General features: G+C 66.8%; 53 protein-coding genes, 1 tRNA gene and 1 riboswitch (2 of these 55 running past the window's edge). Of the genes, 39 read left to right on the top strand and 15 right to left on the bottom strand.

The annotated features are described in order from the left end of the window. Positions 1 to 899, top strand: partial view of a gamma-glutamyltransferase gene (gene ggt / locus P7B02_RS16505; RefSeq protein ID WP_277787442.1) — the 3' portion only. 829 nt of this gene lie to the left of the window's left edge; only the last 899 of its 1,728 coding nucleotides appear in the window; the start codon falls outside the window, past its left edge; the stop codon is at positions 897 to 899. A gap of 101 nt (positions 900 to 1,000) precedes the next feature. Here ggt and P7B02_RS16500 read toward each other — a convergent pair whose 3' ends face one another. The 4 genes from P7B02_RS16500 to P7B02_RS16485 form a co-directional block, all read right to left on the bottom strand. Next, positions 1,001 to 2,038 (bottom strand): phytase, encoded by a 1,038-nt coding sequence (locus P7B02_RS16500; RefSeq protein ID WP_277787441.1) that lies wholly within the window; start codon positions 2,036 to 2,038, stop codon positions 1,001 to 1,003. A gap of 8 nt (positions 2,039 to 2,046) precedes the next feature. Continuing rightward, positions 2,047 to 4,269, bottom strand: coding sequence for a TonB-dependent receptor plug domain-containing protein (locus P7B02_RS16495; RefSeq protein WP_277787440.1), 2,223 nt, complete (start codon positions 4,267 to 4,269; stop codon positions 2,047 to 2,049). Positions 4,270 to 4,394: 125 nt separating this feature from the next. After that, positions 4,395 to 5,051, bottom strand: coding sequence for an aspartate/glutamate racemase family protein (locus P7B02_RS16490; protein WP_277787439.1), 657 nt, complete (start codon positions 5,049 to 5,051; stop codon positions 4,395 to 4,397). Beyond that, a complete protein-coding gene (locus P7B02_RS16485) occupies positions 5,048 to 6,052 on the bottom strand; it encodes a D-cysteine desulfhydrase (RefSeq protein WP_277787438.1) in 1,005 nt (334 codons plus the stop codon). The genes P7B02_RS16490 and P7B02_RS16485 overlap by 4 nt, the downstream gene beginning before the upstream one ends. A gap of 122 nt (positions 6,053 to 6,174) precedes the next feature. On the opposite strand from P7B02_RS16485, the gene P7B02_RS16480 reads away from it, so the two are divergent. Together P7B02_RS16480 and ypfJ are read left to right on the top strand one after the other, a co-directional pair. Further along, complete coding sequence (locus P7B02_RS16480; protein ID WP_277787437.1) at positions 6,175 to 6,735, top strand: tetratricopeptide repeat protein; 561 nt, start codon at positions 6,175 to 6,177, stop codon at positions 6,733 to 6,735. Between the two features lie 56 nt (positions 6,736 to 6,791). Next, on the top strand, positions 6,792 to 7,631 hold the full coding sequence (gene ypfJ, locus P7B02_RS16475) for a KPN_02809 family neutral zinc metallopeptidase (protein WP_277787436.1): 840 nt from the start codon (positions 6,792 to 6,794) through the stop codon (positions 7,629 to 7,631). A gap of 6 nt (positions 7,632 to 7,637) precedes the next feature. Here the strand turns inward: ypfJ and P7B02_RS16470 are convergent, their stop codons facing one another. Continuing rightward, a complete protein-coding gene (locus P7B02_RS16470; RefSeq protein WP_277787435.1) occupies positions 7,638 to 10,040 on the bottom strand; it encodes a TonB-dependent receptor in 2,403 nt (800 codons plus the stop codon). A 196-nt stretch (positions 10,041 to 10,236) separates the two neighbouring features. Here P7B02_RS16470 and P7B02_RS16465 point away from each other — a divergent pair, with 196 nt between their 5' ends. Continuing rightward, positions 10,237 to 11,835: a tetratricopeptide repeat-containing sulfotransferase family protein gene (locus tag P7B02_RS16465; RefSeq protein ID WP_347276662.1), complete on the top strand. Its 1,599-nt coding sequence runs from the start codon at positions 10,237 to 10,239 to the stop codon at positions 11,833 to 11,835. A gap of 17 nt (positions 11,836 to 11,852) precedes the next feature. Beyond that, entirely contained in the window at positions 11,853 to 12,320 is a 468-nt protein-coding gene (locus P7B02_RS16460; protein WP_277787433.1) for a hypothetical protein, read from the top strand. A gap of 3 nt (positions 12,321 to 12,323) precedes the next feature. Here P7B02_RS16460 and P7B02_RS16455 read toward each other — a convergent pair whose 3' ends face one another. Beyond that, positions 12,324 to 12,848: a Rid family hydrolase gene (locus P7B02_RS16455; RefSeq protein WP_277787432.1), complete on the bottom strand. Its 525-nt coding sequence runs from the start codon at positions 12,846 to 12,848 to the stop codon at positions 12,324 to 12,326. Between the two features lie 155 nt (positions 12,849 to 13,003). On the opposite strand from P7B02_RS16455, the gene P7B02_RS16450 reads away from it, so the two are divergent. From P7B02_RS16450 to P7B02_RS16440, 3 genes are all read left to right on the top strand, one after another. Then, positions 13,004 to 13,285 carry a hypothetical protein gene (locus P7B02_RS16450; protein WP_277787431.1) on the top strand — a complete coding sequence of 94 codons (282 nt, stop codon included), beginning with the start codon at positions 13,004 to 13,006 and terminating at the stop codon, positions 13,283 to 13,285. 34 nt (positions 13,286 to 13,319) lie between these two features. After that, positions 13,320 to 13,412: riboswitch (TPP riboswitch) on the top strand. Between the two features lie 75 nt (positions 13,413 to 13,487). Continuing rightward, positions 13,488 to 15,332: a phosphomethylpyrimidine synthase ThiC gene (thiC, locus tag P7B02_RS16445; RefSeq protein WP_277787430.1), complete on the top strand. Its 1,845-nt coding sequence runs from the start codon at positions 13,488 to 13,490 to the stop codon at positions 15,330 to 15,332. Between the two features lie 124 nt (positions 15,333 to 15,456). Further along, complete coding sequence (locus tag P7B02_RS16440; protein WP_277787429.1) at positions 15,457 to 17,124, top strand: alkaline phosphatase family protein; 1,668 nt, start codon at positions 15,457 to 15,459, stop codon at positions 17,122 to 17,124. A gap of 778 nt (positions 17,125 to 17,902) precedes the next feature. On the opposite strand, the gene P7B02_RS16435 is transcribed toward P7B02_RS16440, so the two are convergent. Beyond that, positions 17,903 to 18,805 (bottom strand): EamA family transporter, encoded by a 903-nt coding sequence (locus P7B02_RS16435; RefSeq protein WP_277787428.1) that lies wholly within the window; start codon positions 18,803 to 18,805, stop codon positions 17,903 to 17,905. Positions 18,806 to 18,940: 135 nt separating this feature from the next. Here P7B02_RS16435 and P7B02_RS16430 point away from each other — a divergent pair, with 135 nt between their 5' ends. After that, the gene (locus P7B02_RS16430) at positions 18,941 to 19,180 is read left to right on the top strand and encodes a DUF3297 family protein (RefSeq protein WP_277787427.1); all 240 of its coding nucleotides are present in this window, start codon (positions 18,941 to 18,943) and stop codon (positions 19,178 to 19,180) included. Here P7B02_RS16430 and P7B02_RS16425 read toward each other — a convergent pair. The 3 genes from P7B02_RS16425 to P7B02_RS16415 all read right to left on the bottom strand — a co-directional run bounded on the left by P7B02_RS16425 (position 19,177) and on the right by P7B02_RS16415 (position 21,819). Then, positions 19,177 to 19,398, bottom strand: coding sequence for a hypothetical protein (locus tag P7B02_RS16425; RefSeq protein WP_277787426.1), 222 nt, complete (start codon positions 19,396 to 19,398; stop codon positions 19,177 to 19,179). The two genes, P7B02_RS16430 and P7B02_RS16425, sit on opposite strands and share 4 nt — an antisense overlap. Positions 19,399 to 19,520: 122 nt before the next feature. Further along, entirely contained in the window at positions 19,521 to 21,245 is a 1,725-nt protein-coding gene (locus P7B02_RS16420; RefSeq protein WP_277787425.1) for a DUF885 domain-containing protein, read from the bottom strand. 64 nt (positions 21,246 to 21,309) lie between these two features. Continuing rightward, positions 21,310 to 21,819, bottom strand: coding sequence for a DUF1993 domain-containing protein (locus P7B02_RS16415; protein ID WP_277787424.1), 510 nt, complete (start codon positions 21,817 to 21,819; stop codon positions 21,310 to 21,312). Positions 21,820 to 21,964: 145 nt separating this feature from the next. On the opposite strand from P7B02_RS16415, the gene P7B02_RS16410 reads away from it, so the two are divergent. From P7B02_RS16410 to infA, 8 genes are all read left to right on the top strand, one after another. Further along, positions 21,965 to 22,855 carry a 2-dehydropantoate 2-reductase gene (locus tag P7B02_RS16410; protein ID WP_277787423.1) on the top strand — a complete coding sequence of 297 codons (891 nt, stop codon included), beginning with the start codon at positions 21,965 to 21,967 and terminating at the stop codon, positions 22,853 to 22,855. 46 nt (positions 22,856 to 22,901) lie between these two features. Next, positions 22,902 to 24,122, top strand: a complete 1,221-nt coding sequence (locus tag P7B02_RS16405) for a TIGR03862 family flavoprotein (RefSeq protein WP_277787422.1) — start codon at positions 22,902 to 22,904, stop codon at positions 24,120 to 24,122. Positions 24,123 to 24,129: 7 nt separating this feature from the next. Continuing rightward, positions 24,130 to 24,579, top strand: coding sequence for a DMT family transporter (locus tag P7B02_RS16400; RefSeq protein ID WP_277787421.1), 450 nt, complete (start codon positions 24,130 to 24,132; stop codon positions 24,577 to 24,579). A gap of 244 nt (positions 24,580 to 24,823) precedes the next feature. Then, on the top strand, positions 24,824 to 29,032 hold the full coding sequence (locus P7B02_RS16395; RefSeq protein ID WP_277787420.1) for a hypothetical protein: 4,209 nt from the start codon (positions 24,824 to 24,826) through the stop codon (positions 29,030 to 29,032). A 51-nt stretch (positions 29,033 to 29,083) separates the two neighbouring features. Beyond that, positions 29,084 to 29,653 carry a DUF2239 family protein gene (locus P7B02_RS16390; protein ID WP_277787419.1) on the top strand — a complete coding sequence of 190 codons (570 nt, stop codon included), beginning with the start codon at positions 29,084 to 29,086 and terminating at the stop codon, positions 29,651 to 29,653. After that, positions 29,650 to 29,988, top strand: coding sequence for a GIY-YIG nuclease family protein (locus P7B02_RS16385; protein ID WP_277787418.1), 339 nt, complete (start codon positions 29,650 to 29,652; stop codon positions 29,986 to 29,988). The genes P7B02_RS16390 and P7B02_RS16385 overlap by 4 nt, the downstream gene beginning before the upstream one ends. Before the next feature lie 210 nt (positions 29,989 to 30,198). Further along, entirely contained in the window at positions 30,199 to 30,408 is a 210-nt protein-coding gene (locus tag P7B02_RS16380) for a cold-shock protein (RefSeq protein ID WP_269716641.1), read from the top strand. 113 nt (positions 30,409 to 30,521) lie between these two features. Beyond that, positions 30,522 to 30,794: a translation initiation factor IF-1 gene (gene infA, locus P7B02_RS16375; RefSeq protein ID WP_431355825.1), complete on the top strand. Its 273-nt coding sequence runs from the start codon at positions 30,522 to 30,524 to the stop codon at positions 30,792 to 30,794. A gap of 42 nt (positions 30,795 to 30,836) precedes the next feature. Here infA and erpA read toward each other — a convergent pair whose 3' ends face one another. Continuing rightward, positions 30,837 to 31,169 carry an iron-sulfur cluster insertion protein ErpA gene (gene erpA / locus P7B02_RS16370; RefSeq protein WP_277787417.1) on the bottom strand — a complete coding sequence of 111 codons (333 nt, stop codon included), beginning with the start codon at positions 31,167 to 31,169 and terminating at the stop codon, positions 30,837 to 30,839. 83 nt (positions 31,170 to 31,252) lie between these two features. Here erpA and P7B02_RS16365 point away from each other — a divergent pair, with 83 nt between their 5' ends. From P7B02_RS16365 to P7B02_RS16310, 12 genes are all read left to right on the top strand, one after another. Next, complete coding sequence (locus P7B02_RS16365) at positions 31,253 to 32,419, top strand: deoxyguanosinetriphosphate triphosphohydrolase (protein ID WP_277787416.1); 1,167 nt, start codon at positions 31,253 to 31,255, stop codon at positions 32,417 to 32,419. A 100-nt stretch (positions 32,420 to 32,519) separates the two neighbouring features. Next, complete coding sequence (gene ftsN, locus P7B02_RS16360; protein WP_277787415.1) at positions 32,520 to 33,290, top strand: cell division protein FtsN; 771 nt, start codon at positions 32,520 to 32,522, stop codon at positions 33,288 to 33,290. 10 nt (positions 33,291 to 33,300) lie between these two features. Next, complete coding sequence (gene nagZ / locus P7B02_RS16355) at positions 33,301 to 34,323, top strand: beta-N-acetylhexosaminidase (RefSeq protein WP_277787414.1); 1,023 nt, start codon at positions 33,301 to 33,303, stop codon at positions 34,321 to 34,323. After that, positions 34,320 to 35,150 (top strand): segregation and condensation protein A, encoded by an 831-nt coding sequence (locus P7B02_RS16350; protein ID WP_277787413.1) that lies wholly within the window; start codon positions 34,320 to 34,322, stop codon positions 35,148 to 35,150. Before nagZ ends, P7B02_RS16350 begins: the two co-directional genes overlap by 4 nt. Next, positions 35,150 to 35,797, top strand: coding sequence for an SMC-Scp complex subunit ScpB (gene scpB, locus P7B02_RS16345; protein WP_277787412.1), 648 nt, complete (start codon positions 35,150 to 35,152; stop codon positions 35,795 to 35,797). The genes P7B02_RS16350 and scpB overlap by 1 nt, the downstream gene beginning before the upstream one ends. A gap of 131 nt (positions 35,798 to 35,928) precedes the next feature. Further along, a complete protein-coding gene (locus tag P7B02_RS16340) occupies positions 35,929 to 36,135 on the top strand; it encodes a twin-arginine translocase TatA/TatE family subunit (protein ID WP_277787411.1) in 207 nt (68 codons plus the stop codon). Between the two features lie 113 nt (positions 36,136 to 36,248). Beyond that, positions 36,249 to 36,776 carry a Sec-independent protein translocase protein TatB gene (gene tatB, locus P7B02_RS16335; RefSeq protein WP_347276661.1) on the top strand — a complete coding sequence of 176 codons (528 nt, stop codon included), beginning with the start codon at positions 36,249 to 36,251 and terminating at the stop codon, positions 36,774 to 36,776. Then, positions 36,773 to 37,666, top strand: coding sequence for a twin-arginine translocase subunit TatC (tatC, locus tag P7B02_RS16330; RefSeq protein WP_277787410.1), 894 nt, complete (start codon positions 36,773 to 36,775; stop codon positions 37,664 to 37,666). Before tatB ends, tatC begins: the two co-directional genes overlap by 4 nt. 88 nt (positions 37,667 to 37,754) lie before the next feature. Then, entirely contained in the window at positions 37,755 to 39,044 is a 1,290-nt protein-coding gene (gene serS / locus P7B02_RS16325; RefSeq protein WP_277787409.1) for a serine--tRNA ligase, read from the top strand. Between the two features lie 5 nt (positions 39,045 to 39,049). Beyond that, positions 39,050 to 39,838, top strand: a complete 789-nt coding sequence (gene surE, locus P7B02_RS16320; protein WP_277787408.1) for a 5'/3'-nucleotidase SurE — start codon at positions 39,050 to 39,052, stop codon at positions 39,836 to 39,838. Then, the gene (locus P7B02_RS16315; RefSeq protein ID WP_277787407.1) at positions 39,838 to 40,503 is read left to right on the top strand and encodes a protein-L-isoaspartate(D-aspartate) O-methyltransferase; all 666 of its coding nucleotides are present in this window, start codon (positions 39,838 to 39,840) and stop codon (positions 40,501 to 40,503) included. Before surE ends, P7B02_RS16315 begins: the two co-directional genes overlap by 1 nt. 140 nt (positions 40,504 to 40,643) lie before the next feature. Next, positions 40,644 to 42,689: a LysM peptidoglycan-binding domain-containing protein gene (locus P7B02_RS16310; RefSeq protein ID WP_277787406.1), complete on the top strand. Its 2,046-nt coding sequence runs from the start codon at positions 40,644 to 40,646 to the stop codon at positions 42,687 to 42,689. A gap of 3 nt (positions 42,690 to 42,692) precedes the next feature. Here the strand turns inward: P7B02_RS16310 and P7B02_RS16305 are convergent, their stop codons facing one another. Then, positions 42,693 to 43,532, bottom strand: coding sequence for an ATP-binding protein (locus P7B02_RS16305; RefSeq protein ID WP_277787405.1), 840 nt, complete (start codon positions 43,530 to 43,532; stop codon positions 42,693 to 42,695). Between the two features lie 121 nt (positions 43,533 to 43,653). Between P7B02_RS16305 and yajC the strand changes: the two genes are divergently transcribed. The 5 genes from yajC (at position 43,654) to P7B02_RS16280 (ending at position 47,047) form a co-directional block, all read left to right on the top strand. Further along, the gene (yajC, locus tag P7B02_RS16300; RefSeq protein WP_277787404.1) at positions 43,654 to 43,953 is read left to right on the top strand and encodes a preprotein translocase subunit YajC; all 300 of its coding nucleotides are present in this window, start codon (positions 43,654 to 43,656) and stop codon (positions 43,951 to 43,953) included. Positions 43,954 to 43,977: 24 nt separating this feature from the next. Further along, positions 43,978 to 45,576 (top strand): protein translocase subunit SecD, encoded by a 1,599-nt coding sequence (gene secD / locus P7B02_RS16295; RefSeq protein ID WP_277787403.1) that lies wholly within the window; start codon positions 43,978 to 43,980, stop codon positions 45,574 to 45,576. 11 nt (positions 45,577 to 45,587) lie between these two features. Further along, positions 45,588 to 46,517 (top strand): protein translocase subunit SecF, encoded by a 930-nt coding sequence (gene secF, locus P7B02_RS16290; protein WP_277787402.1) that lies wholly within the window; start codon positions 45,588 to 45,590, stop codon positions 46,515 to 46,517. 7 nt (positions 46,518 to 46,524) lie between these two features. Next, positions 46,525 to 46,881 carry an Mth938-like domain-containing protein gene (locus tag P7B02_RS16285; protein ID WP_277787401.1) on the top strand — a complete coding sequence of 119 codons (357 nt, stop codon included), beginning with the start codon at positions 46,525 to 46,527 and terminating at the stop codon, positions 46,879 to 46,881. A gap of 91 nt (positions 46,882 to 46,972) precedes the next feature. Further along, positions 46,973 to 47,047: transfer RNA gene (locus P7B02_RS16280), tRNA-Val, on the top strand. A gap of 19 nt (positions 47,048 to 47,066) precedes the next feature. Here the strand turns inward: P7B02_RS16280 and P7B02_RS16275 are convergent. Then, a complete protein-coding gene (locus P7B02_RS16275; RefSeq protein WP_277787400.1) occupies positions 47,067 to 47,762 on the bottom strand; it encodes an HAD hydrolase-like protein in 696 nt (231 codons plus the stop codon). 56 nt (positions 47,763 to 47,818) lie between these two features. Between P7B02_RS16275 and glmU the strand changes: the two genes are divergently transcribed. From glmU to P7B02_RS16250, 5 genes are all read left to right on the top strand, one after another. Continuing rightward, positions 47,819 to 49,192, top strand: a complete 1,374-nt coding sequence (glmU, locus tag P7B02_RS16270) for a bifunctional UDP-N-acetylglucosamine diphosphorylase/glucosamine-1-phosphate N-acetyltransferase GlmU (protein ID WP_277787399.1) — start codon at positions 47,819 to 47,821, stop codon at positions 49,190 to 49,192. Next, a complete protein-coding gene (rpiA, locus tag P7B02_RS16265) occupies positions 49,189 to 49,875 on the top strand; it encodes a ribose-5-phosphate isomerase RpiA (RefSeq protein ID WP_277787398.1) in 687 nt (228 codons plus the stop codon). Before glmU ends, rpiA begins: the two co-directional genes overlap by 4 nt. A 44-nt stretch (positions 49,876 to 49,919) precedes the next feature. Continuing rightward, on the top strand, positions 49,920 to 51,305 hold the full coding sequence (gene gor / locus P7B02_RS16260; RefSeq protein WP_277787397.1) for a glutathione-disulfide reductase: 1,386 nt from the start codon (positions 49,920 to 49,922) through the stop codon (positions 51,303 to 51,305). Next, complete coding sequence (locus tag P7B02_RS16255) at positions 51,302 to 52,504, top strand: O-antigen ligase family protein (RefSeq protein WP_277787396.1); 1,203 nt, start codon at positions 51,302 to 51,304, stop codon at positions 52,502 to 52,504. The genes gor and P7B02_RS16255 overlap by 4 nt, the downstream gene beginning before the upstream one ends. 115 nt (positions 52,505 to 52,619) lie before the next feature. Next, positions 52,620 to 53,999, top strand: coding sequence for a class II 3-deoxy-7-phosphoheptulonate synthase (locus P7B02_RS16250; protein WP_277787395.1), 1,380 nt, complete (start codon positions 52,620 to 52,622; stop codon positions 53,997 to 53,999). 6 nt (positions 54,000 to 54,005) lie between these two features. On the opposite strand, the gene P7B02_RS16245 is transcribed toward P7B02_RS16250, so the two are convergent. Both P7B02_RS16245 and P7B02_RS16240 read right to left on the bottom strand, forming a co-directional pair. Next, a complete protein-coding gene (locus P7B02_RS16245) occupies positions 54,006 to 54,767 on the bottom strand; it encodes an energy transducer TonB (RefSeq protein ID WP_277787394.1) in 762 nt (253 codons plus the stop codon). Between the two features lie 4 nt (positions 54,768 to 54,771). Next, positions 54,772 to 55,547: the 3' end of a TonB-dependent receptor domain-containing protein gene (locus P7B02_RS16240; protein WP_277787393.1), read on the bottom strand. Its footprint extends 1,216 nt past the window's final position; only the last 776 of its 1,992 coding nucleotides appear in the window; its start codon lies off the right edge, out of view; its stop codon occupies positions 54,772 to 54,774.

The following is a 55,547-nucleotide window of genomic DNA, read 5'->3' as shown; positions in this document are numbered from 1 at the left end:
TTTCCGACCCGATCTGGTCCAGCTATCGCGGCCTGAAGATCGCCTACATGCCCCCGACCGCCTCGGGCGTGACCCTGGCCGAGGTGATGAACGTCCTCGAACATTTCGACATGCAGAAGCTGGGCTGGAACAGCGTCGCCTCCATGCACGTGATCTCCGAGGCGATGAAGATCGGCTGGGCCGACCGCGCCTTCGTAGGCGGCCCGCCCCAGTGGAAGACGCCTGCCGTCGGCCTCGCCAGCAAGGCCTACGCCGCCGAGCGCGCCAAGCTGATCTCCATGGACACGTCGCTGACCACCGAGACCTTCAAGGTCGGCGATCCGTACAAGCATGAAAGCCCCGACACGACTCACTTCTCGGTGGCCGACGCCGAGGGCAACGCCGTCAGCAACACCTATACGATCTCGTCCTCCTACGGCGCGCATGTGGTGGCGCCGGGGACCGGGGTGCTGCTCAACAACTCCATGGGCAACTTCGCCTGGGGCGTGCGCGGAGAGGCCAGCGAGGCCAACCGTCCGGCGCCGGGCAAGCGGGTGGGCTCGACCATCACCCCGCTGATCGTCTTTAAGGACGACAAGCCCTGGCTGGTCACCGGCACTCCCGGCGGCGGCTACATCATCGCCACCATGGCCCAACTGCTGGTCAATGTGATCGACCACAAGCTGAACGTCGCCGAGGCGGCCATGCGGCCTCGCATCAACCAATCCGGCATCGACGGCCCGCTGGAGCTGGAGGAGGGGATTCCGCAGGACCTCGTCCCGCTGCTTGAGGCCAAGGGTCACAAGGTCGCCAAGTCCATGACCATGGGCAGCACCCAGTCGATCATGATCGAGAACGGCCTGTTCTACGGCGCCGCCGACACCCGCCGGCCGGACGCTCTCGCCATCGGTGTGAAGTAGGAAAAAGAAGGGCCGCCGGATGATCCGGCGGCCCTGTCTCCATCTGTATTCGACGTCTCTGTTCCAGTCGTCGAATTCTCTCTCGTCGTGTCTTCGAATTCCTACAGCCCCAGGGCCGCCTTGATGCGGTTCCAGGAGGTCAGCTTGAAGTTCTGCGGATCGGGGCGGTTATCCCCATCCTGGGCCACGAAGATGCCGCCCGGGAAGTCTGGGCCGAAGTCGCCGACCGCCAGCTCCAGCCCGTCGGTTTCCTGAACGCTCTCAGAACCTTCGCCGCCGATGCGGAAGCGGCCCACATAGGTCGCGTCCTCCAGCCTGTAGACCGCGAAGGCGTTGTCGCCCTGGCTCGACGCGATCAGCCAGCCGCCCGTCGCGCCCTCGGCCGCGATGGCCAGGCCCTCGACATCGTCGAACTGCTTGATGCGGTCCACCTTGGCGAACGGCGTGGCGGTGGTCGGCGCGTCGGCGGCGGCGTCGAAACGCCAGACGCCCACGTCTTCTTCACCCACATACAGCTTGCCGGTGCGGTCGTCGGCGACGCAGCCCTCCGACTGGGTGGCCAGCTTCAGGGTGCGCACCACCTTGCCCGTCGGCGTGGCGCCAGAGGCGTCCAGCGAGACCTGGGCGATGGTCCCGTCCTTCATCACCAGGAACGCGTAGACCGCCTTGTCCGGCGCGCGCCACATGCACAGGCCATAGGCCTCGCCTGCGACGCCCGGAACCTTGCCCAGCTCGGTCAGCAGGCCCGTGGGCGCCAGGCTGAACAGGGCCAGGGCGCCGTTCAGGGGATCGTTGCGGTCGCTGGCGACCACCAGAACGCCTGGCTGACCCTTGATGGTCACGCCGTCGCGCAGGTCCACATTGTTGACCCGCCCGGCCGGCTTGAAGTCCCGACGCTTGCCGTCGAGACCATAGACCACCAGCCCGGCCTTCTTGTCCGTGGCGACGATCAGGCTGGCGGACGGAGCAGCCGCGTTGCGCCAGATGGCCGGATCGTCGGCGGCGTCGTCCACCGATTGCACGGGATCGCTCTCGCGCACCATGGCGACATTGACGGTCGGCGACTTGTCGGGACCCGGTCCGGTCGCGCAGGCGGCGAGGGCGGCCGAAGCCGCCGTGATCAACAGAAGGTTCCGCATCATCATCTTCAGAAGGCCACGCGCAGGGTCACTTGATACAGGGCGCCCGAGCGTTCGCTCTCAAGCTCCCCTTCGTCGATGTCCCCATTAGCGCGGTTCTCGAGGATTTCCTCCACCGAGTCCCCGTCGTACTTGCGGAAGGTCTCCTTCTTCTTCTTGTCCAGCAGGTTCATGCCGGCGAGACGGACGACGACGTTGTCGCCGATGCGCTTCTCGATGAAGGCTTCCATGTCCGCCGTGTAGGCGACCTTGATGGTCTCATCCATGGCCGACTCATAGCCCGCCGAACGGCTGTAGGCGCTGGCCCCGAAGCTGACGCCGTACTGGCGGACCGTGTGGATGAAGCCGACGTTGTAGACGTGGTGCGGCTGGTTGGTGAACCGGCGGTCCTCGCCGGTGAAGGGGTCCTTCACCTTGCTGTCCATGTAGGTGTAGTTGGCGAACAGGCCGGTGTCCGGCAGGCCGAAGCGGGTCAGCGGGGCGGAGAAGTCCACCTCGAAGCCCCACGTCTCGCCCGAGCCGATGTTGCGCGGCTCGTAGATGCGGCCGTCGCCTGAAGACGACACCTCGTTCGTGCCGACCAGTTCGATCAGGTCGCTGACGTCGCGGTAGAAAAAGTTCACCCCGACGATGCCCTGCGCGCCGATGCGGTGCTCGTAGCCCACGTCGAGGCCCCACGAGCTTTCGTTGGCCAGCTCCGGATTGCCGCGCAGATCATCCTCGTCCGTCGGCTCCTCTTCCGCCAGATAGGGCTTCAGCAGGTCGTAGTCCGCGCGGCGGACCGTGCGCGCGATCGAGGCGCGGAACTGGTCCGTGCTGTTGGGCGCGTAGGTCAGGTGCAGCGACGGGTTCCAGGACGCCTTGCTGTAGCTGACGTTCCCGGCGTCGCTGGTCACGTCGCGGTCGGTGTTCTCGACGCGCAGGCCGGCGTCGATCGTCCACTGGTCGTTCGGCGTATAGGTGTAGCGGACGAACGGATCGATCCGCGTCTCCTCGATCTTGTAGATGGCGCCCGGCGCCGGGTCGGGATCGCCGACCGCGCCGTCATCCACTTCGAACTCCACCTCGGCCCCGTCACGCACCTTGCGCAGCACGTCCACGCCGGCCTTCAGCTTCCCGTTGGAGAAGCCCCAGGTGTAGGCGGCGCTGCCGGTGTACTCGTCATCCGTGATGTCGAGCCCAACCACTTCGTCCAGTTCCAGATCGTCCAGGTCGCCGCCCGCGGTCACGCGCGACGTGGTGTCTTCACGATAGCCGTTCCAGCCGACATTGAGCTCCAGCGTGCCGCCAGCCAGATCGAACTTGCCGTCCGCGCTGAGCTGATAGGTCTGCTGCGAGATGCGCTCGGCCTGGACCTCGGCCTCGTCCAACTCGGTGAAGCGACCGCCGCCCGCATCGACGTAGGTGAGCGAGGTTTCGTCCTCGTCCCGGTCGGTGTCGACGATCAGCCCGTTCACGCGGATGCGGCCGCCGTCGAACCTGTGCGTGACTTCGCCGTTGGCGGAGATGTCGACGCCGTCGCGGGTGTCGTCCTGGCGTTCGATGTTGTCCAGCTCGCTGAACGTGCCGTCATAGCGCCAGCTGGTCTTCTTCTTCGGGTTGCGGCGGCCCTGATAGTTCAGCGCGGCCCAATAGCTGGTGTCGCCCGACGAGCCGGCATAGGCGATGGCGCCTGACGGACGAACCTTGCCGTCCTCGTTGATCAGCGCGCCCGCCTTGACGAACCCGCCCTGCAGTTGGGCGCCTTCCTTCAGGATCACGTTCAGCGAGCCGGCGACGCCTTCGCTCGGCTGGTCGGCGCGGGGCGAGCGGATGATCTCGATGCGCTCGACCAGTTCGGCTGGGATGCGGTCGACGAAGAAGCTGCGGTCGGATTCACCGCCCGGCGCACGGCGGCCGTTGATCAGAATCTGGGTGTAGCCGGGCGGCAGGCCGCGCATGGACACGCCGTCGAACTCCAGCACGTCCGAGGTGAAGGTGACGCCCGGCACGCGCTTCAGCATCTCGCCCACCGAGATCGGTTCGAAGCGCTGGAAGTATTCGAGGTCGTAGGACAGCACCGGGTTCGGATCGCTGGTGCGGTTCCGGAACGCGATGTCGCCGGTGACGATCACCTGTTCGACGGTCGTCGGCGCGTCGCCGGCTTCATCCGCCCGGGCCGCGCCGGTCAGGATCACGGTGGCGGTGGTGGCCAGAAGCCAAGTTCGTGCGTTCAGATTGTGATGTGCCATGTCTGCCCCGTTGGTGGTCCTTCGGGTGCGGAAATGGCCTATCTCGATGACGATGTAGCGACGTCCCGATGAAGCTTGCGTGACGCAAGAGTCAGGGTGTCGCGGCGGCTGTTCGCCGTGCCCTGTCAGGCCTGGCAGACCGCGACGCAACGGCGGGCAAGGCTCTCTGTCGCGTCGATCAACGGAACGGAGATGTCTGGCGCCGCGAGCACCAACGGAACTTCGGTGCAGCCCGCCACCACCGCGTCGGCTCCATCATCCAGCAGCCGCGCGGCGAGCGCCGCCATCTCGGCCCCCACCGCCAAGTCGCCGCCCTTGATGCGGTAGAGCAGGGCCATGAATTCGTCCTGGGCTTCGGCGTTCAGGACGACGGAGCCCAATCCCATGGCGCTGAAGCGCTCGCTGTAAAGCGCCACCGCGGACGGCGTGCCCAGCACGCCGGGGCGGACAGCGCCCGCCGATCGGGCCGCTTCACCCGCCGTTTCGATCATGTCGATGAAGGGCAGGCCCGCCGCCTTGATGTCTTCGGCGAAGGCGTGGGCGGTGTTGCAAGGCATGGCCAGCACGTCCGCTCCCGCGTCCCGCAATCGAACGGCCATGGCGCCGAGCACCGGCCCGGCGTCGCCGCCGACATTGCGGTCGGGCACTTGCGGATTCAGGTCCATCAGAACCCGGACGTGATCCTGGTCACGCGTGGCCGGTGTGGCGGCCTGCAGCTTGGCCAGGAAGTCCACCGTGGCGGCGGGCCCCATGCCGCCGAGGACGCCCAGGATTTTGCTCATTGGCCGAGCGCAGGCTCCAGCTCGGTGTGATAGCCGAACAGGCCCTGGGCGCCGCCGGTGTGCAGGAAGACCACGGTCTCGTCCTTGAACACGCCTTGGCGGGCGAGGGCGATCAGGCCCTTCATGCCCTTGCCGGTATAGACGGGGTCCAGCAGCAGGGCTTCGGTCCGGGCCGCCAGCTTCAGGGCGTCGATGACGCCGTCGTCGATCAGGCCATAGCCCGCGCCCACATAGCCGCAGTCGGCAACGACCATCTCGCGCTTCACCGCCTCGGGATGGCCGAGCAGGGTGGCGGTCTCCACCGCCAGCTTGAAGACGTTGGCTTCCTGGGTCTCCTTCGCCGCGCGCACGCCGATGCCCAACACCGGAATGTCCGCACCGCTGACCGCCAGGCCGGCGACCAGGCCGGCGTGAGTGCCGGCGCTGCCGGTGGCTGTGACGATGCGGTCGATCTTCAGGCCCTGGGCGTCGGCTTGGCGGACCAGCTCCAGCGCGCAATCCACATAGCCCAGGGCGCCGATGGCGTTGGAGCCGCCGCCGGGGATCACATAGGGCGTGCGGCCCTGGGCGCGCAGGTCGTCGGCGATCTTGGCCATCTCGGCGTTCATGTCGGAGCCGCCCGGAACCGTGCGCAGCGTCGCGCCCAGCAGACGATCCAGCAGCACATTGCCCGAGCCCACATAGTCGACGTTCCGCGAACCGGTGCGGTCCTCCAGAACGATCTCGCATTTCAGGCCGTGGCGCGCGGCGGCGGCGGCGGTCTGGCGCACGTGGTTGGACTGCACCGCGCCCTGGGTGATCAGGGTGTCCGCGCCCTTGGCCAGGGCGTCGCCGACCAGGAACTCCAGCTTGCGGGTCTTGTTGCCGCCGCCGGCCAGGCCGGTGCAGTCGTCCCGCTTCACCCACAGCTTCACGCCCAGATCCGCGCCCAGCCGGGGCAGGGGCTCCAGCGCCGTCGGCAGGTGGGCGAAACGGGCGCGGGGGAAGCGGGCGAGATGCATGGGAAAATCCTGAAAGACCTGCTCAGCCAGCTATCACGACGTCCCCTGCGGCAGAAGCGTCGCCACATTGGAGATTTCCGATAACAGGCGCATAATTCAGAAAAAATCTAAGGGAGACGTCCATGTTCAAGTCCCTCGCCATCGCAGGCGCGGCCGCTTTTGCGACCCTCGCCTTCGCATCCTCTTCCCAGGCCTCGATCTACGTCATGGGGCAGACATTGGCCGCCTCGTGCTCCAAGGCCGCTATCGCCGGTTCGGACGCCCAGGACGACTTGCAGGTTTGCGAGCGCGCCATTCGAGAGGAAGCGCTGTCGCTGGAGGACCGCGCCGCGACCCTGGTCAATCGCGGTGTGATCCAGTTACGTCGCAAGAGCTTCGACAGTGCGCGGGCGGATTTCGACGATGCGCTGCGGCTCAACCCGCGCCTGGGTGACGCCATGATCAACCGGGCGGCCATCCTGATCGCCGAAAGCCGTTTCGCCGAGGCTGTGGCTGAGATCGATCGCGGTCTGGCCCTGACCATGGAGACGCCGGAGAAGGCGTTCTTCAACCGCGGCATCGCCAATGAGGGGCTGCAGGACCTCAATGCAGCCTATCGCGACTACGCCAAGGCCGCGTCGCTGAACCCCGCCTGGGAAGCGCCGAAGACGGAGTTGGCCCGCTTCACGATCCGCAAACGCTAGAGGGAGCCGTAAGCCTCCCACGGCGTTCATCCCGCTAAGCTGAGGTGGAGGATGCCATGCGCTGGGGCGGGGGCCGCACGGGCGGCAATATCGAGGATCGACGCGGGCTGGGACCGGTCGGCGTGGCTGGCGGCGGCATTGGCGCGGCCTTGCTGGCTCTGGCCGGCTATTTCTTCTTCGGCATCGACCCGCAGACCACGATGAACGCCGCCAACCAGCTGTCGCCCCAGGCGCAGCAGGAGGGCGAACGCGGCACGCCTCAGGATGACGACGGCCGCTTCGTCGATGTGGTGGAGACCTCGGCCCAAGATGTCTGGACGCCGCTGTTCGCCGCGCGGGGCCAGCGCTACACGCCGCCGAGCGGCATCGTGCTTTACGAACAAAACACCTCCACCGGCTGCGGCCTGGGCCAGTCGGCCATGGGGCCGTTCTATTGTCCGCGTGACCAGAAGGTCTATCTCGACCTGTCCTTCTGGCAGGAGCTGGAGACGCAGTTCGGCGCCAGGGGCGAGTTCGCCCGCGCCTATGTGATCGCCCACGAGATCGGCCATCACGTCCAGAACCTGACGGGCGAGATGGATCGGGCCGGCGGCAAGGGGGCGGAAAGCGGTTCGGTTCGCTTGGAGCTGCAGGCCGACTGCTACGCCGGCGTCTGGGCCGCCCGCGCGCCGGAAACCTCTGGCGGGGCGATCGGCATCGACCCAGCCGATATCCAGAGCGGGCTCTCGGCCGCCTCGGCCGTCGGCGACGACACGATCCAGAAGCGCACCCAGGGTCAGGTCGTGCCGGACGCCTTCACCCACGGCTCGGCGGAACAGCGAATGCGCTGGTTCACCCGCGGCTATGAGCGAGGCGACCCGGCGGCGTGCGACACGTTCAGCGCCGCACGCCTCTAGACCCGATCAGATCCCGCCGAAGGAGCGGGTGAAGCGGATGCCGATCCGGCGCGGCGCCAGGACGCCGGTGCCGAAGCTGCGGTGATAAACGGGGCCGCCGTCGGCGTTCTCCACCACCTGGGCCTGACGCGGGGTCGACCGGGCGCTGACCTCGGCGAACTCGTCGAACAGGTTGGTGGCGTAGAGCGAGGCGCTCCACTGCTCGCCGTGCAGGGTCACCTGGGCGTTGTGGATGTCGTAGGAGGGCAGGGTGATCCCGCCGCCCTTGCCGCCCGTGCGGGTCAGGACGTTGCCCGCCGCCGTCACGCCGTAGCCGAACTCCATCTCCCAACCGTTGGAAAGCGGCTGGGTGTAGCTGGCGAACAGGCTGCCCTGATGCTTGGGCGAGCCTGGCAGGCGGTCGCCCTTCTCGCCATCCTCGTAGCTGAGGGTGGAGTTGAAGCCCGGCGGCACGATGAACGCGATCAGGTTGGGCGTGTCCTCGGTGAACTTGGCGTCCGCATAGGCGTAGGAGCCGCGGAGGCGGAAACGCTCCGTGGCCAGCCAGTTGACGTTCAGTTCGAAGCCCTTGGTCTCAGCCGCGCCGCCGTTGACGGTGATCGGCTGCTGGCCGTTGACCGTCGCGGCGTTCACCTGCGGGTCCTTGTACTCGATGTAGTACAGGGCGCCGTTCAGGGTCAGGCGCTTGTTCAGCCACTGGCTGTGGACGCCCAGCTCGTAGTTGGTGGTCTGGTCGGGGCCGAACTGCACTTCGTTCGGCTGGGCGCAGACGATCTGGTTCGACGGCAGCGGCGTCGGGCAAGCGGCGACGCCATTGGGGCCGCCGATCCGGTTGCCTTCGCTGAAGGTCGCATAGACCTTCAGGTCGTCGGTGAGGTCATAGGAGGTGTTCAGCTTGAACAGCCAGCCCTTGTTCTCCTGACCGTCCGGCGTCCAGTCGAGCTCGATGGAGTACGGGTCGCGACCGCCGAACACCGACGAGTACAGCGGCAGGTCGACCGCCGTCTCGAAGTCCAGTTCATAGCGGTAATAGCGGGCGCCGCCGGTGATCTGCCATTTCGGGGTGATCTGGTAGGACAGTTCGCCATACCCCGCCGTCTCGGTCTGAACGCTGCGGCTGAGCGAGTAGTATTCCAGCGAGTCCGGGCGGAAGCCGCCATTGAACACATCGAAGTTCGGCGTGAACTCCTTGCTGAAGCCCTTGGACTTGAAGCGGTTGTAGTAGCCGCCGATGATCCAGCTGAGCGGGCTGTCGTACTTGGAGACCAGGCGCAGCTCCTGGCTGGTGGTCTCCTCGCGATCCTCTTCGCGGGTGAAGGCGGTGAAGCCCGGGAACGCCTCGTAGGAGTATTCAAGGCCGATCAGCAGGTCGGTCTGATCGCGCTGGCCGCCGGTCTTGTAGCGCGACTTCCCGGTGGCCGATGTCAGTTCGGCGAAACCCAGATCCGCCGTGATTTCGAGCGCCAGCAGTTCGTTGCGGATGCGGTTCGGCTCCAGAACCCGCATGGCGGATTCATACTTGCCGAACTCGTACGGCATGTTGTCCAGGCGACGGCTGCTGAGCTGACGGCCGCCCACCTGCTGGTCCTGGTAGTAGTAGGTCAGGTTGACGTCGAGCGCCTCGATCGGCGCCCAGCGCAGACCCAGCCGGCCGGACAGGGTCTGTTCGGTGTTGGTGTCCTTGCGGCGGCTGACATTGGCGTCGGTCAGGTCGTTCGGGTTCGAGACGCCGATCCTGTTGACCACGAAGGGCTGATCGATGAAGCCGCGATCATCCATCCAGTCGATCGAGCCGCGAATGGCGAACTTGTCGCCGATGGGCAGGTTGAAGGTCGTGCCGACATCGATGTTGGGGTTCGATCCGGCGGAGTAATCATAGGCGTCGCCACGCACGGTCAGGCCGGTCTGGCCGAACTTCGGGCGGGTGGGCATGTAGCGGATCGCGCCGCCCAGGGTGCCGGCGCCGTACAGCGTGCCCTGCGGGCCAAGCAGGACTTCGACCCGCTCCATGTCATTGAGCTTCAGGTCGATGAAGAGCGGGATTTCGCCCACATAGGTGGCGACCGTGCCGTTGCCGTTGTTGTTGCCGTCCGCGAAGCTGGACGGATCGGCGTTCAGGCCGCGCACGACGATCGAGTTGCCCTGACGCGGCCCGGCGTCGATGGTGAACACGCCCGGCACGAAGCGCAGGGCTTCGGTCAGGTCGGTGAAGCCCTGCTGTTCGATCTCCGCGCCGCCGACAGCGGTGATGTTGATCGGTGAATCCTGCACGGTCGCGCTGCGGCGGCTGCCGGTGACGATCAGCTCCTCGACTTCCTGCGCCTGCGCGGCGCCGAAGGCCGCCATGGCGGGAAGAAGACTGATGGAGGCCATCAGGCCGGCGCGCCACGCCTGGGTCCGTTGCTTCATATGTTGTCCCCCTATTGGGGAGCGGCGCCGCATTGGATCCGGGCCGCATCCCGTTCAACGCTCTGATGAATCCGTCGGCAGGCCGACGTTGTGCGAACGGTGGGATGCATCGCCGAGGGCGCTCAAAGCTTTCTGTGCGTCAGAACTGTGAAAGGCGTCGACGAGCCGCTTGGGCGCCTGCATTTTGAGCGCTGAGATGAACGCTGAGGCATTCGCCGACTTGACCGCACAAATTGCACGCGAACCGCTCGAAGTGGCGGAAATGCACCTCTTGAGGGGCGCGTACCGGGAAGCTCATGCCCTTTGCATGGAGGTCCTGAAGAGGGATCCGGAGGCTGGTCAGGCCTGGTTTTTGCTGGGAGTTCTGGCCGCCGAGCACGGCAACCACGCCAAAGGGGCGGAGCTGTTCGAAAGGGCCACGACGCTCGATCCGAAGTCTGCGCGCGCCCATGCCCATCTCGGGCGCGCCCTGGTCGCGCTGAATCAGCAGGAGGCCGCCAGGCAGGCGGCCGATCGCGCCGCGGCGTTGAAGGCGCGCGACGCCCTGACCCTGGACACCATCGGCGTCGTGTACAGCCGCACCGGTTTCCATGACCGGGCCGTGGACTTCTTCGAGAAGGCCTATGCGCTTGATCCGACCAGCGCCTCCTTCGCCTACAACCTGGCTTCCGCGCGGCAGTTCATCGGCGATTTCGCGGGCGCGGAGAGCGCCTATGCCGCCGCTTTGAAACTCGACCCCGGCTACTACAAGGCATGGTCCTCCCGCGTGGCCCTGGCCAAGCAGACACCGGCGGCGAACTTCGTCTCGGAGCTGGAGGCGCTCTTCGATCCCGGCGAAGAGGATCCCGATCCCGCGCTCCACATCGGTCACGCCCTGGCCAAGAGCTACGAGGACCTGGGCGACCATCCGGCCTCGCTCGGCTGGCTGAACAAGGCCAAGGCGGGCAAGCGGCGGCAACTGGCTTACGACCCTGCGGACGACGCGGCGATATTCGCCGCCGCCGCGCGGACGGCGGGCGAGGGGCGGGGCGGACATCCCTCGAACGAGCCAATCTTCGTGGTCGGCCTGCCGCGCACGGGCACCACGCTGGTGGACCGGATTCTTTCCAGCCACCGCGCCGTGACCTCGGCCGGGGAGCTTTCCAACTTCGCCCTGATCGCCAAGCGCATGACGGACACGCCGTCCAATCGCGTGCTCGACGCCGAGACGCTGGGGGCCGCGACAGGTCTGGATATGGCGGCCCTGGGCCAGGCCTATGTGGACAGCACCCGTCCGCTGACGACGCCGGGCGGGCGCTTCGTCGACAAGATGCCGCTGAACGCCCTCTATGCCGGCCTCATTCATCGGGCGCTGCCGAACGCGCGGATCGTCTGCCTGCGGCGCGGGGCCATGGACAGCGTGCTGAGCAACTACCGCCAGCTCTTCGCCACCGGTTTCTCCTACTACAACTACGCCTACGACCTGGCGGAGACGGCCCGGTATTACGTGCTGTTCGACCGACTTGTGGCGCACTGGCGCGCGACCCTGCCGCCTGACCGCTTCACCGAGATCGCCTATGAGGATCTGATCGCTGACCAGGAAGGCGAGACACGCCGCCTGCTGGCGTTCTGCGACCTGGATTGGGACGAGCGCTGCCTGGCCTTCCACGAAAACCCGAACCCCGTGGCCACCGCCAGTTCGGTTCAGGTGCGCAGTCCGCTCCACGCCGGCAGCATCGGGCGCTGGCGTCGTTACGGCGAGGCGGTGGAGCCGGCGCTGGCGGTGCTGCGGGCCGCCGGAATTGAGCCGCAATAGTGCTGGAACCTGCGGTCATGCCGCACCGTTCCGCGCCTATGCGCAAAGCCCTGCTTCTGACCCTTCTCACGCTCGCGACCACCTCGCCGCTGGCCGCCGTCGCTCAGCCCTATGATCAGTACAGGGCCGAGCAGGATCGGCGACGGGATGAGGAGCGACGCCGCGATGACGACTTCGATCGCCGCCTGCGCGACGCGGATCGTCAGCGGGACGACGCCGAGCGGCAGTTGGCCGATGCTCGCCGCCAGCGCGATGATGAGGTTCGGCGCGCGCAGGAAGACTACCAGCGCCGCCGGTCGGACATCGCCCGTAACAACAACCACGACCGGCGCGGCGAGCTGCGGCGCGCGGACGAGGATCGCGTGCGGCGGCTGGCGGACATCAACCGCAACTACGACGACCGGGTGCGCGACCACCGCAACCGCCTGCGCGACATCGAGCGGCAGGTGGCGGACGCGCGTCACGACCGCCAGCGCCGCTGGTAGGGGCTATTTCTTTTGCGGGATGTGGGCGATCACCTGCATCTCGATCACGCCGGTCGGGGCCAGCAGGCCGCTTGTGCCGACGGCGGTCCAGGCGGGGTGGGGCGCCTGAGTGAATTCGCCTCGGACCTCGTTCATCACCGTGACGTGGTCCATGCGCGTCCCGGTGAAGTTCGGCGACTCCCAGACATGGAAGCTGTTGACCATCACCACGTCGTCCCAGCTTCCGCCCGCGGCCTTCAACAGCTCGTCGACCGCCTTGAACGCGCGGCGCGCAGAGGCTTTCAGTCCGACGACATCCTTCGGTTCATCCGGCGCCGGCGCAATGATCACGCCGGACACATAGACCGTGTCGCCCGCGCGACGGGCGGGAGCGTACTTGATGTTGTCGTAGGATTGTTGGCTGCGCGCATTCGGGATGATCACTTCACCGCCCGGGGCGGGAATTTTAACCGGATGCTGTGGAGCGGTTTGAGCGAAGGCGGGGCTTGCGGCCAGGAGGGTGGCGGCGACGACTAAGGTGCGAAACATAGAACGGCGTTCCTTTAGATGGCCGCGCTGTCCTCGCGTTTCCGGTTACAGCTTACAAGTTAAATTCCGGCAATTGGAAAACTACAATAGGTTGCAGGGTGAACCTTGATCACGCATGCTGCGCTCAAGCTGAGACACAGCAAGGGATTTCGAGCATGCGCAAGACCCCGATCCTCCTCGCCTGCGCCGCCCTGATGGCGGTTCCGGCCGTCGGCTTCGCCCAGTCGCCGGCGGCGCTCGCCAATAACGAGACGACGCGGGAGCTGCGGCGCCTTGGCTTGACGAGCAGCGGTCGTATGGGCGGCGCCTGGAACGCCGAGCGCCGGATGTCCTATCAGGAATCCTGGGCCGCCCAGATGCGCGCCCGCAAGGCCGCCAAGCAGGCCGCTCGCGAGGCGGAAGCCGCCAAGGCCGCCGCCGCGAAGATCGACGGCTGACGACCGCCTCCGCCTGAGGTAAGCTCTCCCTCTGTTCACCGGGGGGGCGCACCTGAGCGCCTGAGAGGCGGGTATTCTCCCGCGACCCGTAGAACCTGATCCGGGTCATGCCGGCGAAGGGAGGGAACGCGGCGGGCGCAAGCTCTCCGTAGACCAAACTGCGCAAGCGGTCCGGGTCTCCTTGGCAAAGAAGGAGCCCGCCATGAACGTCCATACTCCGATTTCCGACAAGAACGCGCTGGAGAAGTCCGTCGCCACCGGCGCGCTGCCGGGTTCGCGCAAGGTCTACCAGGCGGGCGAACTGTTTCCCGACATCCGCGTCCCGTTCCGCGAGGTCGCCGTCCATCCGAGCGCCAACGAGCCGCCGGTGACGATCTATGACCCCTCGGGCCCCTACACCGACCCGGCGGTGACCATCGACATCGAGAAGGGCCTCGCCCGCACGCGCGAAGCCTGGGTCGTGGCCCGCGGCGACGTGGAGCAGGTGGCCCAGCCCCGTCAGGTGAAGCCCGAGGACAACGGCTTCGCCGCCGGCAAGCATCTGGCGCCCGAGTTCACGGCGCCGCGCCCGGTGTTCCGCGCCAAGGGCGGCGCGTCGGTCACCCAGCTCGAATACGCCCGTCGCGGCATCATCACGCCGGAGATGGAGTACGTCGCCATCCGCGAGAACTTGCGCCGCGAGCAAAATGCTCCGTGCGTCCGTGACGGCGAGGATTTCGGCGCCTCGGTGCCGGACTTCGTGACGCCGGAGTTCGTGCGTCAGGAGATCGCCCGCGGCCGCGCCATCATCCCGGCCAACATCAACCACACTGAACTCGAGCCGATGATCATCGGCCGCAATTTTCTGGTGAAGATCAACGCCAACATCGGCAACTCGGCGGTGCTGTCCACCGTGGCCGACGAGGTGGACAAGATGGTGTGGGCCACCCGCTGGGGCGCCGACACGGTCATGGACCTGTCCACCGGCCGCAACATCCACAACATCCGCGACTGGGTGATCCGCAACAGCGCCGTGCCGATCGGCACCGTGCCGATCTACCAGGCGCTGGAGAAGGTCAACGGCGTGGCCGAGGACCTGAACTGGGAGGTCTTCCGCGACACCCTGATCGAGCAGGCCGAGCAGGGGGTGGACTACTTCACCATCCACGCCGGCGTGCGCCTGCCCTACGTGCCGCTGACCGCCAAGCGGGTGACCGGCATCGTGTCGCGCGGCGGCTCGATCATGGCCAAGTGGTGCCTGGCGCACCACAAGGAGAACTTCCTCTACGAGCACTTCGAAGAGATCTGCGAAATCATGCGGGCCTACGACGTGTCGTTCAGCCTCGGCGACGGCCTGCGTCCGGGCTCCATCGCCGACGCCAACGACGCCGCCCAGTTCGCGGAGCTGGAGACCCTGGGCGAGCTGACCGAGGTCGCGTGGAAGCACGGCGTCCAGGTGATGATCGAAGGCCCCGGCCACGTGCCGATGCACAAGATCAAGGCCAACATGGACAAGCAGCTGAAGACCTGCGGCGAGGCGCCGTTCTATACGCTTGGCCCGCTCACCACCGACATCGCCCCGGGCTACGACCACATCACCAGCGCCATCGGTGCGGCGATGATCGGTTGGTTCGGCACGGCCATGCTCTGCTACGTGACGCCCAAGGAGCACCTGGGCCTGCCGGATCGCGACGACGTGAAGGTCGGGGTCATCACCTACAAGCTGGCCGCCCACGCCGCCGACCTGGCCAAGGGGCATCCCGGCGCCCAGGCGCACGACGACGCCCTCAGCCGCGCGCGGTTCGAGTTCCGCTGGGAGGACCAGTTCAACCTGGCCCTCGATCCGGAGACGGCCCGCGACTACCACGATGAGACCCTGCCGAAGGAAGCGCACAAGACCGCGCACTTCTGCTCCATGTGCGGGCCGAAGTTCTGCTCGATGAAGATCACCCAGGAGGTGCGCGAGTTCGCCGCCGGCCTGGCGCCGAACGACATCGCTCAGGGCATGGCCGACATGAGCGAGAAGTTCCGCGAGAAGGGCGAAATCTACCTGAAGTCTGACGTTTGATGCATCTACGACGCGACCGTCGCTCATCGAGCGGCGGTCCGTCGAAAAATCTTCCTAACCGTCACCAAAGCGAAAAATTTGAGCCATAGAAGGCGCCTGCGCATTTCGCGGGAGGCGACGTTCCATGAAGCTCAAGAGCAACCTCGTTCGCGGTCTGGCCTTGGCGGCCGCCGTCGCCGCGCCGACGCTCGCAGTCGCAACGGGCGGTCACGCGGCCGAGGCGAAGAAGCCGGCGCCTAAGCTGGTGGTGATGATCATTGTCGATCAGTTCAGCGCCAACCTGTTCAACCAGCAGCGCGCGACTTTCACTGGCGGCCTGAAGACGCTGGCCGGAGGCATGGTCTACGCCAACGGTTTTCAGAGCCACGCCATCACCGAGACCTGTGCCGGACACTCCACGGTCCTGACGGGCAAGCGCCCGAACAAGACCGGCATTCCCGCCAATGACTGGGTCGATCGCGCGACAGGGCAGGAGGTCTATTGCCTGGCCGTGCCGCAGAACACTCTGGCCGACGGCGGTCCGGGCGAGAATGGCCGCGTCGGCGCCAGCGCCATGCGTGTCTCGAACCTGGCTGACTGGCTGAAAGCCTCGTCACCGGGCAGCCGCGCCTTCGCGGTGTCGGGCAAGGATCGCGGCGCCATCAACCTGGCCGGCCAGAAGGGCGACGGCGCGTTCTGGTATCTGGACAACTTCGGTTGGACCACCTTCGTCGAGCCCGGCCAGGACGCGGCGAAGCGCTTGGCGCCTGTCGCCGCCCTGAACGCCGAGATTAAGCAGCGCCAGCTGCCGGCATGGACCTACACCCATGACGCCTGCCGCAAGCTGGAGGCCGACTGGAAGATCGGCGACCGCATGTGGTCCTCGAAGGTGCCGCCCGAGAACTCTGAGTTCGATACTTCACCGGGTCTGGATGATCTGACCGTGGAGGCGGCGATCCGCCTGCTCGACGAGCAGAAGCTTGGGCAGGGCAAGTCGACCGACCTGCTGGGCGTCAGCCTGTCCGCCACGGACCGCATCGGCCACATGTATGGCACCCAGGGGCCGGAGATGTGCGAGCAAATGTACCGTCTCGATGCGGTGCTCGACGTTCTTCTGAAGCGTCTTGAGAAGGTTCCTGGCGGCGTCGTCGTCGCCCTGACCGCCGACCATGGCGGTTCGGATTTTCCGGAGCGTTCCAACGCTCGCGGCTTCCGCGAGGCCGGCCGTCTGGACGCCGACTTCCTCAAGCGCGTGAACGCCGAGGTTCGTAGTAAGCTCGGTCTGGATTTCGATCCCGTGGCGACCGGCAGCAGCGGCTTCATGATCGTCGACAAGGCGGGCAAGGGTCTGGCCGAGCCGCAGCGCAGCCAGGTCGCCGACGTCGCGCTGGAGGTTCTGCGCAAGCAGCCGATCGTCGCCGAGGCGCACCGGTTGGAGACCGCCATCGCGGCCGCGCCGCCGCCGGTGGGAACCGATCCGGAAGAGTACACCATGCTGCAGCGGATGCATTTCAGCGCGGTCGCCAACCGTTCGGCTGACATCATGTTGGCCTTCAAGCCGGGCATCACGGCGTTCCCGGCGCGGTATGGCCGATCGCTGTCGAGCCACGGCTCGCCGTGGGACTACGACCGTCGGGTGCCGATCCTGTTCTGGTGGCCGGGCGTCGAGGGGCAAGAACGCTTCTTCCCGATCGAAACCGTGGACATCGGTCCGACCCTCGCCAATGTCGTCGGCGCGACGCCCCCGGCTGACATCGACGGCCGCTGCATCGACCTGGGCGTCTTCGACGCCAAGGCCTGCCCGAAGCGCTAGGCCGTATCCTGCATCCCTTCTCCCTTGATGGGAGAGGGGCAGGGGTGAGGGTGACTGCTGCGCTTCCCAAACTCCGTCACCCTAGGCCTTGTGCCTAGGGCCCAGAAACGGCTGAGCATTCCGGTGAAGTGCGGTGTCGGTCGCCGCACCAATCCTGCCGCCACGGAGTCTCTGGGTCCTAGGCACAAGGCCTAGGAAGACGGATGTGGGGCGGGGAGATCAACGGACTTATCCACCCCCATTCCACCTCCCGTAAGCTCCTGACCGTCCCCATCACGGGAAGGGCGCGCGGCCAGCGCTGTGTCGTGGAGGGGATGCGGTCGAGCGGGAAGCGCGACCGTCGGTGGTGAGAAGGAGGGGCTTCCGCCTTTCCGGACACTGCTCTTGCCCCAAAGCGGCAAGACATCGGCGGCGCGCAACAGGCGTGAGGGGGTTACTCACGCGGTCCGGGGCTGGGAACGCTGATCCCACCCGCCCGTCGGAGGCTTCGTCGGCTAAGCGCTAAGAGCGCTGCCTACCGACAGCTCCCGGATAACGGCTCGCGCGGAGCGGAACGACCTGCGTCGAACCCGGCACTCCAAAACTCCACCGCCTGACAAAGGTCAGGCCGCTCCGCCGCCCTTCCAACCTTGCGGGTTCTGATCCGTGGGGGTGCTTCTGGATGTTCTCAATTCCGCTCATCCCCGCGAAGGCGGGGACCCAAGCTGAATCTCACTATGGGCTCCCGCCTTCGCGGGAGTGAGCGGCTTGTTGGAGCCCAGCCGCACATCGACGGAAGCTAGGCGGCCGGGGTCAGGATGCGGGCGCGGACCGTCGGCCACGCGAGGTTCAGCGCCAGTCCTCCCAGCACCAGCGCGGCCGCGCCCAGCTTCCACGGTTGAAGCGGCTCGTGCAGGAAGAAGGCCGAGGCGCCCATGCCGAACACCGGCACCAGCAGGGCCAGGGGGCTGATGGTCGCCGCCGGGTGGCGGGCCAGCAGCCAGCCCCAGACGGAATAGCCGAACAGGCTGTTGCCCACGGACTGCCACAGCACCGCCGCCCAGGTGACCGCGTCGGCGTTGCGCACGCCGGCGACCATGGCGGGCCATCCCTCGGTGATCAGCGACATGGCGAACAACGGCGGGATGGCGAACATGCTCGACCAGACCACATAGGCCAGCATGTTCACCTGACCGGCGCTGCGGGCCACGATGTTGCCGCCGGCCCAGCTTGCGGCGGAGCCCAGGATCAGCAGCACGCCCAGGGGCGTCGTGCCGTCACCGCCCACATGCATCATGATGATGCCGACGCCGGCGGCGGCCAGGGCCAGGGCCACCCACTGATAGGTCTTCACCCGCTCGCCCGTCAGGGCCATGGCCATGCCGATGGTGAAGACCACCTGGGTCTGGACGATCAGCGAGGCGAGGCCAGGGGTGATATGGCCGCGCATGGCGATGAACAGCAGCCCAAACTGTCCCGCGCCGATCAGCACGCCGTAGCTGGCCAGCTTCGACCAGGGCACCGGCGGCTTCTTGATGAAGAACACCGCCGGCAGCAGCACCAGGCTGAAGCGCAGGGTGGCGAACAGCAGCGGCGGCAGATGATCCAGCCCCACCCGGATGACCACGAAGTTGGTGCCCCAGATGAACACCGTGGCCAGCGCCAGCAGGAAATGGGTCAGGGGCAGGGCGCCGGTCTTCATGGGAATCGCCTGGGGAGAGAGGGATTGCCTCCAACTTAGGGGCGGTCCTGAAGCTTCGCCACGCCGGATCAGGCTGTTCAGGGCGCAATGACCCGGCTATTCAGCCCGCCAATTCATCTTTTCTCGCGAGCCGACATGTCCGACACGCTGCCCGACCGCCTTTCGGTCAATCCGAACAACCCGCACTACAACGCCGAAATCCTGGAACGGAATGTCGGCATCCGTTTCAACGGCGTCGAGAAGACGAACGTGGACGAGTATTGCGTAAGCGAGGGTTGGGTCCGCGTCAGCGTGGGCAAGGCCGTGAACCGCAAGGGTGAAGCCATGACCGTCAAGCTGAACGGCGTGGTCGAGCCGTACTTCCGCGAAGACTAGGCGAGGCCGTCGGTTCTGAGGCGCTTGCGGCGCAGGCCGCCGTTCTCGTCCTGCATGTGCAGATCGACGGGCACGCCCAGACCGGTGGCGAACGAAGTCAGGCGCAGGGCCGCGCGCGTCGCAGCCTTGCGGCTGTCATAGCTGTCCAGGTTCAAGCCCTGGCCGATAAGGCGCCAGCGCCCAGCCACCCGGACAACGCCATAGTGGATCTCGGTCATCGCGATCTCCTTTCTGGTGTCGGCAGACTCGCGCCCGAATGGGGCGATCATGAGTCCGCGTCGTGGCTCTTGGAGATCACTCTAGCCCCATTCTTGCGACGTGCGCGCGAAAGTTGCGTGGCTCAGCTTCGGCTTTTCTCCGCCGCGATCCACGCCTCGACCTCCGACCGCAGGACCTTCAGCGGCACGACTCCGTTGCGCAGCACGGCGTCGTGGAAGGCCTTCAGGTCGAACTTCGGCCCCAGCGCCTCCTCGGCTTGCCTGCGCAGGGCGAAGATCTCCAGACCGCCGCTGTCATAGGCGGTCAGTTGGCCGGGCAGGACGGCGATGCGGTCCACCAGATCATCGGCTTCCTCACCCATGAAACGCCCGCTTTCCTGGGCGTAGGCGGCGGCCTGCTCGCGGGTCCAGCCGAACATGTGGATGCCTGGATCCAGCACCATGCCCCGCGCCGGCCACATGCGGCGGCTGATCTTGGGGAAGTCGCTGGTGTAGATGCCGACCTCTTCCGACAGGGCTTCGGAATAGCGGGCCCAGCCTTCCACATAGGCGGAGTTGAAGGCGACCTTGAACAGGTCGTGGCGTTTCACCCCAAGGGCCATGGCGATCTGCAGGTGATGGCCGGGCCAGCCTTCATGCACGGCGGTGATCTCGGCCCCACCCTTGGTCTCGCTGGCCCACTTTTCGGAGGCGATGCGGTAGGTCCCTGGCTTCTTCGGATCGGCCGACATCTCGTAGTGGGAGCTGACCCCAGAGCCGCGCATGAACGGTTCGAACGGCTTCACCACCATGTCCTGCTCGGGCAGCTTGGTGACCAGGGCGGCGGACGCGACGCGGGAGCTGTCGACGATCTGGCGAGTGTAGGCGATCAGCTCTTCTTCCGAGGCGACCTTGTTGGCGGGGGCTTCGGTGTTGCGCTGGGCGATCAGCTTCAGGTCCTGGGTGCCATACAGCTTCTGGCCCAGACCTTTGACCACCTCGGCGTTGGCGGCCACGGTCGCTGCGCCCAGATCGAAGACCTGCTTCGGCGTGCGGTCCAGCGTCGTGTAACCGCGCAGCTGCGCCTGATAGCAGGCGGCGCCGTTCGGTAAGGCGCTCAGGCCCAGGGTGTCGCGCGCCTTTGGCATGTACTCTGCCTGCAGAAAGTCGCGGTACTGCTTCAGGGCCGGGTTGATCTCGTCCGTGATGACCTTGGCCAATGCCGCGCCGAAGGCCGCGTCCTTGTCGCGCGAGGCCGGGGAATAGAAGGGCGACTTCAGCGGGTCGGCGACGATCATGCCGTCAATCTGCTTGATGACACGCACGACCACGGGTTTCGGCGCGGCGTAGCCCTCGCTCAGGCCCTTTCGCAGGTTCGCCGTCTCGGTCGCCACGAACTTCGGTATCGAGCCCGCGCGTTGCAGCGCCTGACCGCGCAGGTCGGCGTCGCCCACCGGCTGCTCTGAGGTGGTGCGCACCAGATAGCTCTGCCAGCCGAACATGTGGTTCAGGTTCCATAGGTGCGACTTGCACACCCGCGTGCCGCGGTCGGATTCCAGACTGTCGATCAGCACCGCCAGGGTGATGGCCTGCTGGTGGTCCAGCGCCTTGGCGTCGATGGCGCGGGCGTCGGCCTCGATGGCGTCCAGCTTGGCCTCGAAGGCGCGGATGCCGGCTTCGCTGTTGTCGTAGAAGCGCGCGTGGGTCGGAGCCTTCAACCCGGTCGAATAGGCGGCGGACGGGTTATAGTTCAGGCTTTCGGCGACGAAGCGGTCGGCGACCGCATCCACCTTCTGGGCCGGGGTCTGCGCGGCGGCGGACGATGCGAAGGCGAGAACCGCGAAGGCGGCGGACAGGCGCAGGCTCATGAACTACTCCCCAGTTTCACCCGGGGAGTAGGGCGGTTTCAGCCTCGTCTCGCAAGAGGCGTCCTCACATCCAGGAGCCGAGATAGTCGCGCTTGCCCACCGGCACGCCCTTGTGGCGCAGGATGTCGTAGGCGGTGGTCAGGTGGAAATAGAAGTTCGGCAGGACGAAGCCGGTCAGATAGGCGCTGCCGGTTGTGCTGAATTCGGCATGGGGGAATTTCAGTTGGATGGTCCGGCTCTCGCTTCCGTCAATCTTCGAGGCCGGAACGCTCTCGATATAGGCGATCGTCTTGGCGATCCGGTCGTGCAGGTCAGCGAAGGTCTGCTCCTGGTCGGGCATGCTTGGGCTGTCGACGCCGCTTAGGCGGGCGATGGCGAACTTGGCGGTGTCGCTGACGCGCTGCACCTGGCCGGTCAGCGAGGCCATGTCCTCGAACAGCCGGGCGGCGGTCAGTTCGGCAGGATCGACGCCGTTGGCCTCTGCCCAGGCCTCACCCTTGACCAGCAGTTCGGACAAGATTCGCAGGCCGCGCACCAAGGCGGGCGTGGTCATTTGGCTCATGGTCAGCGACATCGGCGTCTCCTCATTCAAGCTCAAGCTGAGCTGTTCCGACAGGTGGTGACGTCGCCGCCGAATGGAAGGGAGCAATCCCTGTTCAAGACTCGAATGCGGCCCTATCTGTGCCGCGCCTGGACACCGGTTTCCGAAGAGGAAGGCCATGCAGAAGATCGCCATTGTCGGCCCCGGCGCCGTGGGTGGAACCGTCGCCGCCTGGCTGGCCCAGAACCCGGACTTCGACGTCACAGTCTGCGCCCGCACCGCCTTTGATGAGCTGAAGGTCGAAACCCCCGACGGCGACATCGCCGCGAGCCCGACGGTGCTGACCGATCCTGCCGCCGCAACGGCGGTGGACTGGGTTCTGGTCTGCACCAAGGCCTATGACACGGCGGGTGCGCTGACCTGGCTGAAGGGGCTGGTTGGGCCAAAGACGCGGATCGCCGTCCTGCAGAACGGCGTCGAGCATGTGGAGCGGTTCGCACCGCATCTGCCGGGCGCGGTGATCGTTCCGGCTGTGGTCGACATCCCGGCCGAACGGGCCGCACCCGGACGCATCCGCCAGCGCCGGATGGGCACGATCCTGGTTCCGTCCGGCGATGCCGGGGAGGCTTTCGTCGGGCTCTTCGCCCATACGCCGATCGCGGTTTCGACCACCGACGATTTCAAGACGGCGGCCTGGCGGAAGCTTGCGCTGAACTGCGCCGGCGCGGTGAATGCTCTGACGCTCAAGCCATCCGGCGTGGCGCATCGCGAACCGATCGCCGAGATCATGAAGGCCTTGGTCGCCGAGTGCGTGTCGGTGGGGCGTGCGGAGGGCGCTGACCTGCCCGACGATCTGGGGCAGTCCGTGGTGGACGGTTATCGCTCCGGGCCGGCCGATGGCGTGAACTCCCTGCACGCGGATCGCGCCGCCGGCCGCCCCATGGAGCTGGACGCCCGCAACGGCGTCATCGTGCGGCGGGGCGCGCAGCATGGCATCGCGACGCCTATGAACGCCATGATCGTCGCGCTGATCGAGGCCGCGGCCGCCCAAGGTGACGGCCGTCCCTGAACATCCTGGCTTGGCGATGCGCGACAGGCGAGGCAGATAGCGGGTCATGAGCTCATCCTCGCCTTCCAAGGTCGCCGTCATCGGCGGCGGCCCCGCCGGCCTCATGGCCGCTGAGGTGCTGAGTTCGGCGGGCGCGTCGGTGACCGTCTACGACCGCATGCCGTCCCTTGGCCGGAAGTTCCTGATGGCGGGGCGGGGAGGGTTGAACCTGACCCATTCGGAGCCCCTGGACCGCTTCCTTCGCCGCTATGGCCCGGCGACCGAGCGGTTGCGTGGCATGATCGAGGCGTTTCCGCCCAAGGCGCTAATCAAGTGGGCCGAAGGGCTGGGCCAGCAGACCTTCGTCGGATCGAGCGGCCGCGTGTTCCCCAAGGCCATGAAGGCCTCGCCGCTGTTGCGCGAGTGGCTGAAGCAGCTGGAGGCGCAGGGCGTGGCCTTTCGTCCGCGCCGCACTTGGACGGGATGGACGGACGCCGGTGAGTTGAAGTTCGCGGGCCCTGAGGGGGATGAGGTCGTCCGCGCGGATGCGGTGATCATGGCCCTGGGGGGTGGGAGCTGGGCGAAGCTCGGATCTGACGGTCGCTGGACGACGGCTTTCGAGGGCGCCGGGGCGCGGATCACCCCGTTCCGGCCCAGCAATGTCGGCTTCCTTGTTCCATGGAGCGAGGTCTTCAAGGAACGCTTCGCGGGCACGCCTCTGAAGGCCGTCGGCCTGACGTTCGCCGGACGTCAGGTGAAAGGCGAGATCATGCTCTCCGCCTACGGCCTGGAAGGCGGCGGGATCTATGCGCTGTCGTCCGCGCTGCGCGATGCGGTGGAGGGGCAGGGCGAGGCGGTTCTTGAGATCGACCTTCGGCCCGACCTTTCCGCGGGCCAGATTGAAAACAAGCTCGCCCGTGGGCGCAAAGGCGAGTCCGTCGCCAACCTTCTGCGCAAGGCGCTGAACCTCTCACCGGCCGCGATCGGACTTCTGCGCGAGGCCTGCGGCGTGAACCTGCCGGCAACACCGACCGCCTTGGCCGCGCTGGTCAAGGCGGCGCCGGTCAAGCTCACCGGCTGCGCGCCGATGGATCGCGCGATCTCCACGGCCGGCGGCGTCAGCCTGGACAGCGTGAACGCCGATCTGATGCTGAAAGCCCGGCCGGGTGTCTTCCTGGCGGGCGAGATGCTGGATTGGGAGGCGCCGACGGGCGGCTACCTGCTGCAGGCGTCCTTTGCGACGGGACGTGCGGCGGCGCTTGGCGTACTGGCCTATCTGAGGAATTGAGGACCCGATGCCCAAGTCTCTGATCCTGGCCATTCTGGGCTGCCTTGTCGGCGGCGGATTGGCGGCCGTGCAGGCGCCGACCAACGCGCTGTTGGCGCGGTCGCTGAACAGCCCGGTCAACGCCGCTTTCATGTCCTTCGCAGGCGGCACTCTGGTGCTGCTGGTCGCGGTCATGGCCCTACGGATCAGACCCGACTACGCGGCGACCGCGGCGGCGCCCTGGTACGCGTGGTTGGGCGGTCTTTATGGCGCGGTGTTCGTCGTCGCCGCCGCATACGCTATTCCCCGGATCGGTGTGGCCTCGGCCATGACCATCTTCGTCGCCGGGCAGATGCTGATCAGCCTGTGCATCGACCACTTCGGCGGTTTCGGCGTAGCCGCCCGTCCCGTGAACCTGACCCGGATCGCGGGTCTTGCGCTGGTCATCGGTGGTGTTGTGCTTGTTCGGCGCGGCTGACAGCACCTTTCTGGGCTTAACCCTAATAGTCACCACTCCTACGGGAATCAGCTAGGTTCCGACCTGCGCAACCGGTGTCGCCGGTTCGCGTCGGGCGGGGTCAGGGGCTTGTCCGGCTGTCGATGATGATCGGGCGCTCAGGCGTCGTCGCCATGTGGAGGGCGGCGGGGTTTGCTAGGGGCCAGGGGCTGACGGCCCTCGGACTCTCGATCGCGCCGGGCTGTGGATCAGGTCCCTTCGCCTCATGACCATTTCGTCGGTCTCGAACACGCCGATCAACAAGCTCACGCCGGGCCAGATCGCCACGCTGGGCCCAGGCTTCTTTGAAGAGCTGCCGCCGTCGGAATTCAAGCTGCTGACGCCGTCTCAGATCGCGGCGATCAACAGCAGCGCGATCGAGGCCGTCAGCGCGGAGCAGTTCGCCACTCTGTCTCCGCAGCAGGTGAAGGCGCTGACGCGCATCCAGATTCCGCGTCTTTCCGCAGGCATCACCTTCAGCCCGGGACAACTGGCGGTTCTGAATCAGAGCCAGATCCGCGCAATGACGGAAAGCCAGATCGCGGCCGTCGACGTCGGCGCGATCGCGGAGCTCAAGGGCGCGCAGATCAGCGCGTTTACGGAAACGGGCTTCTCGGCTCTGACGCGCGAACAGATCGCCGCGCTGTCGGCGACGCAGCTTCGATCCATCGCGGCCTCCCAGATGAAGGGCCTGTCGGAGGACGACATCGGCGAGTTTTCCGCTGAGCAGGTCGCTCAATTGGGCGCCACTCAGCTTAGAGGGCTGACCGGCACGGGTCTTTCGGCAATGAGCGCCGAGCAGATCTCCAGCCTGAATGAAACCCAGCTGAAGACCCTGACCGTCACGCAGCTCAATGCGCTCGGCGTCGACGACATCGCCGAATTCAGCCCCGCGCAGATTCAGCAACTGTCAGCCGCGCAGATCAGGGCGTTGAAGCCTGAGCTGTTCAGCTCTTTCAGTGTGGGTCAGTTGACCGCGCTGAACATGACCCAGATGAAAGGACTGACGGTCGCTCAGATGGGGGTGATCGAGCCGACGATGCTCGCGCACTTCAGCTCGACCCAGATCGGCGCCCTGTCGATGGCGCAGGTTTCAGGGTTGTCGGAGGAGGCCTTCAAGAGCCTTTCCGCCGAGCAGATCTCAAGCCTCAATCCTTCTCAGTTCGGCGCGCTCACCACCACCCAGTTCCGAGGCCTGACCGAGGATCAGATCTCCGGTCTGACCGTGACCCAGATCGGCAGGCTCGGCATTCCTCACATCAAGTCGATGGAGGTGGCCGACTTCGAGAAGTTCAACATCACTCAGCTGCGGGCCCTGACCGCGGCCCAGGTGATGCAAATTTCGGTCACAGCCCTGTCCGACCTGTCCGAAGACGACATCGCATCCCTGACCACGACCCAGGTCCGCGCGCTCAGCGCGGCGCAGATGAAGGGTCTGACCATCGAGGATCTGGGCGAATTCACCGCCGAGCAGATCAACGTCATGACCGGGATTCAGATCAACGCCCTGACTCCGGAGGGGCTGGCGGTTCTGAGCAGCACCACGCCCCTGACGACCACCCAGCTGAAAGCGCTGAGCACCAGCCAGCTGAAGGATATCGACGTCAGCGGCATCGCCGCCTTGACGCCGACGCAGATCGCCGCCCTGGCGCCGTCGCAGATCGCCCAGCTTTCGCCCACCGCGATTTCCGCTCTCAACCAGGCACAGGTGGAGGCGCTGTCCGCGAGCCAGCTCAAGGCGCTCACCACGACCCAGCTTCGCGGTCTGGACGCGGTGGACGTCGGCGAATTCACCAGCACCCAGATGGCGACGCTCAGCGGCGCTCAGGTCGGGGTTCTGACGCCTTTGTTCGACAGCGATCAGATCGCCAACCTGGCCCCAAGCCAGATCGCGGGTCTGTCCACCTCGGCCTTGGCTGAGTTGACGGCGGCGCAGGTCGGCGCGCTATCCGCAACCCAAATCCGCGCCATCTCCGTCGCCCAGCTCCGCAGCCTGAGCGAGGACGACTTCGCGGAGTTCGACTCCGATCAGATCGCGGCCTTCACCAGTGTGCAATTGGCGGCGCTTTCAGCCACCAATATCGGATCGTTGACGCCCGAAGAGTTGTCGGGGCTCACCGTCACCCAAATCCGGGGCCTTACGGCGACCCAGATGAAGGGCTTCGATCGCGATGACGTCATCTCCTTCACGACCACCCAGATCGCCGCCATGTCGGCGGCGCAGATCGCGGCGCTCTCCGCCACGGGCATTTCGGATTTCAGCGCTTCACAACTGGCGGCCCTAGGCGTGACGCAGGTCCGCGCCCTGACGGCGACGCAGCTGGCCCTGTTCGACAAGACCGACATTGATGCACTGAGCACGACGCAGTTCAATTCTCTGACGCCAACCCAGCTCGCGGCCCTGAACGTCGACGCCTTCAGCCAGTTGTCCGACGAGCAACTCGCCGCCCTGACGCCCTCTCAGGTCGCGGCGCTATCGACAACGGCCTTCGCCAGCTTGAACGCCACCCAGGTGGCGATGCTGACGACCACACAAGTCGGCGGCCTGACGGCGACGCAGCTCAAGAGCTTGAGCGCTGAGGATTTCGGCGAGTTCACCGCGACGCAGCTCGCCGCCTTCACGCCCACGCAGATGGCCGCGTTCTCGGCCACCAATATCTCGGGTCTGTCTTCCACCGCGGTCGCGGCGCTTTCGGTCACCCAAGTCAAGGGGCTGACGACCACCCAGTTGGCGGCCATGGGCGAGACCGCAATCGGCGCCTTGACCACGACCCAGATCGCAGCGCTTACCGCCACCCAGCTCAGCGCCCTGTCATCCACCGCCTTCGCCGAGCTGGACGCGACCCAGATCGCAACCCTGACCACCACCCAGATGAAGGGGCTGACGACCACGCAGATCGGCGGCCTCAGCCCCGATGATGTGCGGGAGTTCAACGCCTCCCAGGTGGCCTCGCTGTCGGCGGCCCAGATCGGCGGGCTATCGACGACCGCTGTCTCGAGCCTCGACACCACCCAGATCACCCGGCTGAGCAAGACGCAGTTGGGGGGCTTCACGACGACTCAGGTGGGGGCTCTGACCGCGACGCAGGTCGGCGACATGCTGGGAACTCAGATCGCCAGTCTCGTCAGCAGCCAGATCGGCGCGCTGAATGCGACCGCACTGTCGGCGCTTACTGCGACCCAGGTCGCGAGTCTGTCCAACGGCCAGATCGGCGGGCTGACCACGACCCAGATCGCCAGCCTGTCGATCACCGACTTCGAGGAGTTCACGATCAGCCAGCTCGGCGCGCTCAGCGCGACGCAGTTGGGCGCCGTAGCGGCCACGAACCTGCATGAGATGACGAGCACCGAGTTCGCGGCGCTGTCGGCAACGCAGGTCCAAGGCCTGAACGCTGATCAGGTCCTGGCGCTGGAGGCGGGGCACCTGCGCAGCCGTCTGGGCCAACTGACCGGCACGCAGTTCGGCGCGCTTTCCGCCACGACGGTCGCCGGGCTGTCCATCACCGAGCTGGACAAGCTGACCGCCGCCCAGATCGGCGGGATTTCGGCCGGGGCCTTCTCGGCGCTGAGCTCGACCCAGGTGGCGTCGCTGGACAACACCCAGATCGCCGGACTGAGCACGACCAACATCGGCGGATTGACGGCCACGCACTTCAACGCCCTGACGACGAGCCAGATCGGCGCCTTCTCCGCCGCTCAGATCGGCGCACTTACGACGGAGAACGTCGTGGGCATGGACGCCACGCGGTTCGGCGCTCTGACCCAGAGCCAGATCCAGGGTCTGTCGACCACCCAGCTCGAGGCGCTGGCGGTCGCCGACATGGCGGAGTTCACGACCACCCAGATCTCCACCCTGAGCGGAAGTCAGCTCGCATCCTTCTCGGCGGAGGAGATTTCGGCGCTGTCGGCGAGCCAGGTGGCGGCGCTTTCCGGGGGGCAGATCGCCGGATTGTCGGCGGCGCAGATCCGCGGCTTCACGGTGGAGGATGTGGGCGAACTCAGCGTCACCCAGATCGGCGCGTTCTCGGCCAGCCAGATCGCAGCCTTCTCCAACAACGCTATCGCGGCGTTCAGCACCGAACAGATCGGCAAGCTCAGCAGCGACCAGATGGGGGGCCTTTCCGGCGTGCAGCTCGCGGCGTTCGACATCACGGATATCGGAGGCTTCTCGCCCAGCCAGATCAAGGCTCTGACCCCGACCCAGATCGGTCAGCTTTCGCCCACCGTCGTCGGCCAGCTCAACACCACCCAAATCGGCTATCTGATGCCGGCCCAGATTCCCGGCTTGTCCAAGGAACAGCTCCAGCAGATGAGCACGCATCAGCTGGGCTCCATGACCAACGCTCAGATCAACAAGTTCACGGCCTACCAGTTGAACGAGTGCATGAGCCCCGCGCAGTTGGAGGCGATCGGGATCAATCCGTTCTACGGTTGATATCACCCGGGCGATATTGACGTCCATATTTCGTCCGGGTAAAAGGCGCGCATGAAAGATGCGACCAACTCCCCCACGCCTGAAGTCTGTACGGCTTTCGCCGGTCATCATCGCATCGCCTCGGGCCACCGGGCCGAGGTGGCGGTGGCTGTCTGGAAGGCGCTGAAGGCGGACCCCAACCAAACTGTCCTGACGTTCGACCGCAAGGGGAGGTTGATCGATCTCGACCTCCGTGGGGACGAGGGCGAGGTTCGTGGGCGTTATGCCGAACCTGAGCCTCAGCGGGGCAGGGGGCGTCCGAAGTTGGGCGTGGTGGCGCGGGAGGTGACCCTCCTGCCGCGCCATTGGGAATGGCTGGCCGAGCAGCCGGGCGGAGCCTCCGTCGCGCTGCGCCGTCTGGTCGAGGCCGCGCGCGCCGCAGATGGGGGGCAAGATCGCCGCGCGGCCCATGAGGCGGCCTATCGCGTCATGTCCGCCCTGGGTGGCGATCTTCCTGGATTCGAGGAGGGCAGCCGGGCTCTGTTCGCTGATGACATGGGCAAGCTGGGCGCGGAACTCGCCCTTTGGCCCGCCGATCTGCGCGAACATGTCTTGGGCCTGGCGAGTGGAGCGCAGGCGTGACCGCCGACCGCAAGGCGCTGCTTCAGGCCTACAAGGAACAGCGCAAGCGGGTCGGGGTGTTCGCGGTGCGGTGCCAGGCGGATGGCGGCGTCTGGGTTGGGACGTCGCGCAATCTGGACGCCCAACAAAACGGTCTGTGGTTCACCCTGCGTCTGGGATCGCATCCCGACCGAGGCTTGCAGGCATGCTGGAAGGCTAATGGGGAGGCGGCATTCAGCTACGAGGTGCTGGAGACGATCGACGACGAGGGCCTGTCCGCTTACGAATTGGGGAATGCGTTGAAGGAAAGGGTTGCGGTCTGGCGGCGTGAATTATCGGCGCTTTCATTGGCCTGAGATGGAAAGCTTGGCGTATAGGCCGCAAAAGCCCGCCCTCTGGACAATTTTCCCCTGCACACATACTTTTCGCGCCATCGATATCTGTCGCGCCGTTTCTATCTTCCGCTCTCGTTACCGCGCGCGGATCGTCCAGAAGCCGACCTTTCAGACTTCGACCGCTGCTGAGGCTCTTCTCACGGCGCTAATTTATCTAAACGGAGAGCTGAAATGGCTACCGGCACTGTTAAGTGGTTCAACACGACCAAAGGCTACGGCTTCATCCAACCGGATGATGGCGGTAAGGACGTGTTCGTCCACATCAGCGCGGTGGAGCGCGCTGGTCTGCGTTCTCTGAACGACGGCCAGAAGGTCACTTATGAGCTGGAACGCGATCGTCGCAGCGGCAAGGAAGCCGCTGTGAACCTGCAGGCTTCTTAATAGGCCTTCAGGAGTGGGCGTGTTAATCGCGCCCGCGCTCGAAACAGCCGAGCGCGCCGAAGCGTTAAGCTTCGGCGCGCTTTCGTCATTACTAACCAAACCCCCGGAGCCACATGGCCAAGGAAGAATTCATCGAGTTTGAAGGCGTCATCACGGAGCTGCTGCCGGAAGGCCGTTTCCGTGTTCAACTCGACAACGACCACGTGATCCTCGCCTACACGGCGGGCCGCATGAAGCGGAACAAGATCCGCTCGCTGGTCGGCGACCGCGTGACGGTCGAGATGACCCCGTACGATCTCGACAAGGGACGCATCACCTTCCGTCACAAGACCGAAGGTCCGCGCCTGGGCGGCGGCCCGGCCCGTCCGCCGGCACGTCGTCGCTAAGACGGTCTTCCGGGAGGAGGCGGTCGCCGCCTCCCTCCTGCGCTAGATCGAGAAGCTGACGCCGCAGCCGCAGCTGGACTTGGCGTTCGGGTTGCGGATGCGGAACTCCGCCCCGGCCAGCTCATCGACGAAATCGATCTCCGAGCCCTTCAGCAGGGCCAGCGACACGACGTCCACCAGGGCGGCGGCGCCGTCGCGTTCGATCTTCAGATCATCCTCGCCGGCCTCACGCACCAGATCGAACTGATACTGGAAGCCGGAGCAGCCTCCGCCTTCAACGGCCACGCGCAGCATGACCGGCGCGCCTTCCTGTTCGGAGATGGCGCGGATGCGGCGGGCGGCGGGTTCGGAGAGGGTGACGGGAATGTCTGTCATGGCTGTGGAAAACTAACGCTTTCCCTATATGAGCAAGTCGCCGCCCTTTCGAAAGGGGCGACAGGCAATCATCGAGGCAGAACATGTCGTACCGGGCTCCCTACGCCGAAGACGCCGCCAAGTCGCGCGGCCGCCGGTTTCCCGAGGCCGACAGCCGCACGCGCACGCCCTTCGCGCGTGACCGCGACCGGATCATCCACACCACGGCCTTTCGCCGCCTGAAGGAAAAAACGCAGGTCTTCGTCGCCCATGAAGGCGATCACTTCCGCACCCGCCTGACCCATTCGCTGGAAGTGGCGCAGATCGCCCGCAGCCTCGCCGCGGGCCTGGGGCTGGACCACGACCTGGCCGAGACCATCGCCCTAGCCCACGACCTCGGCCATCCGCCCTTCGGCCATGCCGGCGAGGATGAACTGGAGAAGCAGGCGGCCCAGTGGGGCGGCTTCGACCACAATGTCCAGACCTTCCGCGTGGTCACGGAACTGGAGCGCCGCTATCCGGACTTCGACGGCCTGAACCTGACCTGGGAGACCCTGGAAGGGGTCATCAAGCACAACGGTCCCGTCACCTCGAAGCTGGCCAAGCCGTCCTGGAAGGCGGTCGTCGACTTCAACGCCGGTTATGACCTTGAGCTGGGCGGTTGGGCCGGCGCGGAGGCGCAGGTGGCGGCTCTGTCCGACGACATCGCCTACAACAACCATGACGTGGACGATGGCCTGCAAGCCGGGCTGTTCACCTTGGACGAGCTGATGGACGTGCCGCTGATCGGCCCGATCCTGGCGGCTGTCCGCTCGGAACGCCCGGACCTGAACCAGGACCTGACGCGCATGGAGGCCGTGCGCCGCATGATCGGCGCCATGATCGACGACGTCATGGGCGAGACCCTTCAACGCGCGGCCGCCAGCCGGGTGGGCAGCGCCGACGACGTGCGGGCCTTGGACCACGCCCTTGTGTCATTCTCCTCCGACATGGCCGAGGACCTCGCCCGCCTGCGGGAGTTCCTCTACACGCGCATGTACCGCCACTGGCGCGTGAACCGCACCCGCAGCCAGGCGCGCCGCATTCTGGCCGAGATGTTCAGCTTGTTCATGGCCGAGCCCGACGTCCTGCCGACCGAGTGGTTCATCCGGTCGCAGAATGGCGACGAGGCCGGTCGGGCCCGGGTGGTGTGCGACTACATCGCCGGCATGACCGACCGTTTCGCCATCGAGGAGCACCGCCGGCTGTTCCATCTGGACGTCTGGAACTGATCGACCGCAGTTCAGGCGCCGACGGGCCTTCGATAGACTGCTGCGACGCGCGTGTGATTCGCCTTGCGCTCCGCGCTGGTTTCCTGGAGTTCCTGGTTCGATGTCTGATCCCGAGCGCGGCGCCTATACGCCCCATACCGACGAGCCCCTGGCCTTCGACGCGCGCCGTCCGGTGCGCGGTTCGCGCCCCTTTCCGCTGACCCTGATCATCAGCGGCGTGGTGCTGCTGACCCTGATCGTGGCCATCGCCCTGATCTATCGCGGCGGCGTTCGCGCGCCGAACGAAGCGCCGCAGCCCGTGGGCGAGCCCGCCGGCGAGATGAAGGGCCCCGCGCCGCTGGACGCCCAGCCGGCCGATCCGGCGGCCGGCCTGCAGATCTACCGCTCCGAAGGTCAGGCTGAGGAGGGGGCGACCCCGAACTTCGCCCCGCCGCCTGAAGAGCCGCAACCCCGTCCCGCGCCGTCGACGGCCCCGGTGCAGTCCGGCGGCCTGCCGCCGGCCCAAACCGCGCCCGCCGCCCAACCAGCCCCGACGCCTCCGCCGGCCAAGGCGCCGCCCGCCGCAACGCCCGCGCCGGCTCCTGCGAAGGTCGTCACCCCGCCCGCCGCCCCGGCTCCCGCCGCTTCCGGCGGCGCGGCTGCGGTCCAGATCGGCGCCTTCTCTTCGGCGGTCCTGGCCGACAAGGGCTGGAACGACGCCGCGCGCATCGCGCCGGGCGCCGCCGCCGGCAAGGGCAAGCGCGTCGAGCAGATCGAGCGCGACGGCAAGACCCTGTTCCGCACCTCGGTCACCGGCTTCGCCTCGCGGTCTGAAGCCCAAGCCTTCTGCGACGCCCTGAAGGGCGCCGGGAAGTCCTGCTTCGTGAAGTGACGGAGGCCCGGTGAGTCTCGCCTGCATTCTGGGCTGCGCCAGCACACGGCTGACGCAGCATGAGAGGGAGCTCTTCAGGGCCGCCCGGCCCTGGGGCTTCATCCTCTTCAAGCGGAATATCGAGACCCCGGACCAGGTGCGGCGGCTCACCGCTGAACTGCGCGAGACCATCGAGCGGCCGGACGCCCCGATTCTGATCGACCAGGAGGGCGGCCGCGTCGCTCGCCTGCAACCCCCGCACTGGCGGCGCTATCCGCCGGCCCGGGCCTATGCCGAGATCGCCCATAACGATCCGCTGGCTGCTCGCGAGCTGGTCCGCCTCGGCGCACGCCTGATGGCGCATGACCTGACCAGCATTGGGATCAATGTCGACTGCGTGCCGGTGCTGGATGTGCCGGCCCCCGATGGTCACGAGATCATCGGCGACCGCGCCTACAGCAACGATCCTGACCAAGTGGCCCGCCTGGGGCGTGCGGCGGCCGAGGGCCTGATCGCCGGCGGCGTCTTGCCGGTCATCAAGCACATCCCCGGCCACGGCCGCGCCAAGTCTGACAGCCATGAAGAGCTGCCGGTGGTGGATGCGAGCCTGGAGGAGCTGGAGGCACGGGACTTCCAGCCGTTCCGCGCCCTGTCGGACATGCCGATGGCGATGACCGCACACGTTGTCTACAACGCCCTCGACTGGCGTCGGCCCGCCACTCAATCCAAGCGCGTCATCACCCAGACCATCCGCCATTCGCTGGGCTTCGAGGGCCTGCTGATGAGCGACGACCTGTCCATGAAGGCGCTGAAGGGCTCGTTCGAGGCTCGCACCCGCGCCGCCCTGGGCGCCGGCTGTGACGTCGTCCTGCACTGCAACGGCGACATGGCCGAGATGAAGGCGGTGGTCTCCGCCTGCCGTCCCATGTTCGGCAAGGCGAAGAAACGGGCCGAGGCGGCGCTGAACCGCCTGGCGCTTCGACCCGAACCCTTCGATCTGGCCGAGGAACGGGCGCGCTTCGACAGCGCGGTCTCCAGGGCGGTGGCCGGATGAACGACCGCAGCTTCCAGCCGACCTTCGATTTCGATGCGGCGGCGGAGGCGGCCGAAGACGGCGTCGCCCTGGTCATCGACATCGACGGATACGAAGGACCGCTGCACGTCCTGCTGGCCCTGGCCCGCAGCCAGAAGGTGGACCTTCTCAAGCTGTCCATCACCAAGCTGGCTGAACAGTATCTGGCCTTCGTCCACCAGGCCCGCCGCCTGCGTTTCTCGCTGGCTGCCGACTATCTCGTCATGGCCTCGTGGCTGACCTATCTGAAGTCCCGCCTGCTGCTGCCCAAACCCGAGCGGCCCAAGGGCGAAGAGCCGCCTGCCGAGGAGATGGCGGCGCAGCTGGCCTTCCGCCTCGCCAAGCTCGACATGATGCGCAAGGCGGTGGATGCCCTGAACAGCCGTCCGTTGCTGAAGCGGGACATCTTCGCGCGCGGCGACCCCGAGGCGATCAAGGTGGTGCCCTCGACCCGGCTGGAAGGCGACCTCTACAGCCTGATGAGCGCCTACATCGCTCAGCGCAAGCGCGAGGAGAGCCGCCGCTACGCCCCACGCCCGCCCACGGCGTACGCGCTTGAAGAAGCCCGTGACCGCCTGCGCTCGCTCCTGCCTGAGATGGAGGGGTGGACCACCCTGGACACCGTCGCCCCGCCGCAGGGTGCGCAAGGCGAGGAAGGACCTAGCCGCGCTTCGTTCCTGGCCTCGACCCTGTCCGCCAGTTTGGAGCTGGTGAAGGAAGGGGCGCTGGAGGCTCGCCAACTGGATCACTTCCAGGACATCTATCTGCGCCGCCGCGAGATGCAGGCGGCTGAACCGACGCTGCTGTGATGGACGAAACTCTCATCGAACGGGCGATCGAGGCCCTGCTGTTCGCGGCGGCCGAGCCGATCGGCGAGGCAGATCTCGCCCGCCGCCTGCCTGAGGGCGCCGACGTGGCCGCCGGCATCAAGGCCCTGCGCCGTCGCTATGAGGGCAGGGGGGTTGAGCTGGTCTGCGTCGCCGACCGCTGGCGGTTCACCACGGCCGCCGATCTCGCCTATCTGATGACCGAGGAGCGGGAAGAGCCGCGCCGCCTGTCCAAGGCCGCCCAGGAAACCCTTGCCATCGTCGCCTACCACCAGCCAGTCACCCGGGCCGAGATCGAGGCCGTACGCGGCGTCCAGGTCAGCCGGGGCACGCTCGACGTTCTGCTGGAGCTGGGGCTGGTGCGTATGCGCGGCCGCCGCCGCACGCCGGGCCGTCCAGTGACCTTCGGCACCACGGACGCCTTCCTGGAGCACTACGGCCTGGCGAATCTGGCCGACCTGCCGGGCATGGCGGAGATGAAGGCCGCCGGCCTGCTGGACCTCAACCTGCCGCCGGGCTTCTCGGTCCCCGATCCCACCGGTCTGCGCGAAGGCGAGATCGAGGATCCCCTGGACGAGGGAGAGACGCCCGAGTTCGCCCAGGACTTCCTGGGCGAGGAAGAGGCGTAGAGCGCACAAGCCGCCGGGCCGAAGGACGCAGGGTTCGCTTACGCCTCGCCAAGGTCTATATTCTGTGCGAAACGCACGGTTCCGTCGGAGCGGCCTGAGGATGGGCCCCGACGTTAGGGAGCATACTCGTCATGGGTTCGATGAGCTGGATTCACTGGGTGATCGTGATCGCGGTCGTGGCGCTGCTGTTCGGCGGCCGCGGCAAGCTGTCCGGCATCATGGGCGACGCGGCCAAGGGCATCCGCGCCTTCAAGGACGGCCTTAAGGAAGAGGACAAGAAGGACGAGTCCAAGCCGCTTCCGCGCACCGAAGCGGAAAAAGAAGAGCTGCGTAGCTAGTTTTGCATCGCGCGGGCTTGCGGCTTCGCGCGATGACGCCACAAATTTTTCCGGAGCGTGACGGACGCCGAAACCGGCTTCCACTTGTCGCTGTCACGCTCTAAGGGCCTCTCATGCTTCCCGAGATCGGCGCCACCGAACTAATGGTCATCGCCGCGGTCGCTCTGATCGTGGTCGGACCCAAGGACCTTCCTGTCCTGCTTCGCAAGCTTGGGCAGTTCGTCGCGCGCCTGCGCGGCATGGCCAACGAATTCCGCGCGTCGTTCGACGAGATGGCCCGCCAGTCGGAACTGGACGAGCTGCGCAAGGAAGTGGCCGCCATGCGCGCCGGCCAGTTCACCGATCCGGTGCAGAGCGCCGCCGACGCCGCAAAGGACGCCAGCGTCGATCAGGTGTTCAACGACATCGACGCCAGCCTGAAGGACAGCGGCATGTCCTTCCCGCCCACCAGCTTCGCCGCTCAGAACGAACCCGCCGCCATCGAAGCGCCGGTCGAAACCCCGGCGAAGCCCAAGCGAAAGGCCGCGCCGAAGAAGGCCTCCGCTCCTAAGCCGGCCGCCGCTAAAGCTCCGGCCAAGAATGCCGCGCCGAAGAAAGCCCCCGCCAAGACGGCCAAGGCTGCGACCAAGGCCAAGTCATGAGCGACTACAACGACGACGAGATCGAGGCTTCGCGCGCGCCGCTGCTCGACCACCTGGTCGAGCTGCGCAATCGCCTGATCATCTGTGTCGCGGCGCTGTTCGTCGGCTTCGGCCTCTGCTTCGCTTTCGCCGACACCCTCTATGTTTTCCTGCTGCGTCCGTTCGAAGTGGCAGCCGGTCTGATGGCCGCCCAGAAGGCCAGCGGCGGCAAGCATGGTCCCTTCGACCTGTTCTTTTCCCTGCTGGGCCTGAAGGAGATTCCGCCTCTGGCCCCGGGCGCGCTGAAGCTGGTCTTCACGGCGCCGCTGGAGTTCTTCTTCACCAAGCTGAAGCTGGCCGCCTTTGGCGCGGTGGCGATCTGCTTCCCGGTCCTGGCCTTCCAGCTCTATCGGTTCGTGGCGCCGGGCCTGTACAAGAAGGAACGCAAGGCTTTCCTGCCGTTCCTACTGGCCTCGCCGGTGCTGTTCATGCTGGGCGCGACGCTGGTTTACTATGTCATGCTGCCCTTTGTTCTGTGGTTCTCCCTGAGCCAGCAGATTGTCGGTTCCGGCAACATCTCGGTCGAACTGCTGCCCAAGGTGTCGGACTATTTCACCCTGGTGACCTCGTTGCTGCTGGCCTTCGGCCTGTGCTTCCAGCTTCCGGTGGTGCTGTCCCTGGCCGGTCTGGCCGGTCTGGTGAACGCCCAGATGCTGCGCACAGGCCGCCGCTACGCCATCGTCGGCGTCTTCGTGGTCGCCGCCATCGTCACGCCGCCCGATCCGATCAGCCAGCTCATGCTCGCGATCCCGATCTGCCTGCTGTACGAAATCTCGATCTGGTGCGTCTGGCTTATCGCCCGCAACCGGCAGGTCGAGGACGAAGCCGGTCAGGACTTGGTCACCACCTAAGAGTCTGCTTCTAGAGCGCTTCTGCGGGTTGGCGCCCTGAGCAACGCGCCTTAAGGAAAGCGGCTCTCCCGCTTGCCCGAGAAGACCGATGCACGACATCAAGGCCATCCGCGAAAACCCCGACCTGTTCGAGACGGTTTGGTCCGCGAAAGGCTTCTCCGGCAAGGCCGCCGAAGCCGTCGCCCTGGACGCCGCCCTGCGCAGCGCCCAGACCGCCGTTCAGGAAGCCCAGGCCAAGCGCAACGAAAGCTCCAAGCTGATCGGCGCCGCCAAGGCCAAGAAGGACGAGGCCGAAGCGGCCCGCCTGATGGCCGAGGTGGAGGCGCTCAAGGGCGTCCTCGCCGAGCAGGGCGTGGTGGAGGCCGAGAAGGCCGCTCAACTGCATGACCTGTTGGCTGGTCTGCCCAATATTCCCTATCCGGACGTGCCCAAGGGCGACGATGAGGAAGGCAATATCGAGCAGCGCCGTTGGGGCGACGCCGCAAGCCTGCCGGCCGGCAAGCTTTCCACCGTGAAGGACCACGTCGACCTGGGCGAAGCGCTTGGCGGCATGGACTTCGAAGCGGCCGCCCGCATGAGCGGCTCGCGGTTCGTGGTGCTGAAGGGGCAGGTCGCCCGCCTGGAGCGCGCCATCGGCCAGTTCATGCTGGACCTGCAGGTCGGCGAGCATGGCTACACCGAGGTCAATCCGCCGGTTCTGGTGAAGGCGCCGGCCCTGTTCGGCACCACCCAGTTGCCGAAGTTCGAGGACGACCTCTTCAAGACCACGGACGACCGCTACCTGATCCCGACGGCTGAGGTCACCCTGACCAACATCGTCCGCGAGCAGATCCTGACGGAGGAGGAGCTGCCGCTCCGCCTGACCGCCCTGACCAACTGCTTCCGCGCAGAGGCGGGGTCCGCCGGCCGCGACACCCGCGGCATGATCCGCCAGCACCAGTTCAGCAAGGTCGAACTGGTCGCCATCACCACGCCCGACGCTTCCGCCGAAGAGCACGAGCGCATGACCACCTGTGCGGAGGCGGTGCTGAAGCGCCTCGAACTGCCGTTCCGCACCATGCTGCTGTGCACTGGCGACATGGGCTTCGGCTCGCGCAAGACCTATGATCTGGAAGTTTGGCTGCCGTCGCAGAACACCTTCCGCGAGATCAGCTCCTGCTCGAACTACGGCGAGTTCACCGCTCGGCGCATGGAGACCCGCTACCGCAAGACCGGCGAGAAGGGGACGCACTTCGTCCACACGCTCAATGGCTCTGGTCTCGCCGTCGGCCGCACCCTGGTCGCCGTGCTCGAGAACTATCAAGACGAAAACGGCCGCATCGCCATCCCATCGGTCCTGCAGCCCTATATGGGCGGCCTGACGCACATCGGGGGCTGAGCGCCGTGCGGATTCTGCTGACCAACGACGACGGCATCCACGCCGAGGGCCTGCAGGCGCTGGAGAAGATCGCCCACGCCCTGACCGACGATGTCTGGGTCTGCGCGCCCGAGACTGAGCAGTCGGGCGTCGGTCGCGCCCTGTCCCTGTCCGCGCCGATGCGGGTGCGCCGGATCGAGCCGCGCAGGTTCGCCGTCGCCGGCACGCCGACCGACTGTGTCATGCTGGCCGTGCAGGATCTGATGGACGGGCGGCCGGACCTGATCCTGTCGGGCGTCAACCGGGGTCACAACATCGCCGAGGACGTGTCCATGAGCGGCACGGTCGCCGGCGCGATCCAGGGCATGGCCCTAGGCATCCCGGCGATCGCCATGAGCCAGTCCCTGCGCGCCTTCCACGACAGCGAGCGGGCCCTGTTCGATACGGCCGCGACGCACGGCCCCGGCATCATCGAGCGGTTGACCGAGCTGGGCTGGCCCAAGGACGTGATCATCAACATCAACTTCCCGAACCTGCCCGCCGACCAGGTGAGTGAAGTGGAGGTCACCCGCCAGGGCTTCCGCGACGTTTCGAACATGCACGCCGAGCGCCGCACCGACCTGCGCGGCCGAGACTATTACTGGATGGGCTTCCACAACGAGACCTCGCGCCCCGCTGACGGCACCGATATCAAGGCTGTGTACGAAGGGCGCATCTCGGTGACGCCGCTGCACATCGATCTGACGCACCACGACACGGTCCACCAGATGAAGGGCCTGCTCGGCGGCGCCATCCCCAAAGTGAAGGCGGGCTGATGGCCAAGGCTCCCAAGACCGACGATACGCCCGAGACGCAGATGGCCCGGCTCATCCTCGCCCTGCGCTCGCAGGGGGTGACCGAGCCCGGCGTGCTGAACGCCATCGAGAAGACTCCGCGCGACCTGTTTACGCCGGACCTGTTCAAGGAGCGGTCCTGGGAGGACTCGGCCCTGCCGATCGCCTGCGGCCAGACGATCAGCCAGCCGTTCATCGTCGGCCTGATGACCCAGGCCCTGACCCTGGAGCCGCGCTCGCGCATTCTGGAGATCGGCACGGGCTCCGGCTACCAGACCGCGATCCTCTCTCGCCTGGCGCGGCTGGTTTATACGGTGGAGCGCTACCGCACCCTGATGAAGGAGGCGGAGGCCCGCTTCTCGACCCTGGGTCTCACCAACGTGATCACCAAATTCGGCGATGGCGGCGAGGGCTGGGCCGAGCAGGCGCCTTTTGACCGCATTTTGGTCACGGCAGCGGCGCCAGATGAACCCAAGACGCTGCTCAGCCAGCTCAAGCCCAACGGCGTGCTCGTCGCGCCGATCGGCAAGGGGCCGGTCCAAACCCTGAAGCGCTACGCCGGCGACGGCCAAGGGGGCTTCAAGGTTGAGGTCCTGTGCGATGTGCGTTTCGTGCCGCTTCTCGACGGCGTGGCGCGCGAGCTCTAGAGCGCTTTCCGCCTGTCCGACAGCCGGGAGACGCCCGCGGAGAATCGCCGTGGATCGTCGGCTATTTTGTCGTGCTTAACGCGGGCTTAACGCTGTGCCCGCACCTGTAGGGACTGTGTGAGTTGAAAGAAGGTTCAGCGATGACGGACAACAAACCCCGCAACACGCTGATCGTCGCAAGCCTGATGGCGCTGTCCGCCGCGCTCGCCAGCGCCGCGTCCGCCCAGACCCCTCGTTTCCCGATCACGCGGGAGGCGCCGCGCGGCGAAGGCCTGCGGATGCCCAAGCCGAATTTCCCGATCCGCAGCTCCTCCGCCGCCGAGACGGTGGCGGCCACGGCGCCGTCCTATTCCCCGCCGCCGTCGGTTTCGGGCGCGCGCATCACCAGCACCGCCATTCCGGACGCCGCGCCTTCGACGGTCCGCGCGCCGACCCCCGTGAGCAGCCGTGAGCTGGCGCCGCTGGAGCCGGCCGGCGTCTCCCAGGCGCCGGACAACGGCTCCTTCGAAATCGCTCTGGCCCAGACCCGCAGCCGGCGCAGCGGGTCGGCGGTTCGTGAGACGGCTTCGTCCGAATACACCGTCAAACGCGGCGACAATCTCGCCTCCATCGCCCGTTCGCTGGGCGTCAGCCAGGATGCCCTCGCCGAAGCCAACGGGCTGCGTTCGCCGTATCGCCTGGACGCTGGTCAGAAACTGAAGGTCCCTGGCGCGAGCGGCGGGCTTCGCGGCTCGGTCAGCTCGGAAGCGGCCGCCAGCTCCTATAAGGTCCAACGTGGCGACACCCTGGCGACCATCGCCAAGGCCCAGGGCGTGTCGATCGAGGACATCGCTACCGCCAACGGCCTGAGCTCGCCCTATCGCCTGACCGCCGGCCAGACCCTGAAGGTCCCAGGCGGCGCGGAGCCGGCGCGCTCGACTTCGACCTCGGCGCCCAGCCGTGCGCCGGAGCGCCGCGCCGAGAGCAGCACGCATACCGTCGCGGCAGGCGACACCCTGTTCGCCCTGGCCCGCAAGTACGACACCACGCCCACCGCTATCGCCGAGGCCAGCGGCATCTCCGCCAACACCGGTCTGCGCGTCGGCCAGAAGCTGACCATCCCGGGGCAGGGCGGCTCGACGCCCGCCCGCGCCGAACCGGCGGTCGAGCGGCCCGCGCCGGTCACCAGCCGCCCGAACCAGGTCCGCCCCGCCCGCGAGGAGCCGGTCGCCGAGGCTCCGACCGCTTCGGACGCTCCCGGCGGCGGACGTGTGATCAGCGTTGATGGCCCGGCCAAGACTTACACGGTCAAGAAGGGCGACAATCTCGACGAAATCGCCGATCGCATGGGCATGAGCCGCCGTGAGCTGGCCAGCCTGAACGGCCTGAAGTCTCCCTACCGCCTGACGGTCGGCCAGCGCCTGAAGGGCGAGGCCACCAAGGCCAAGGCCTATGTGGTTGAAAGCGGCGACACCCTGGCGGTGGTCGCTCAACGCTTTGGCGTCACCACCCGCGCCCTGGCGGCCGAGAACAACCTGCGCTCCACGGCCAAGCTGAAGTCCGGCCAGCGCCTGATCCTGCCGGACGGTTATCGTGATCGCGGCGCGCCCAAGCCGGCCAGCTCGACCCCGGCGCCTGTGCGCGAAACCACTCCGGCGCCGACCACGACGCCGAGCGCCCCCTTGCCGTCCGCTCCGCAGCCCTACAGCGGCACGCCGACCCGTCCGACAACGCCGCCCGCTACGTCTTCGCGCCCGCAGATCGCCGACGCTACGCCGTCGCTGAGCGAGACGGAGATCGTCGCCGCCGGCAAGGGCCGCTTCGTGTGGCCGCTGACCGGCGAGATTCTGTCGGACTTCGGTCCCAAGGCCGGCTCGCAGCGCAATGACGGCCTGAACATCCGCGCCAACGCCGGCGAGGCCGTGCGCTCCGCCGCGGCGGGCGAAGTGGTCTATTCCGGCGATCAGGTTCCCGGCTTCGGCAATCTGGTGCTGGTCAAGCACGCTGACGGCTGGGTCACGGCCTATGCGCACCTTGGCCGCACCGACGTGAAGATGCGCCAGCAGGTGGTGCAGGGCCAGCAACTCGGCCAGGCCGGCTCGACCGGCGGCGTGGCTGAGCCGCAACTGCACTTCGAGGTTCGTTACGCGCCCTCGCCGAAGGAGAAGGCGCGCCCGATCAACCCGTCGCTGGTTCTGCCGCAGTAGTCTCTAGGGATTGAGCTTCACGCCCAGTTCGCCCGCCAGGTCGCGGACGAACTGCCAGGCGATGCGGCCGGATCGCGATCCGCGCAGCTGCGACCATTGCAGGGCGCGGCGCTCCAGATTCTCGACCGTCAGGCCGAAGCGCTCCGAATAGACGCGGATCGCCTCCAGGTAGGTCGGCTGGTCCATAGGCGGGAAGCCCAGCCATAGGCCGAAGCGGTCGGAGACGCTGATCTCCTCCTCGGCATCCTCCTGGGCGGCGATGGCGCCCCGACCTTCCACGTGATCGCGCGGCATCAGGTGCCGGCGGTTGGAGGTGGCGATGAACAGCACGTTTTCCGGCGGGCCGGACACGCCGCCCTCCATGGCCGACTTCAGCGCCTTGGCCGCAGCAGCGCCGTCTTCGAATGACAGGTCGTCACAAAGCACCACGAAGCGCTCCGAACGGCCGCGAAGCTGATCGAACAGGCCGGGCAGGGCGGTCACCGCGTCGCGATCCACCTCCACCAGCTTCAGCGAAGGCTGCGCTTTGGCGGCTTCCATGAAGGCCGCCTTGGCCATGGAGCTCTTGCCCGTGCCGCGCACGCCCCACAGCAGGACGTCGTTGCACGGCAGGCCCGTGGCGAAGCGCTGCAGATTCTGCAGGAACTTCTCTTTCTGACGGTCGACGCCCACCAGAAGGTCCAGCGCCATCGGATAGTCTGGAGCCGGCAAGAAAGCGCCGGTCTCCGGATCATGACGGAACAGACGGGCGCCGCTGAAGTCCGGTTCAGGCGTCGCAGCGGGGGCGATCCGCTCGAGGGCTTCGGCGATGCGGGCGAGAAGGGGGGAGAGGTCCTGGCTCATGGTGTGGCTATAAGCCTCCGGCCGCTCATTGCAAAAGGGGAGGCGAGCGCATAGCTTCCGCCGACCTGAAAACGGCCCCGTTCCACGAACGAAGAGCCGCAAGAGACATATTGGAGACGTGATGAACCCGGCCGCCGGTCCCCAGGATTTCCTGATCCAGATCGCCCCGATCCTGCTGCTCGTGGTGCTGTTCTACTTCCTCATGATCCGTCCGCAGCAAAAGCGGATGAAGGAACACGCCGCGCTGCTGGCCGGTCTGAAGCGCGGCGACAACGTCGTCCTGTCCAGCGGCATCCTCGGCAAGATCGTGCGCGTCGAGGAAAAGGAAGTCGGCGTCGAGATCGCCACCGGCGTCACCGTGAAGGTGGTGAAGGGCATGATCACCGAGGTCCGCACCCGCGGCGAACCGGCCAACGACTAAAGGCCCGCAGGCGAACACCCCTTCATGATCGCTCTCTCACGCTGGAAAATCGTCCTCGTTGTCCTGGCGCTCGTGCTTGGGGTGCTTTTCGCCCTGCCGAACGTCCTGCCGCAACGGACGTTGGATTCTCTGCCTGGCTGGATGCCCAAACAGCGGCTCAACCTCGGTCTCGACCTTCAGGGCGGCTCCTATCTGCTGCTGGAAGTCGACACCCAGGCTCTGCGCACCGAACGCCTGAACAACATGGTCGAGGACGTGCGCACGACCCTGCGTAACGACCAGATCGCGTTCAGCGGCCTCGGCGAGCAGAATGGCCGCATCACGGTGCTGATCACCGACCCGGCTCAGGCCAACGCGGCTGCGAACACCCTGCGCAACACGGTCGGCGCGCCCCTGGCGGGCACGCCGGGCGGGCGTGACGTCAATGTCACCCTGCAGGGGCAGCGTATCGAGATCGCCTTCGTCGCCGCGGCGTTCAACGCCGAGGCGGCCAAGGCCGTGGACCAGTCCATCGAAATCATCCGTCGCCGGATCGACCAGATGGGCACCAAGGAACCGGCGATCAACCGCCAGGGCACCAACCGCATCGTCGTCCAGGCGGCGGGCGAGAGCGACCCTGAGCGCCTGAAGAACGTCATCGGCCAGACCGCCAAGCTGACCTTCCAGATGGTTGATGAGACCGTCACGCCGGAAGAAGTCGCGGCCGGCCGCATTCCGCCCGGCTCGGTCTACCTTCCCAGCGAAGACGGCTACGCGCCGGGCTATGTCCTGAAGAAGCGCGCCGTCGTCACCGGCGAGATGCTGACCGACGCCCAGCAGCAGTTCGACCAGCAGTCGGGCAGCCCGGTGGTGTCCTTCCGCTTCAACGGCCAGGGCGCCCGCCGCTTCGGCGACGCCACCGCCGCAAACATCGGCAAGCGTTTCGCCATCGTCCTGGACAACAAGGTCATCTCCGCTCCGGTCATCAACACCGCCATCACCGGCGGTTCGGGTCAGATCACCGGCAACTTCACCGTCCAGACCGCCAACGACCTGGCGGTGCTGCTGCGGGCCGGCGCGCTTCCCGCGCCGCTGAAGGTCGAAGAGCAGCGCACTGTGGGCGCCGAGCTGGGCGCCGATGCTGTCCGCGCGGGCGCCATCTCCATCGCCATCGGCTTCGTGGCCGTGGTGGTGTTCATGCTGCTGGCCTATGGCGGGCTGTTCGGGGGCACGGCGGTGCTCGCCCTGTTCCTGAACGTGATTCTGCTTGTGGCCATCCTGTCCCTCACCCAGGCGACGCTCACCTTGCCCGGCATCGCCGGCATGATCCTGACCCTCGCGGTGGCGGTGGACGCCAACGTGCTGGTCTACGAGCGCATGCGTGACGAGGAGAGGGCGGGGAGACCGCCGCTGTCGGCCATGGACATCGGCTTCAGCCGGGCGCTGGTGTCGATCATCGACGCCAACGTGACCTCGCTGATCTCGGCGCTGATCATGTTCCAGTTCGGCTCGGGCGTGGTGAAAGGCTTTGCCTGGACCCTCTCGGTCGGCGTGTTCACCTCGCTGTTCACGGCGCTGCTGGTCACCCAGGTCCTGCTTGGCCTGTGGTTCCGCTCGGCCCGTCCCAAGAAACTTCCGATTTAAGGGACGAGACCATGCATTGGCCCCTGATCAAGAACCTCCCGCACGTCACCAACTTCCGCTTCACGAAGCTGGCGCCGTATCTGGCCGTGGTGTCGGTCATCTTCGTCATCGCTTCGGGCGTGTCGCTGTTCACCCGCGGGCTGAACCTCGGCACGGACTTCGCCGGCGGCACCATGATGGAGATCCAGACCCCTGGTCCGGCTCCCATCGGCGACCTGCGCGCCAGCCTCGGCCAGATGGGCGCCGAGGACCCGCAAGTGCAGTCGATCGGCTCCGTGAACGCGGCGATCCTTCGCTTCCGCCTCGCCGAGAACGTCAACTCGATCGAAGGCGCGGAAGTCATCAAGAAGCAGCTGGCCGAGAAATTCCCCGGCATTCAGTTCAAGCGCGTGGACATCGTCGGCCCGAAGGTCTCGGGCGAGCTCTTCCGCTCGGGGTTCACTGCCCTGTCGATCGCCATGGGCCTGATGCTTCTCTACATCTGGATCCGCTTCCAGCTGCAGTTCGGTGTGGCCGCCGTCGTGGGCGTGCTCCATGACGCGGTGCTGACCCTCGGCATGCTCTCGGCGCTGCACATCGAGTTCTCGATGACCACCATCGCCGCGCTGCTGACCGTGGTCGGCTACTCGATGAACGAGAAGGTCATCACCTTCGACCGTCTTCGCGAGAACCTGCGCAAGTACAAGGTCACGCCGCTGCGCGACCTGATCGACCTGTCGGAGAACGAGCGTCTGTCGCGCACCCTGATCACCGGCTCGACGGCGCTGCTGGCGCTGGCGGGCATGTTGTTCCTGGGCGGTCCGACCCTGTTCCCGCTGATCTTCACCCTGGTCTTCGGCATCCTGATCGGCACCTACTCGTCGATCTACGTGGCCCTGCCGCTCGTCCTCGTGTGGGGTGTGAATCGCGGCGCGGGCGACGCGGCGCCGGCCAAGGCCTGATCCAATCATGCGTCAGCCGCCGTCCATCGACGCCTACGGGGACGGCGGCTTTCGCGTGCAGGGCAAGCGGCACGAGGGGTCGCTCCTGCTGCTGGACGACCAGCCGCATGTCTGGCCGGTCCGCAGCCTGGCCGAACTGAAGCCCGAGGACTTCGCCGACGTGGTCGCGGCGGGGCCGGGCGTCTCCGAATTCATTCTTCTGGGCACGGGCGCCGTCATGGCCCCGCCGTCGCGCGCTGTGAAGGACGCCATGCGCGCCGCTGGCCTCGGTCTGGAGTTCATGTCCACCGAGGCGGCGGCCAAACTCTACAACGTTCTGGCCACCCAGGGACGCCGCGTGGCGGTGGCTCTGATCGCCATCTGATGGCGGTGTTCACAGCTTTGCGGAAAAGGTTCGCAAAAGCGCCTTGCCCCGACCGAATGGGCGGGCTATAGGCGCAACCCTTCCTGCCGGCGGATGCGTAGCTCAGCGGGAGAGCACCTCGTTCACACCGAGGGGGTCACAGGTTCAATCCCTGTCGCATCCACCATTCCTTCTCTGAAAATCAGTCAGGCCGCGCCGGCCATCCAGGCGCGCACCACGCCGTCCAGTTCGTCGAAGTGGTCGATGACGATGTCGCCGCCCAGCTCGCGCGCGGGGGCCTCGGTGTAGCCGAAGCTGACCACCACCACCGGCACCTTGGCGTTCTTGCCCGCGCCCACGTCAGTGATGCTGTCGCCGACCAGGATGGCGCGGTCGGGACGGCCGCCGACGGCTTCGATGGTGGTCAACAGGTGGCGAGCGTCCGGCTTGGGGGCGGGGGCCTGGTCCTGGCCCACCACCGCGTCGAACAGACGGGTGAGGTCCAGGGCGTCCAGCAGGGCCTCGGACAGGCCGGTCAGCTTGTTGGTGCAGACACAGAGCTTGGCGCCGTCAGCGCGCAGCTTCTCCAGCGCCGCCACGGTTCCGGGGAACGGCGTGCTCTCCAAGGCGATGCGGTCCAGATAGACGGCGATGAAGCGCTCCACCAGCCTGGGCGCGCGATCGGCGTCCAGCGGCGCGCCCGCGGCGGCGAAGCCCATCTCCAGCAAGGCCTTGGCCCCGCGGCCCACCATCAGGCGAACCTCGTCATAGGGCAGGGGGCTGAGCCCCTCTTCCGCGAGCACGGTGTTGAGCGAACCGATCAGGTCGGGCGCGGTGTCCACCAAGGTGCCGTCGAGATCGAAGGCGATGGTCAGGCCGGAAAGCGGGAGCTGGTCATGCATAAGGCCGCCGTTTCCGCTAAACGCGAAGGGAAAGCAATGCAGGAGCGCGAGTCGCCATGAGCACCGCCGCCGCCAATGGGCGTCCCCGCGCCGCCGTCATCCTGGCCGCCGGCCAGGGGACGCGCATGAAATCGCCGACGCCCAAGGTGCTGCATCGGATCGGCGGCCGCACCATGCTGGACCACGCCATCGACGCGGCCGAGAGCCTGGGCTGCGAGCGCATCGTTGTGGTGGCTGGGACCCACAGCCCTCAGGTCGGCGCGCATGTGGCCAAGCGGCTAGGCGAGGCGTCCGTGGCCATTCAGGATCCGCCCCTGGGCACGGGCCACGCCGTCCTGGCCGCCAGGAAGGCCCTGGAGGGCTTCGATGGCGATGTGGTGGTCACCTATGCCGACTGCCCCATGCTGAGCGCCCAGACGATCGCGCCGCTGTTCGATCTGCGGGCCGGCGACACCGACGTGGCGGTGCTCGGCTTCGACGCCGCTGAACCGGGCGCCTATGGGCGCCTGATCATCGCGCCGCATCAGATCCTGCTGCGCATTGTCGAGGCCAAAGAGGCGGACGAGACGGTGCTGGCGGTAAAGCACTGCAATTCCGGGGTCCTGGCAGCGGACGCCAAGGTTCTGTTCGACCTGCTGTCCAAGGTCACCAACGACAACGCCAAGGGCGAGTACTACCTCACCGACATCGTGGGTCTGGCCCATGACGCGGGCCTCAAGGCTCGGGTCGCTTTCGCTTCGGAAGAGGCGGTGATGGGTGTGAACTCCCAGGCGGAGCTTGCGGCCGCCGAGGCGGTCTTCCAACGCCGCCGCCGCATCGCCGCCATGGATGGCGGCGTCTCCATGACCGCGCCGGAAACGGTGTTCCTGTCCTGGGACACCGAACTGGCGGCTGGCGTGACCGTCGAGCCGAACGTGGTCTTCGGTCCTGGCGTAAGTGTGGCCTCCGGCGCTCAGATTCGGGCCTTCAGCCATCTGGAGGGCGCAGTGGTCCATGAGGGCGCGGAGATCGGCCCCTACGCCCGCCTGCGCCCCGGGGCGGACATCGGCCGCGAGGCCAAGGTCGGCAACTTCGTCGAGGTGAAGAAGGTCAAGATGGGCGAGGGGGCCAAGGCCAACCACCTGTCCTATCTCGGCGACGGTACGGTGGGCCCGAAGGCCAACATCGGCGCCGGCACGATCTTCTGCAATTACGACGGCTTCGAGAAGTTCGAGACCCACGTGGGCCCTGGCGCCTTCATCGGCTCCAACAGCGCGCTGGTGGCTCCGGTGACGGTGGGCGAGAACGCCATGACCGCCTCGGGCTCGGTCATCACCAAGAACGTCGAAGCGGGAGCCCTGGCCCTGGCCCGCGCCGAGCAGGCCATCAAGCCCGGCTGGGCCACGAAGTTCCGCGCCCTGAAGGCCGCAAAGAAGGGGGCGCAGAAGTGAGCGCCGACGACCAGAAGCGCATCTCCGGCGAAGCCGCCGCCGAACTTGTTCAGAGCGGCATGATCGTCGGCCTGGGCACGGGCTCCACCGCCGCCTGGTTCGTGAAGGCTCTGGCCGCCCGCAAGCTGACGGGGATCAAGGGAGTCCCGACCTCCGAGGCCACCGCCGCACTGGCGACCGAACTGGGCATCCCGCTGCTGGACCTGAACGATGTTTCCGAGATCGACCTGACCGTGGACGGCGCCGACGAGATCGGCCCCGGCCTCTCCTTGATCAAGGGCGGCGGCGCAGCTCTGCTGCGTGAGAAGCTGGTCTGGGAGGCTTCCAAGCGTTGCGTGGTCATCGCCGACGCCGCCAAGAAGGTCGAGACCCTGGGCAAGTTCGCCCTGCCGATCGAAGTAATCGCCTTTGGCCACATCTCCACCAGCCGCCGCATCTGCGACGCCCTGTCGGAGTGCGAGATCGGCATGCCGCCGCGTCTGCGGGTGAAGGACGGCGCGCCGGTGAAGACCGACGGCGGCAATCTGATCTACGATGTGGCCTGCGGCCGTATCGAGGACCCATCGGCCCTGGCGGCGTCCCTCAAGAGCGTTACGGGGGTGGTCGAACACGGACTGTTCCTGGACCTGGCCGAGGAAGCCCTCCTGGGAACTGACGACGGCATAGTGCGCCTGCAACCCTGAGACCCTATCTGTGCGTTCAAGCGTGACTGCATCAGGAGCCATCCATGGCTGATTACGACTACGATCTCTTCGTCATCGGCGCCGGTTCGGGCGGCGTCCGGGCCTCGCGTCTCGCGGCCATGAGCGGCGCCAAGGTGGCCGTGGCGGAGGAGTATCGGGTCGGCGGCACCTGCGTGATCCGCGGCTGCGTGCCCAAGAAGTTCATGGTCTACGCTTCGGAGTTCGCCCACCACTTCAAGGTCGCCGAGAGCTACGGCTGGTCGAAGAGCGAGGCGAAGTTCGACTGGAAGACCTTCATCGAGGCCAAGGACGTCGAGATCGCCCGTCTGTCCGGCATCTATGTGCGCAACCTGCATAACGCCGGGGTCGAGATCCTGCACGGCCGCGCGACCATCAAGGGTCCCAACACCATCGAGATCACGGGCAATGACGCCCGCACGGTGACGGCCAAGAAGATTCTGGTCGCAGTCGGCGGCCGCCCCTCGGTGCCGGAAGATCTGCCGGGCATCGAGCACGTCATCACCTCCGACGAGGCGTTCCATCTGGACGCCCTGCCCAAGCGCATCGTCATCGTCGGCGGCGGCTACATCGCCGTGGAGTTCGCCGGCATCTTCGCGGGCCTCGGCTCCGAAGTGACCCTGGTCTATCGCGGCGCCAACATTCTGCGCGGCTTCGACGACGACATCCGCGCCCACCTGGCCGGAGAACTGGAGAAGCGCGGCATCCGCGTGATCCTCGGCTGCTCGCCCACCAAGATCGAGAAGACCGAAGGCGGCCTCGTCGCGCACCTGGGCAACGGCATCCTCTGCGAGAGCGACCAGATCCTCTACGCCACCGGCCGCAAGCCGCACGTGGACGGCCTGGGCCTCGACACCGTCGGCGTGGAACTGGATGAGAAGGGCGCGGTGAAGGTCGATGACCAATCGCGCACCACGGCGAAGGACATCTGGGCCGTCGGCGACGTCACCGACCGCATCAACCTGACCCCCGTCGCGATCCGCGAGGGCGCGGGCTTCGCCCAGACCGAATTCTACGACAATCCGACCACCTTCGATCATGACAACGTCGCCAGCGCCGTGTTCTCGCAGCCGCCGATCGGCTCGGTCGGCCTGAGCGAAGCTGACGCCCGCCGCAAATTCGGCAAGGTCGACATCTATCGCACCGTCTTCCGCCCGATGAAGTACGCCTTCGGCGGGGGCGAGGAGCGTTGCTTGATGAAGCTGGTCGTCGAGGCCGAGACCCAGAAGGTGGTCGGCGTCCATATCGTCGGCCCCGACGCGCCGGAGATGATCCAGCTCGCCGCGATCGCGGTGAAGATGGGCGCGACCAAGGCCCAGTGGGATTCCACCTGCGCCGTCCACCCGACAGCGGCTGAAGAGCTGGTGACCCTGCGCGAGAAGTACATCCCGCCGGAGCTGGGCGCCGCTTGACCGACGCCTCTGTAGAAGCCGCCCCCCGTCCCACGCGCGGCGAAACCTGGCTGGGGTTCACCGCCGGTTTCGTCCTCGTCCTGACGCCGATCCTCGGCTACCTCGCGCCCCTGGCCTTTGCGCCGCTCATGGGGATCGCAGGGGTGATGGCTCTGCCGCTGCTTCGCCGGCGGTGGGGTTCAATCCTGCCCCTGGCGCCGTTGGTGCTGTTGGCCATCTGGGCTCTGATCTCCCTTGATTGGAGCCCGTACATCGACCTCAAGCCCAAGGCGGCGCTCGAGAACGCGTTGAAGCTGCCGCTGCAGTTGGCGCTCTACGGCTCGGCCGTCCTCGCTTTCGCCCAACTGGCGGCCCGGTCGGCGCGGCGGGCCCAGGCGGTTCTGGCGGGCGGGGCAGGGGCTTTGGCGCTGATCCTGTTCGTGGACGCCCTGTTGGGCGCGACGCTGTATCAGGCGGTGAAGCAGGCGATCGGCGAGCCCATCCGACCGGATCTGGCCCGCCGCAACATCGCCCAAGGGAATTACGTGCTGGCCGTGCTGTTCTGGCCGGCGGCCGTCGCCGCTTGGCGCAGCGGCTGGAAGTTGGCCGCGCCGGGCGCGGGGCTGCTGCTGATCGGCGCTTCTGGCTTGCTGGGGGCGGATGCTCCGATTCTGGCGCTGGTTCTGGGTGGAGCGGCCTTCGCCGCCGTCCGTTACGGCGGCCGCATCGCCGGTCTGGCCTTCATTCCTCCCATCGCCCTCTATTTCGTGCTGACGCCGATTTTGACGCTTGAAGCCGCCCGTGGCGGCCTCTTCGCCTGGCTGCATCGCGTGGTGGGCCAGTCGTGGGACGCACGCCTGGATATCTGGGCGTTCAGCGCCGCCAAGGTGCTGGAGAAGCCGGCTCTGGGCTGGGGTTTCGACGCCAGCCGCACCTTCGATCCCGCCATACCCCTGCATCCACACAACGCCGCCTTGCAGCTGTGGCTGGAGTTGGGCGCGATCGGCGCGGCCCTGGGCGCAGTGTTCTTCTGCTGTACCGCCTTCAGCCTCGCCAATCGGGCGGAGGAGAACCGTGTCGAAGCGGCCGCGGGTTTCGGAGCCCTTATCGCCTACCTGACCATCGGGGCGATCAGTTTCGGCGTCTGGCAGGAATGGTGGCTTGGGCTGGGAGCGCTGGGGGCATGTTCGTGCATCTTGCTCCACCGATCACGCGGGTAGTGGGTAAAATTTTTCCTTAGTTTCCGATGTAACGAGACATTTTGCGCACGTTTTTTGCTTTGCGGTTTGGTTTAGGGTAGAAGCCTCGCCTTTCTTCTGTTCCTGAGTAGCTGCCATGACGACCCAACGCTGGACCCCGCAGTCCTGGAGAGCCAAACCCGCCAAGCACGTGCCGACGGATTACCCGGATGCGGCTGCTGTGGAACGGGTTGAGGGCACGCTTCGTCAGATGCCGCCGCTCGTCTTTGCGGGCGAGGCCCGTCGTCTGAAGAGCCTGCTGGGCGATGTGGCCCAAGGCCGCGCCTTCCTACTTCAGGGCGGCGACTGCGCCGAGAGCTTCAAGGAATTCCACGCGGACAACATCCGCGACACCTTCCGTCTGATCCTTCAGATGGCGGTTGTGATGACCTTCGCTGGCGGCAAGCCGGTGGTGAAGGTCGGCCGTATCGCCGGCCAGTTCGCCAAGCCGCGCTCCGAGCCGATCGAAACGATCGACGGCGTGACCCTGCCGTCCTACCGGGGCGACAACATCAACGGCATGGGCTTCAACCCGGAAGAGCGCATCCCTGACCCGGACCGCCTGCTGAAGGCCTATGCCCAGTCCGCTTCGACCCTGAACTTGCTGCGCGCCTTCGCCACCGGCGGCTACGCGGACCTCTACAACATCCACCGCTGGACCCTCGGCTTCGTGGACGGCAGCCCGCAGGGCGCGCGATACCGCGAGCTGTCCGAGAAGATCAGCGAGTCTCTGGCCTTCATGGCGGCCATCGGCGTGACGCCGGAGACCTATCCGGGCCTGCATCAGGTGGATTTCTTCACCAGCCACGAAGCCTTGCTGCTGGGCTTCGAGGAAGCCATGACTCGCGTCGATTCCACCTCGGGCGACTGGTACGACACCAGCGCCCACATGCTTTGGATCGGCGAGCGCACCCGTCAGCTGGACGGGGCGCACATCGAGTTCATGCGCGGCGTGAAGAACCCGATCGGCGTGAAGTGCGGCCCGACCATGGAGCCGGACGACCTGCTGCGCCTGATCGACGCCCTGAACCCCGCTGACGAGCCGGGCCGCCTGACCCTGATCGGCCGCTTCGGCGCCGACAAGATCCACGACCGCCTGCCGCGACTGATGGAAGCCACCAAGCGCGCCGGCCGCACCGTGGTCTGGTCCACCGACCCGATGCACGGCAACACGCTGAAGGCCGCCAACGGCTACAAGACCCGGCCCTTCGACCGGATCCTGGCCGAGGTCCGCGGCTTTGTCGAAGTGGCCGAGGCCGAGGGCGTCCACCCCGGCGGCGTCCACCTGGAGATGACCGGCCAGAACGTCACCGAATGCCTCGGCGGGGCCCGCGCCCTGTCGGAAGGGGACTTGGCCGACCGCTACCACACGCACTGCGACCCGCGCCTGAACGGCGAGCAGGCGCTGGAGCTGGCGTTCCTGATGGCTGAAAAGCTGAAGGCCGCCCGTGACGGCGGCCTGCGCAAGGCGGGCTAAGTCCCGCTACCGGTTGAGGAAGAACTCGACCGGGGCTGAAATCTCGATCCGCTCGCCTCGCAGATGACGCGGGGCGGGCGGAAACGGATCGGCCCGCGCCAGCATGGCGATGACTTCCGCGTCCAGCATCTGATGGCCGGAGCTGCGGATCACGTCGCCGTCCAGCACGTGTCCGGTGCGATCCACCACAAAGCGAATTTCGACGATGCCTTCCTCGCGGCGCATGCGCGCCTTGCGGGGATAGGTCTTGTGCGACTCCAGCCAGGTGCGCAGGCGCGAGGCGTAGTCCTTGCCGGCGCCATGCGGCGCGTCCACGTCCATGCCGGTCGCATTTCCCACCCGGCGGGCCGGCGCGGCGACGGGCGTCGACGCGATCGGGCCGGAACTCGGCGGCGCTACGTCAGCGACGGCCTGCCGGGTGGGTTGCGAAGCCGCCGACGCTGCTTCCGTCCGGGGGGATGAGTCCCGGATCGCCGAGGAAAGGGGGACAACCTCGGGCGGCGGCGGCGGTTTCAACGGTTCGGCCTTCGTCTCAGGCTCCGCGGGCGCGGAAGCCGACTCGACGGCCGGAGCAGGGGACGGAGCCGACGGCGCGCGGGAGACGACTTCGCCGCCCCGCACTTCCGCCAGCTCCGCGGACATCATGATCGGCTCCTGCATCATCCGGGTGGTGGGCTGAAGGCCCACCAGCATGGAGAGAGCGACGAGGCCATGGGCCCCGGCCGCGCCCGTCCAGGCGATCCAGCGGATGCGGGAAGCAGACCTCATCAGCTTAGAAGGTCTTGCCGACCGTCAGCTTGAAGGTCCGGCCTTCGGCGTCCAGGGACGCCAGGTGGCGGCGGAACTTCTTGTCGCCGAGGTTGTCGACGGCGGCGCGGACATCCAGGCCTTCGAGCAGGCCGCCGCGGGGTTTCCAGCTCAGGAACAGGTTGTGGATGCTGTAGCCGGCGGTCCGCTCCGAGGCGATGGAGACCTCGCTCTGGTCGGAGGCGAACTCGCCACGCCAGCCGGCGGTGACGCCCTTCTGGGCCCAGTGGTAGCCGACCGTCAGGTTCAGCTCGTCCGCCGGGATGGTGTTGAGCGGCACCTTGCGGATGCGGTCCTCACCCTCGATGAACGCCAGACCCGCACGGGCGAACACGCCGCGCGAGGCGTATTCGGCCTCGATCTCGACGCCTTCGAAGCGGCTCTCACCCAGGTTGATGAAGTAGGCCGAAGTCGCCGTGCCGCGGGTGATCAGGTTCGACACGTCGTTGCGGAAGGCCGTGGTCTTCAGACGAACCGCGTCGCCCGGCAGGGCTACGCCGTCGAAGGACAGGGTGAAGCCGAGCTCGTAGTTGTCGGATTCTTCCGGCTCCAGGTTCAGGGCGAAGTTCGTCGCCGTGGCGTTGGTGCGGCTGTAGATTTCGTCCAGCACGGGCATGCGCACCGTGTGAGCAATCGAGCCGAACACCGAGAAGTTGTCGTTGAAGCTGTAGAGGGCGGCGATCTTCGGGGAGACCGCGTCATCCTTCACCACCGTGCGGGTGGTGACGCCGGCGCCGGGCT

It is taken from the genome of Caulobacter segnis, assembly GCF_029543125.1.
GTDB classification, from domain to species: Bacteria; Pseudomonadota; Alphaproteobacteria; order Caulobacterales; family Caulobacteraceae; genus Caulobacter; species Caulobacter segnis_D.
This window is presented reverse-complemented; position numbering and strand designations above follow the sequence as displayed.

What these genes read in the sequence shown, in the direction of transcription:
- P7B02_RS16500 (WP_277787441.1), bottom strand. Translation starts at nt 2,038, where the DNA reads ATGCGGAACCTTCTGTTGATCACGGCGGCTTCGGCCGCCCTCGCCGCC.
- P7B02_RS16495 (WP_277787440.1), bottom strand. Translation starts at nt 4,269, where the DNA reads ATGGCACATCACAATCTGAACGCACGAACTTGGCTTCTGGCCACCACC.
- P7B02_RS16490 (WP_277787439.1), bottom strand. Translation starts at nt 5,051, where the DNA reads ATGAGCAAAATCCTGGGCGTCCTCGGCGGCATGGGGCCCGCCGCCACG.
- P7B02_RS16485 (WP_277787438.1), bottom strand. Translation starts at nt 6,052, where the DNA reads ATGCATCTCGCCCGCTTCCCCCGCGCCCGTTTCGCCCACCTGCCGACG.
- P7B02_RS16480 (WP_277787437.1), top strand. Translation starts at nt 6,175, where the DNA reads ATGTTCAAGTCCCTCGCCATCGCAGGCGCGGCCGCTTTTGCGACCCTC.
- ypfJ (WP_277787436.1), top strand. Translation starts at nt 6,792, where the DNA reads ATGCGCTGGGGCGGGGGCCGCACGGGCGGCAATATCGAGGATCGACGC.
- P7B02_RS16470 (WP_277787435.1), bottom strand. Translation starts at nt 10,040, where the DNA reads ATGAAGCAACGGACCCAGGCGTGGCGCGCCGGCCTGATGGCCTCCATC.
- P7B02_RS16465 (WP_347276662.1), top strand. Translation starts at nt 10,237, where the DNA reads ATGAACGCTGAGGCATTCGCCGACTTGACCGCACAAATTGCACGCGAA.
- P7B02_RS16460 (WP_277787433.1), top strand. Translation starts at nt 11,853, where the DNA reads ATGCCGCACCGTTCCGCGCCTATGCGCAAAGCCCTGCTTCTGACCCTT.
- P7B02_RS16455 (WP_277787432.1), bottom strand. Translation starts at nt 12,848, where the DNA reads ATGTTTCGCACCTTAGTCGTCGCCGCCACCCTCCTGGCCGCAAGCCCC.
- P7B02_RS16450 (WP_277787431.1), top strand. Translation starts at nt 13,004, where the DNA reads ATGCGCAAGACCCCGATCCTCCTCGCCTGCGCCGCCCTGATGGCGGTT.
- thiC (WP_277787430.1), top strand. Translation starts at nt 13,488, where the DNA reads ATGAACGTCCATACTCCGATTTCCGACAAGAACGCGCTGGAGAAGTCC.
- P7B02_RS16440 (WP_277787429.1), top strand. Translation starts at nt 15,457, where the DNA reads ATGAAGCTCAAGAGCAACCTCGTTCGCGGTCTGGCCTTGGCGGCCGCC.
- P7B02_RS16435 (WP_277787428.1), bottom strand. Translation starts at nt 18,805, where the DNA reads ATGAAGACCGGCGCCCTGCCCCTGACCCATTTCCTGCTGGCGCTGGCC.
- P7B02_RS16430 (WP_277787427.1), top strand. Translation starts at nt 18,941, where the DNA reads ATGTCCGACACGCTGCCCGACCGCCTTTCGGTCAATCCGAACAACCCG.
- P7B02_RS16425 (WP_277787426.1), bottom strand. Translation starts at nt 19,398, where the DNA reads ATGACCGAGATCCACTATGGCGTTGTCCGGGTGGCTGGGCGCTGGCGC.
- P7B02_RS16420 (WP_277787425.1), bottom strand. Translation starts at nt 21,245, where the DNA reads ATGAGCCTGCGCCTGTCCGCCGCCTTCGCGGTTCTCGCCTTCGCATCG.
- P7B02_RS16415 (WP_277787424.1), bottom strand. Translation starts at nt 21,819, where the DNA reads ATGTCGCTGACCATGAGCCAAATGACCACGCCCGCCTTGGTGCGCGGC.
- P7B02_RS16410 (WP_277787423.1), top strand. Translation starts at nt 21,965, where the DNA reads ATGCAGAAGATCGCCATTGTCGGCCCCGGCGCCGTGGGTGGAACCGTC.
- P7B02_RS16405 (WP_277787422.1), top strand. Translation starts at nt 22,902, where the DNA reads ATGAGCTCATCCTCGCCTTCCAAGGTCGCCGTCATCGGCGGCGGCCCC.
- P7B02_RS16400 (WP_277787421.1), top strand. Translation starts at nt 24,130, where the DNA reads ATGCCCAAGTCTCTGATCCTGGCCATTCTGGGCTGCCTTGTCGGCGGC.
- P7B02_RS16395 (WP_277787420.1), top strand. Translation starts at nt 24,824, where the DNA reads ATGACCATTTCGTCGGTCTCGAACACGCCGATCAACAAGCTCACGCCG.
- P7B02_RS16390 (WP_277787419.1), top strand. Translation starts at nt 29,084, where the DNA reads ATGAAAGATGCGACCAACTCCCCCACGCCTGAAGTCTGTACGGCTTTC.
- P7B02_RS16380 (WP_269716641.1), top strand. Translation starts at nt 30,199, where the DNA reads ATGGCTACCGGCACTGTTAAGTGGTTCAACACGACCAAAGGCTACGGC.
- infA (WP_431355825.1), top strand. Translation starts at nt 30,522, where the DNA reads ATGGCCAAGGAAGAATTCATCGAGTTTGAAGGCGTCATCACGGAGCTG.
- erpA (WP_277787417.1), bottom strand. Translation starts at nt 31,169, where the DNA reads ATGACAGACATTCCCGTCACCCTCTCCGAACCCGCCGCCCGCCGCATC.
- P7B02_RS16365 (WP_277787416.1), top strand. Translation starts at nt 31,253, where the DNA reads ATGTCGTACCGGGCTCCCTACGCCGAAGACGCCGCCAAGTCGCGCGGC.
- ftsN (WP_277787415.1), top strand. Translation starts at nt 32,520, where the DNA reads ATGTCTGATCCCGAGCGCGGCGCCTATACGCCCCATACCGACGAGCCC.
- P7B02_RS16350 (WP_277787413.1), top strand. Translation starts at nt 34,320, where the DNA reads ATGAACGACCGCAGCTTCCAGCCGACCTTCGATTTCGATGCGGCGGCG.
- scpB (WP_277787412.1), top strand. Translation starts at nt 35,150, where the DNA reads ATGGACGAAACTCTCATCGAACGGGCGATCGAGGCCCTGCTGTTCGCG.
- P7B02_RS16340 (WP_277787411.1), top strand. Translation starts at nt 35,929, where the DNA reads ATGGGTTCGATGAGCTGGATTCACTGGGTGATCGTGATCGCGGTCGTG.
- tatB (WP_347276661.1), top strand. Translation starts at nt 36,249, where the DNA reads ATGCTTCCCGAGATCGGCGCCACCGAACTAATGGTCATCGCCGCGGTC.
- tatC (WP_277787410.1), top strand. Translation starts at nt 36,773, where the DNA reads ATGAGCGACTACAACGACGACGAGATCGAGGCTTCGCGCGCGCCGCTG.
- serS (WP_277787409.1), top strand. Translation starts at nt 37,755, where the DNA reads ATGCACGACATCAAGGCCATCCGCGAAAACCCCGACCTGTTCGAGACG.
- P7B02_RS16315 (WP_277787407.1), top strand. Translation starts at nt 39,838, where the DNA reads ATGGCCAAGGCTCCCAAGACCGACGATACGCCCGAGACGCAGATGGCC.
- P7B02_RS16310 (WP_277787406.1), top strand. Translation starts at nt 40,644, where the DNA reads ATGACGGACAACAAACCCCGCAACACGCTGATCGTCGCAAGCCTGATG.
- P7B02_RS16305 (WP_277787405.1), bottom strand. Translation starts at nt 43,532, where the DNA reads ATGAGCCAGGACCTCTCCCCCCTTCTCGCCCGCATCGCCGAAGCCCTC.
- yajC (WP_277787404.1), top strand. Translation starts at nt 43,654, where the DNA reads ATGAACCCGGCCGCCGGTCCCCAGGATTTCCTGATCCAGATCGCCCCG.
- secD (WP_277787403.1), top strand. Translation starts at nt 43,978, where the DNA reads ATGATCGCTCTCTCACGCTGGAAAATCGTCCTCGTTGTCCTGGCGCTC.
- secF (WP_277787402.1), top strand. Translation starts at nt 45,588, where the DNA reads ATGCATTGGCCCCTGATCAAGAACCTCCCGCACGTCACCAACTTCCGC.
- P7B02_RS16285 (WP_277787401.1), top strand. Translation starts at nt 46,525, where the DNA reads ATGCGTCAGCCGCCGTCCATCGACGCCTACGGGGACGGCGGCTTTCGC.
- P7B02_RS16275 (WP_277787400.1), bottom strand. Translation starts at nt 47,762, where the DNA reads ATGCATGACCAGCTCCCGCTTTCCGGCCTGACCATCGCCTTCGATCTC.
- glmU (WP_277787399.1), top strand. Translation starts at nt 47,819, where the DNA reads ATGAGCACCGCCGCCGCCAATGGGCGTCCCCGCGCCGCCGTCATCCTG.
- gor (WP_277787397.1), top strand. Translation starts at nt 49,920, where the DNA reads ATGGCTGATTACGACTACGATCTCTTCGTCATCGGCGCCGGTTCGGGC.
- P7B02_RS16250 (WP_277787395.1), top strand. Translation starts at nt 52,620, where the DNA reads ATGACGACCCAACGCTGGACCCCGCAGTCCTGGAGAGCCAAACCCGCC.
- P7B02_RS16245 (WP_277787394.1), bottom strand. Translation starts at nt 54,767, where the DNA reads ATGAGGTCTGCTTCCCGCATCCGCTGGATCGCCTGGACGGGCGCGGCC.